Source organism: Oceanisphaera sp. (assembly GCF_048268965.1).
Taxonomy (GTDB): Bacteria; Pseudomonadota; Gammaproteobacteria; order Enterobacterales; family Aeromonadaceae; genus Oceanimonas.
Genome location: NZ_JBLWUK010000023.1, coordinates 1 through 55,660, shown reverse-complemented (window position 1 = coordinate 55,660; position 55,660 = coordinate 1). Strand labels below are relative to the sequence as shown.

Annotated in this window: 47 protein-coding genes; 24 read left to right on the top strand and 23 right to left on the bottom strand. The window is 56.3% G+C overall.

Annotated features, from left to right (window positions below):
• Positions 1-191: 191 nt before the first annotated feature.
• Genes gmhB through ACN0VL_RS11155 form a run of 6 tightly spaced genes read right to left on the bottom strand, consistent with a single transcriptional unit; the run spans position 192 to position 6,708 of the window.
• On the bottom strand, positions 192-749 hold the full coding sequence (gmhB, locus tag ACN0VL_RS11180; RefSeq protein ID WP_417617367.1) for a D-glycero-beta-D-manno-heptose 1,7-bisphosphate 7-phosphatase: 558 nt from the start codon (positions 747-749) through the stop codon (positions 192-194).
• 17 nt (positions 750-766) lie between these two features.
• Complete coding sequence (locus ACN0VL_RS11175) at positions 767-1,819, bottom strand: ABC transporter ATP-binding protein (protein ID WP_417617365.1); 1,053 nt, start codon at positions 1,817-1,819, stop codon at positions 767-769.
• Positions 1,816-2,796 carry an ABC transporter ATP-binding protein gene (locus ACN0VL_RS11170; RefSeq protein WP_417617364.1) on the bottom strand — a complete coding sequence of 327 codons (981 nt, stop codon included), beginning with the start codon at positions 2,794-2,796 and terminating at the stop codon, positions 1,816-1,818. Before ACN0VL_RS11170 ends, ACN0VL_RS11175 begins: the two co-directional genes overlap by 4 nt.
• Positions 2,796-4,622 carry an extracellular solute-binding protein gene (locus ACN0VL_RS11165; protein ID WP_417617362.1) on the bottom strand — a complete coding sequence of 609 codons (1,827 nt, stop codon included), beginning with the start codon at positions 4,620-4,622 and terminating at the stop codon, positions 2,796-2,798. The genes ACN0VL_RS11170 and ACN0VL_RS11165 overlap by 1 nt, the downstream gene beginning before the upstream one ends.
• 12 nt (positions 4,623-4,634) lie before the next feature.
• Complete coding sequence (locus tag ACN0VL_RS11160) at positions 4,635-5,696, bottom strand: ABC transporter permease (RefSeq protein WP_417617361.1); 1,062 nt, start codon at positions 5,694-5,696, stop codon at positions 4,635-4,637.
• Positions 5,689-6,708, bottom strand: coding sequence for an ABC transporter permease subunit (locus ACN0VL_RS11155; RefSeq protein ID WP_417617359.1), 1,020 nt, complete (start codon positions 6,706-6,708; stop codon positions 5,689-5,691). The genes ACN0VL_RS11160 and ACN0VL_RS11155 overlap by 8 nt, the downstream gene beginning before the upstream one ends.
• Before the next feature lie 364 nt (positions 6,709-7,072).
• Between ACN0VL_RS11155 and metN the strand changes: the two genes are divergently transcribed.
• The 4 genes from metN (at position 7,073) to rfaH (ending at position 10,197) form a co-directional block, all read left to right on the top strand.
• Complete coding sequence (gene metN, locus ACN0VL_RS11150) at positions 7,073-8,116, top strand: methionine ABC transporter ATP-binding protein MetN (RefSeq protein ID WP_417617357.1); 1,044 nt, start codon at positions 7,073-7,075, stop codon at positions 8,114-8,116.
• Positions 8,097-8,750 (top strand): methionine ABC transporter permease, encoded by a 654-nt coding sequence (locus ACN0VL_RS11145; RefSeq protein WP_417617356.1) that lies wholly within the window; start codon positions 8,097-8,099, stop codon positions 8,748-8,750. Before metN ends, ACN0VL_RS11145 begins: the two co-directional genes overlap by 20 nt.
• A gap of 18 nt (positions 8,751-8,768) precedes the next feature.
• Positions 8,769-9,596, top strand: coding sequence for a methionine ABC transporter substrate-binding lipoprotein MetQ (gene metQ / locus ACN0VL_RS11140; RefSeq protein WP_417617354.1), 828 nt, complete (start codon positions 8,769-8,771; stop codon positions 9,594-9,596).
• Between the two features lie 97 nt (positions 9,597-9,693).
• Complete coding sequence (gene rfaH / locus ACN0VL_RS11135) at positions 9,694-10,197, top strand: transcription/translation regulatory transformer protein RfaH (protein WP_417617352.1); 504 nt, start codon at positions 9,694-9,696, stop codon at positions 10,195-10,197.
• Positions 10,198-10,288: 91 nt separating this feature from the next.
• On the opposite strand, the gene ACN0VL_RS11130 is transcribed toward rfaH, so the two are convergent.
• The 3 genes from ACN0VL_RS11130 to arcB form a co-directional block, all read right to left on the bottom strand.
• Complete coding sequence (locus ACN0VL_RS11130) at positions 10,289-11,524, bottom strand: inverse autotransporter beta domain-containing protein (protein ID WP_417617351.1); 1,236 nt, start codon at positions 11,522-11,524, stop codon at positions 10,289-10,291.
• A gap of 325 nt (positions 11,525-11,849) precedes the next feature.
• Positions 11,850-13,205: a dGTPase gene (gene dgt, locus ACN0VL_RS11125; RefSeq protein WP_417617349.1), complete on the bottom strand. Its 1,356-nt coding sequence runs from the start codon at positions 13,203-13,205 to the stop codon at positions 11,850-11,852.
• Positions 13,202-15,574 carry an aerobic respiration two-component sensor histidine kinase ArcB gene (gene arcB / locus ACN0VL_RS11120; protein WP_417617347.1) on the bottom strand — a complete coding sequence of 791 codons (2,373 nt, stop codon included), beginning with the start codon at positions 15,572-15,574 and terminating at the stop codon, positions 13,202-13,204. Before arcB ends, dgt begins: the two co-directional genes overlap by 4 nt.
• 603 nt (positions 15,575-16,177) lie before the next feature.
• On the opposite strand from arcB, the gene gltB reads away from it, so the two are divergent.
• The 7 genes from gltB (at position 16,178) to ACN0VL_RS11085 (ending at position 28,194) form a co-directional block, all read left to right on the top strand.
• Positions 16,178-20,635 (top strand): glutamate synthase large subunit, encoded by a 4,458-nt coding sequence (gltB, locus tag ACN0VL_RS11115; protein WP_417617345.1) that lies wholly within the window; start codon positions 16,178-16,180, stop codon positions 20,633-20,635.
• A gap of 12 nt (positions 20,636-20,647) precedes the next feature.
• Positions 20,648-22,063 (top strand): FAD-dependent oxidoreductase, encoded by a 1,416-nt coding sequence (locus ACN0VL_RS11110; protein ID WP_417617343.1) that lies wholly within the window; start codon positions 20,648-20,650, stop codon positions 22,061-22,063.
• A gap of 765 nt (positions 22,064-22,828) precedes the next feature.
• Positions 22,829-23,527, top strand: coding sequence for a 5'-methylthioadenosine/S-adenosylhomocysteine nucleosidase (gene mtnN, locus ACN0VL_RS11105; RefSeq protein ID WP_417617341.1), 699 nt, complete (start codon positions 22,829-22,831; stop codon positions 23,525-23,527).
• Positions 23,528-24,460, top strand: a complete 933-nt coding sequence (locus ACN0VL_RS11100) for a cobalamin biosynthesis protein (RefSeq protein WP_417617339.1) — start codon at positions 23,528-23,530, stop codon at positions 24,458-24,460.
• A 10-nt stretch (positions 24,461-24,470) separates the two neighbouring features.
• Positions 24,471-25,313 (top strand): cobalamin-binding protein, encoded by an 843-nt coding sequence (locus ACN0VL_RS11095; RefSeq protein ID WP_417617337.1) that lies wholly within the window; start codon positions 24,471-24,473, stop codon positions 25,311-25,313.
• Positions 25,314-25,378: 65 nt separating this feature from the next.
• On the top strand, positions 25,379-26,008 hold the full coding sequence (locus ACN0VL_RS11090; RefSeq protein ID WP_417617335.1) for a trimeric intracellular cation channel family protein: 630 nt from the start codon (positions 25,379-25,381) through the stop codon (positions 26,006-26,008).
• A gap of 515 nt (positions 26,009-26,523) precedes the next feature.
• Positions 26,524-28,194: a cytochrome-c peroxidase gene (locus ACN0VL_RS11085; protein WP_417617333.1), complete on the top strand. Its 1,671-nt coding sequence runs from the start codon at positions 26,524-26,526 to the stop codon at positions 28,192-28,194.
• 117 nt (positions 28,195-28,311) lie between these two features.
• Here the strand turns inward: ACN0VL_RS11085 and tyrS are convergent, their stop codons facing one another.
• The gene (gene tyrS, locus ACN0VL_RS11080; protein WP_417617331.1) at positions 28,312-29,508 is read right to left on the bottom strand and encodes a tyrosine--tRNA ligase; all 1,197 of its coding nucleotides are present in this window, start codon (positions 29,506-29,508) and stop codon (positions 28,312-28,314) included.
• Positions 29,509-29,679: 171 nt separating this feature from the next.
• Here tyrS and ACN0VL_RS11075 point away from each other — a divergent pair, with 171 nt between their 5' ends.
• Positions 29,680-30,969 carry a peptidoglycan DD-metalloendopeptidase family protein gene (locus ACN0VL_RS11075; RefSeq protein ID WP_417617330.1) on the top strand — a complete coding sequence of 430 codons (1,290 nt, stop codon included), beginning with the start codon at positions 29,680-29,682 and terminating at the stop codon, positions 30,967-30,969.
• Positions 30,970-31,071: 102 nt separating this feature from the next.
• Here ACN0VL_RS11075 and ACN0VL_RS11070 read toward each other — a convergent pair whose 3' ends face one another.
• The 4 genes from ACN0VL_RS11070 to ACN0VL_RS11055 all read right to left on the bottom strand — a co-directional run bounded on the left by ACN0VL_RS11070 (position 31,072) and on the right by ACN0VL_RS11055 (position 32,895).
• The gene (locus ACN0VL_RS11070) at positions 31,072-31,506 is read right to left on the bottom strand and encodes an HIT domain-containing protein (protein ID WP_417617328.1); all 435 of its coding nucleotides are present in this window, start codon (positions 31,504-31,506) and stop codon (positions 31,072-31,074) included.
• On the bottom strand, positions 31,503-31,826 hold the full coding sequence (locus tag ACN0VL_RS11065; RefSeq protein WP_417617326.1) for a glutaredoxin family protein: 324 nt from the start codon (positions 31,824-31,826) through the stop codon (positions 31,503-31,505). Before ACN0VL_RS11065 ends, ACN0VL_RS11070 begins: the two co-directional genes overlap by 4 nt.
• 15 nt (positions 31,827-31,841) lie before the next feature.
• Positions 31,842-32,186: an iron-sulfur cluster insertion protein ErpA gene (gene erpA, locus ACN0VL_RS11060; RefSeq protein ID WP_417617373.1), complete on the bottom strand. Its 345-nt coding sequence runs from the start codon at positions 32,184-32,186 to the stop codon at positions 31,842-31,844.
• A 73-nt stretch (positions 32,187-32,259) separates the two neighbouring features.
• Entirely contained in the window at positions 32,260-32,895 is a 636-nt protein-coding gene (locus tag ACN0VL_RS11055; protein WP_417617324.1) for a DUF6776 family protein, read from the bottom strand.
• Positions 32,896-33,256: 361 nt separating this feature from the next.
• On the opposite strand from ACN0VL_RS11055, the gene hemL reads away from it, so the two are divergent.
• The gene (hemL, locus tag ACN0VL_RS11050) at positions 33,257-34,543 is read left to right on the top strand and encodes a glutamate-1-semialdehyde 2,1-aminomutase (RefSeq protein ID WP_417617322.1); all 1,287 of its coding nucleotides are present in this window, start codon (positions 33,257-33,259) and stop codon (positions 34,541-34,543) included.
• Here the strand turns inward: hemL and ACN0VL_RS11045 are convergent.
• The 3 genes from ACN0VL_RS11045 to hrpB all read right to left on the bottom strand — a co-directional run bounded on the left by ACN0VL_RS11045 (position 34,540) and on the right by hrpB (position 40,101).
• Positions 34,540-34,977, bottom strand: a complete 438-nt coding sequence (locus ACN0VL_RS11045) for a VOC family protein (protein WP_417617320.1) — start codon at positions 34,975-34,977, stop codon at positions 34,540-34,542. The two genes, hemL and ACN0VL_RS11045, sit on opposite strands and share 4 nt — an antisense overlap.
• Positions 34,978-35,332: 355 nt before the next feature.
• Positions 35,333-37,666: a penicillin-binding protein 1B gene (gene mrcB / locus ACN0VL_RS11040; protein ID WP_417617318.1), complete on the bottom strand. Its 2,334-nt coding sequence runs from the start codon at positions 37,664-37,666 to the stop codon at positions 35,333-35,335.
• Positions 37,667-37,668: 2 nt separating this feature from the next.
• Positions 37,669-40,101 carry an ATP-dependent helicase HrpB gene (hrpB, locus tag ACN0VL_RS11035; protein WP_417617316.1) on the bottom strand — a complete coding sequence of 811 codons (2,433 nt, stop codon included), beginning with the start codon at positions 40,099-40,101 and terminating at the stop codon, positions 37,669-37,671.
• 57 nt (positions 40,102-40,158) lie between these two features.
• Between hrpB and thpR the strand changes: the two genes are divergently transcribed.
• Positions 40,159-40,692: an RNA 2',3'-cyclic phosphodiesterase gene (gene thpR / locus ACN0VL_RS11030; protein ID WP_417617314.1), complete on the top strand. Its 534-nt coding sequence runs from the start codon at positions 40,159-40,161 to the stop codon at positions 40,690-40,692.
• An 89-nt stretch (positions 40,693-40,781) separates the two neighbouring features.
• Here thpR and sfsA read toward each other — a convergent pair whose 3' ends face one another.
• Complete coding sequence (sfsA, locus tag ACN0VL_RS11025) at positions 40,782-41,522, bottom strand: DNA/RNA nuclease SfsA (RefSeq protein WP_417617312.1); 741 nt, start codon at positions 41,520-41,522, stop codon at positions 40,782-40,784.
• Positions 41,523-41,809: 287 nt separating this feature from the next.
• Between sfsA and dksA the strand changes: the two genes are divergently transcribed.
• From dksA to ACN0VL_RS10985, 8 genes are all read left to right on the top strand, one after another.
• On the top strand, positions 41,810-42,262 hold the full coding sequence (dksA, locus tag ACN0VL_RS11020) for an RNA polymerase-binding protein DksA (RefSeq protein ID WP_417617310.1): 453 nt from the start codon (positions 41,810-41,812) through the stop codon (positions 42,260-42,262).
• A gap of 403 nt (positions 42,263-42,665) precedes the next feature.
• Positions 42,666-43,589: a tRNA glutamyl-Q(34) synthetase GluQRS gene (gene gluQRS, locus ACN0VL_RS11015; protein WP_417617308.1), complete on the top strand. Its 924-nt coding sequence runs from the start codon at positions 42,666-42,668 to the stop codon at positions 43,587-43,589.
• Between the two features lie 73 nt (positions 43,590-43,662).
• Positions 43,663-45,015 carry a polynucleotide adenylyltransferase PcnB gene (pcnB, locus tag ACN0VL_RS11010; RefSeq protein ID WP_417617371.1) on the top strand — a complete coding sequence of 451 codons (1,353 nt, stop codon included), beginning with the start codon at positions 43,663-43,665 and terminating at the stop codon, positions 45,013-45,015.
• Positions 45,012-45,500, top strand: coding sequence for a 2-amino-4-hydroxy-6-hydroxymethyldihydropteridine diphosphokinase (gene folK, locus ACN0VL_RS11005; protein WP_417617306.1), 489 nt, complete (start codon positions 45,012-45,014; stop codon positions 45,498-45,500). The genes pcnB and folK overlap by 4 nt, the downstream gene beginning before the upstream one ends.
• A gap of 12 nt (positions 45,501-45,512) precedes the next feature.
• Entirely contained in the window at positions 45,513-46,307 is a 795-nt protein-coding gene (panB, locus tag ACN0VL_RS11000) for a 3-methyl-2-oxobutanoate hydroxymethyltransferase (protein ID WP_417617304.1), read from the top strand.
• Positions 46,308-46,316: 9 nt separating this feature from the next.
• Positions 46,317-47,162 carry a pantoate--beta-alanine ligase gene (gene panC / locus ACN0VL_RS10995; protein ID WP_417617302.1) on the top strand — a complete coding sequence of 282 codons (846 nt, stop codon included), beginning with the start codon at positions 46,317-46,319 and terminating at the stop codon, positions 47,160-47,162.
• Positions 47,163-47,236: 74 nt separating this feature from the next.
• Positions 47,237-47,617: an aspartate 1-decarboxylase gene (gene panD / locus ACN0VL_RS10990; RefSeq protein WP_417617369.1), complete on the top strand. Its 381-nt coding sequence runs from the start codon at positions 47,237-47,239 to the stop codon at positions 47,615-47,617.
• Between the two features lie 486 nt (positions 47,618-48,103).
• A complete protein-coding gene (locus ACN0VL_RS10985; RefSeq protein WP_417617301.1) occupies positions 48,104-48,703 on the top strand; it encodes a GNAT family N-acetyltransferase in 600 nt (199 codons plus the stop codon).
• A gap of 105 nt (positions 48,704-48,808) precedes the next feature.
• Here the strand turns inward: ACN0VL_RS10985 and ACN0VL_RS10980 are convergent, their stop codons facing one another.
• The 5 genes from ACN0VL_RS10980 to mpl all read right to left on the bottom strand — a co-directional run bounded on the left by ACN0VL_RS10980 (position 48,809) and on the right by mpl (position 53,308).
• Positions 48,809-49,582 carry an ABC transporter permease gene (locus tag ACN0VL_RS10980; protein ID WP_417617299.1) on the bottom strand — a complete coding sequence of 258 codons (774 nt, stop codon included), beginning with the start codon at positions 49,580-49,582 and terminating at the stop codon, positions 48,809-48,811.
• Positions 49,579-50,502 carry an ABC transporter ATP-binding protein gene (locus ACN0VL_RS10975; protein ID WP_417617297.1) on the bottom strand — a complete coding sequence of 308 codons (924 nt, stop codon included), beginning with the start codon at positions 50,500-50,502 and terminating at the stop codon, positions 49,579-49,581. Before ACN0VL_RS10975 ends, ACN0VL_RS10980 begins: the two co-directional genes overlap by 4 nt.
• A gap of 87 nt (positions 50,503-50,589) precedes the next feature.
• Complete coding sequence (hpt, locus tag ACN0VL_RS10970; protein ID WP_417617295.1) at positions 50,590-51,120, bottom strand: hypoxanthine phosphoribosyltransferase; 531 nt, start codon at positions 51,118-51,120, stop codon at positions 50,590-50,592.
• A 180-nt stretch (positions 51,121-51,300) separates the two neighbouring features.
• On the bottom strand, positions 51,301-51,948 hold the full coding sequence (locus ACN0VL_RS10965) for a flavin prenyltransferase UbiX (RefSeq protein WP_417617293.1): 648 nt from the start codon (positions 51,946-51,948) through the stop codon (positions 51,301-51,303).
• The gene (mpl, locus tag ACN0VL_RS10960; RefSeq protein WP_417617292.1) at positions 51,935-53,308 is read right to left on the bottom strand and encodes a UDP-N-acetylmuramate:L-alanyl-gamma-D-glutamyl-meso-diaminopimelate ligase; all 1,374 of its coding nucleotides are present in this window, start codon (positions 53,306-53,308) and stop codon (positions 51,935-51,937) included. Before mpl ends, ACN0VL_RS10965 begins: the two co-directional genes overlap by 14 nt.
• Positions 53,309-53,511: 203 nt before the next feature.
• On the opposite strand from mpl, the gene ppa reads away from it, so the two are divergent.
• Together ppa and ACN0VL_RS10950 are read left to right on the top strand one after the other, a co-directional pair.
• A complete protein-coding gene (gene ppa, locus ACN0VL_RS10955) occupies positions 53,512-54,042 on the top strand; it encodes an inorganic diphosphatase (RefSeq protein ID WP_417617290.1) in 531 nt (176 codons plus the stop codon).
• 262 nt (positions 54,043-54,304) lie between these two features.
• A complete protein-coding gene (locus tag ACN0VL_RS10950) occupies positions 54,305-54,850 on the top strand; it encodes a YtfJ family protein (protein WP_417617289.1) in 546 nt (181 codons plus the stop codon).
• Positions 54,851-55,660: the final 810 nt, after the last annotated feature.

Genomic DNA, 55,660 nt, shown 5'->3' with positions numbered 1-55,660 from the left:
GTATTCTACGCATTCCAGATTGTTCGTCAAGCGTTGATTCAAACTTTGTTTCGTTCTCTTCAAACCCTTGTGACCGTGAGCGACTTGCCCCGTGTCAGTGGATGCGCATTATAGGGAGCGGGAGATTTAGCGCAAGAAGTTTATTGTACCAAAACGCCCAAACGGTCACTTCTTGCGCAATGTGAATTAAACTACACCAGACTGGCGACTTCTTGTGCAAATTCAGCCAGCGAGGGATACACGGCTTCTGCCATGGCTTCACCTTCCGGAGTAATGTCTTTACCGGTGCGAACCAAAACAAGGTGCGTTACTCCCGCCGCTTGAGCTGCTTTAAGATCGGATACCTTGTCTCCCACCATGTAAGAGGCACTCACATCTATGTCTAATTCAGCTACGGCCTCGTTAAACATGCCGGGGGCGGGTTTACGACAGTCACATTCCCTGGTGTCGGCGCCACTGCCTTCGGTGGGGTGATGAGGGCAAAAGTAGATGCCATCCAGGTCGATACCACTGTCGGCCAATGACCAGTCCATCCATTCGGTCAGGCGGATAAAGTCATCTTCACTGAATAACCCGCGTGCAATACCCGACTGGTTGGTGACCACGACCAGCTGATAGCCTTTTTGCTTAAGCAGTTTCATGGCGTCTATCACGCCGTCGATAAAGATAAAGTCGTCTCTTTTGGCTACGTAGCCGGTGTCCTGGTTGATAACACCGTCTCGATCAAGAAAAATTGCCGCTGTGCTCACTCGCTATCCCCTATGGTTTAAGGCTGGGTTACTGTAGGAATAATATCACAGCCACCGGCGGTTTGAGGCAGCCGTTGTCCGCTGCTGATCTCCTGGTGAAAATGACAAGCCACTTTATGGCTGTTACCTGCAAGCTCGGGCACCTGGCTGATACACACCTCGCCGACGTATCGACAGCGAGTTCGAAAGTGGCAGCCGGAAGGCGGGTTGGCCGGCGACGGTGGCTCACCTTCCAGTATCATGGGTGCCCGTCGTTGACGAGGGTCAGGCTTAGGAATGGCTGCGAGTAACGCCTGTGTATAAGGATGCCGAGGCTGGCGATAAAGCGCTTCGGCGGGAGCCAGCTCTATGATGCGGCCGAGATACATAACAGCAATATGATCCGAGATGTGCTTTACCACTGAGAGATCATGGGCAATAAACAAGATCGCCAGTTGGTACTCTTGTTGCAACGACAGCAATAAATTCAGAATTTGTGATTGCACAGAGACATCCAGCGCCGACACAGCTTCGTCACACACCAACAACCTGGGCTTCAACGCCATGGCGCGCGCTATGCCGACGCGCTGGCGTTGCCCCCCGGAAAATTCGTGCGGATAACGCTCCAGCGCAGAGGCAGGCAACCCCACTCGCTGCAATAGCTCCGCCGCCCACTGCTGGCGCTCCCTCGCCGATCCCAGGCCATGAATGACAAACGGCTCTTGTAATATGGTGCCTATGGTATGACGACCATTCAGCGATTCTTGCGGGTCTTGAAACACCAATTGCATTTCCTGGCGCAGCGGGCGCATTTGTGAGCGAGAGTAATGACTGATCTCCTCGCCGCCAAAAAAAAGGCGACCGCCGCTGGGTTCATGCAATTTAAGTACGGCACGCGCCAGCGTCGACTTGCCACAGCCGGACTCCCCCACCAGCCCCAGGGTTTGTCCGGCTGCCAATTCAAAACTGACGCCATCAACGGCATACAGGGTTTTACCCCGCCGTAACAGACCCCCGCCTAACGTAAAATGCTGCTGTAGCTGCTCAACGCGGAGCAAGGGCGGTATTGTGGTGTTTTTTGCCATGTTCATCGCCTTAACTCCCGCCAGTGATGGCACCACACATCATGCCCTGTGCTCACCGACTCCATGTTGGGTTGTTGCTGACAGACTGCGGTCATATAAGCACAGCGATTGGCGAATCGGCAACCAGCCGGTTGCTCTTCCAACGAAGGCACCTGACCGTCTATGGTCGCCAGCAGGGTTTTTCCGGGTTGATCCAAGCGGGGAATCGCCGACAGTAATCCCTGAGTATAAGGATGTACCGGGTGTTCAAACAGCGTGAACACATCCGCTTGCTCGGCACTGCGCCCCGCATACATCACCAGTACCTGATCGCAGATTTGCGCGACCACCCCCAAATCGTGGGTGATAAACAACACCGCCATGCCGGTTCTTTGCTGCAGCTCCTGAATAAGGTGCAGTATCTGCGCCTGAATGGTCACATCCAGCGCCGTGGTCGGTTCATCGCAAATCAGCAAATCTGGCTCACACGCCAGCGCCATGGCAATCATCACCCGTTGGCGCATGCCACCAGATAACTGATGGGGATAGGATTTCAGTCTGGCTTCGGCCTCGGGTATGCCGACCTGGTGCAAGATCTCGGCGGCGGCCTGTTGCTGCTGGCGTTTCGTCAACTCGGGCCTGTGGAGCTGATATACCTCCATCAACTGGCGTCCTATGGTGTGCACCGGATTCAGGGCCGTCATCGGCTCTTGAAAAATCATGGCGATCTTGTTGCCGCGCACCCGATAACGCTGCTCGGCGCTCAAGCCCAGCAAATCCTGCCCTTGAAACCAGGCTCGCCCCCCGACCACCTCTCCTGCCGGTCTGGGTAACAAGCCCAACAGGCTCAGGGCGGTGACGCTTTTACCGCAGCCCGACTCGCCCACCAGGCCTAAGGTCTGGCCAGCGGCCAGCGAAAAGCTCACATCATCCACCACCCGAAACCGGCCAGCCTCGGTGGTAAAGCTCACGGCCAAATTTTCAACCTGTAGCAGCGGCTCCATTACTGCTCCTTGTGCCGCCAGGTTTCGTCAATCTCCAGCACCGGCTCGAAGCTGGGCTTATCCGATTTTATCTGCGCTTTCAGCGTCTCATCTATCCAGAACAAGCCGCCGGTACTGTGCGGTGCCCCTTCCATGGGCCAGAACAAGGACGGGGAGTGACGAGTCCCTTTGGTTTCCGGCAGCCGCACATAACGCCAGTAGGCTTCCCGGGTGTAAGGCACCTGGTAGCCGGGAATAAAAATGGCCAACTCGTGCACCCGACGCTGTATCTGTCGGGAGATAGCAGCCTTGTCATCCAGATCCATAGTGACCCGGTATTGCTCTATCAAGCTGTCCAGCTGTGAGTCGCTGATGTTGAACAGATTATTGGTTTGCGGCTTGTCGGCGTTGACCGAGTGAAAAAACTCCCAGTACTGAGGATAAAGCCCGCCTCCTCCCCAGCCCAGCCAGGCGGCCTCGTGTTTTTTCTCCAGCATCGCCTTGAAGCCGGTGGCGCCATCCACCAGGTTCAACTGCAGATCCAGCCCCGCCTTGCGGGCCTCTTCCCGCAAGATGGCCAGCCGTGAGGTATGCTCCTGAGTGGTATAGGTCACCGCCAGACTCAGCACATCGCCAGCCGCATTGCGCAAAATGCCGCCCGGGCCCTGCTTATCGTAACCCGCCTCGGCAAACAGGGCGCGCGCTCGCTCAATATCAAAGCTGCGTGCGCGAATATCAAGATCGATAAAGTCACCATAACCGGTGCCAAAGGTGTTCATGCGCTCATAGTCGCCGCGCAATATGGTATCCAGCATACGCTGCATATTAATGGCATGGGCGATGCCCTGACGCACCCGCACATCACTCAACCTGGGGTGGGCGGTATTGAGATGCACCCCTTGGGCGCCTTGCGGCATGTCATTATAAAACCAGATGCGATTGATAAGCCCGGCTCGGTACTCGGGGGTATCGGTTTTATCGTGCCACCATTCCGGCAAAATCAGGCCAAAGGTGTCGATATCGCCGCGCAGAAAATGCCGATAGGCAATATTCATGTCCCGCACCACATTCAGACGAATGGCATCGACGTTGAAACGATGCTTGTAGTAGGTCAGCTCGTTGCCCCACCAATCGTCCAGTCGCTTGAAGCTTATCGAGCGTCCCCGCTTCACATCATCGATCACATAGGCACCGGTAACGGGAGCCAGCGCCCAGTTATAACGGCGTACCCAATCGTCGCTGAGTTCATAGAAATGCCTGGGCTGTGGCGCCAGCCCCACCGTATTCAACAGCTCGCGCCGGCTCTTCGGGCTGCCCGCCGTCACCGACAGGGTATGGGCGTCATAAGCGGTGACATCGACGATTTCCTCGCTGTAGTAGTTGTTGTACCAGGGGGCGCGGATCACTTCGGAGCGCATCATTTCCAGTGCAAACAAAAAGTCTGCACTGGTTACCGGCTTGCCATCGGACCAGCGCGCGGCCGGATTCAGTTTGAAATACATGGTTTTATGATCGTCGCCGAAGGCCCAGTGGGTGGCGAGTGCAGGAATGGGCCGCTCTGTTTGTGGATGCAGTGCATACAGCCCAAGCTGATTTTCCAGAATGAAGGAACGAAACGAGGTATTGGAGTCGGGCCCGACGGTCCGAAAGGTCAGCGGAAAGCTCAGCAGCCAGCTCTTGAACACACCGCCACGCCTGGCCTCGGGCGAGGCAAATATCGGGTCTTCGTTATTGGTCAGCCACTCCAGTTCATCCGGTAACTCGACGGCACTGACGCTCACGGTCAGGCTAAAGGCCAAACTCAATACCAGCAGCCAGCTGCTCAAACAGCTTGTTAGTTTTTTCATCGCATTCCCTGCCTATTCATAACGAGAGAAATGTTTGGGGTCGAAAGCCTCGCGAATGGCTTCGCCAATAAAGGATACCGTGATCAACACCAGAGAGACCGCCGTCACCACGGACGCCACTATCCAGGGTGCATCAAGATGGTTCACGCCCTGGCGCAGCAGCTCTCCCCAACTGGGGGTGGGTGGCGCCAGACCAAAGCCGAGATAATCGAGCGCCGTCAGTAACGAAATATTGGCCACCACGGTAAAGGGCGCCAGAGTCACTATCATCACCAGGGTATTGGGCAGAATATGGTGTACGATAATGCGCCACAGCCCCGCGCCCTGGGCCCGCGCCGCCAGTACATAATCTCGCACTTTTTCCCGGTAGGTCAGGGTACGCATATACCAGGTGATGCCCATCCAGCCGAACAGCACGTTGATGCCAACAAACAGCATAAAGTTGGGCTGGGTAAGCGACACCAGGATCATGATCACGTACAAGAACGGCACCTGAGACCACACTTCGATAAATCGCTGAAACAGCAAATCAAACTTGCCTCCCACAAAGCCCATCGTGCATCCCAGCAACACGCCAATGACATAACTGGCGGTCAGCGCAATAAAGGCAAACCCCACGGCGGTACGAAAACCGTAGACCAATCGCGCCAGAATATCGCGCCCCGAATTATCGGTACCCAGATAATGCCGCTGCGCCAGGCTGGGCGCGGTGGGCGGGAAGCTGCCACTGCTGTAATCCTGCTCGTAGGGGCTCCAGGGGACTATGGGCAGCAATACCCAATTATCTTCCTGGTTGGCGTCTGCCTGCCGGGCCAGAACCTCTTTCAGCTCTCGATAGTTGGTTTCGTATTGATACCCCAAGCCGAAGGTGTCACCGGTGATCACGGCACCATAGGTAGGGAAATAATACTGCCCTTCATATTTGACCAGCAGCGCGCGGTTACTGGCCCATAACTCGGCCGTCAGTGCCAGCACCACCATCAGCATGAATAGACAAAAAGCATAGTAGCCGCGACGAATACTGCGAAAGCGGCGCAGTTTTTTCAGGGTGAGTTCGGAAAAGAGTCTAGCCATCGAAGCGCACCCGGGGATCGACCATGGCCACACAGATATCCGACAAGATATTACCCAGCAGCATCATCAAGGAGGTGACCGCCAGAATGCCCATAACCACCGGATAATCCCGCTCGACGATGGCCTCGTAGCCCAGCAGCCCCAGGCCGTCGATATTGAAGATCACTTCTATCAGAAAGGAGCCGGCAAAAAACACCGAAATCACATTACCAAAGTGGCTGGCGATGGGGATCATGCTGTTGCGCAGGGCGTGTCGGGTCACCGCCTTGCGAAACGGCAACCCCTTGGCCACGGCGGTACGCACATAATCTGCCGACAGATTTTCCATCAGGCTGTTTTTCATGGTCATGGTCAGCACGGCGAAATCACCGATGGCATAGGCTATCAGGGGCAATAGCGCATGGTGGAACAGGTTGAAGGTTTTCGGCCAGAAGCCTTCAAGATAATAAAAGTCATCCCCCACGAAGCCCCCCATGGGAAACCAGCCAAGCTGAAAGGAGAACACGGTAAGCAGAAAAATACCGACCACATAGGCAGGCAGCGCATAGCCCCCATAAATCAACATCGAGCTGATGCTGTCGAAACGACTGTTGTGTTTCAGTGCCTTGAGGATGCCCAGCGGTATGGATACCAGATAGCTCAGGATAAAGGTACTGATACCAAAAAAGGCGGATACCGGAAGCCGCTCTTTAATCAGCTCCCACACCGGCAGGTAATAACGGGTGGAGTCCCCCAGATCGAGTCGCACCAGTTTACCCAGCCAGTCTCCATAGGCTTCAAAGACCGGTTTATCCAGGCCATAAAAGGCTTTCAGCTCCTCAATTTGCTCGGCCGAGAGCACCTGGCTGCCGCGGGAGCTCTGGCTGAACTCGCTGCTGGCCAACTGACTTTCCATCAGCATGCGTTCCACCGGCCCGCCAGGCACAAAGCGCGTGATGGCAAACACCACCAGGGTAATTCCCAAAAAGGTCGGGATCAGCAGCAATAACCGCCGCAGAAAATACTGGCCCATTGTTTTCCTTAGGTTCGTTCCTTGAAGGGCACGGAGAATAACATTACTGGCGCCCTATCCTGTTTTCCTCAAGCTCGTTCCTTGAAGGGCACGGAGAATAACATTACTGGCGCCCTATCCTGTTTTCCTCAAGCTCGTTCCTTGAAGGACACGGAAAATAACGTTATTTGCACCCTAGCCCAAGTGTCGACCGATAAGCAAGAAAGATACCCATAGTTGCCTCGCGAGTCGCCGTGTAAATTTTACATTGACTTGGACGTCCAGACGGCTTAGCATCCTCTGCTATTGGTCATGCTTGCATGACTTGTCTCTACACTCATCTGTTAAAGCAGTGAATAACCAACCCGCAAAGGCTCATCCTCCGATGATCAAGCTAACCAATATCAGTAAACGCTACGGTGAAGGCGAACACGCCGTTCATGCCGTGCGTAATATCAACCTCGAGGTTGCCGCCGGTCAGATTATGGGCGTTATCGGTGAATCCGGGGCCGGTAAAAGCACCCTGATCCGCTGCGTCAATATGCTGGAGCGCCCCACCGAAGGCAATGTGCTGGTCGACGGTCAGGAGCTCACTCGCCTCAATAATAGCGAACTACCGGCTGCTCGCCGTAATATCGGCATGATTTTTCAGCATTTTAATCTATTGTCGTCCCGTACCGTGTTCGCCAACATCGCCTTGCCACTCGAACTGGCCGGCATGGGCAAGGCGGCCATCAAACAGCGCGTTAACGAACTGCTGGACCTGGTTGGCTTGTCTCATCGTGCCGATGCCTACCCCAAGGCGTTATCCGGTGGCCAAAAGCAGCGGGTAGCCATTGCCCGCGCCCTGGCACCCAACCCCAAGGTATTGCTGTGTGACGAAGCCACCTCGGCACTGGATCCGCAAACCACCCAGTCGATTCTTGCGCTGCTAAAAGACATCAACCGCCAGTTGGGCTTGACCATCCTCTTGATCACCCACGAGATGCATGTCGTGAAAACCATCTGCGACCGGGTCGCCATTATCAATGATGGCGAACTGGTGGAACAAGGCGACGTGGCCTGGTTTTTTGCCAATGCCAAAACCGAGCTGGCACGACGTTTTATTGCCTCTACCATCAATCTGGATATTCCCGATGAATACCAGCAGCGACTGGTCGCCGAGCCATTGGCCGGAGCCCTGCCGCTGGTTCGCCTGGGCTTTAGCGGCGACACCGTGGACAGCCCGCTGATTTCCATACTCAGCCGAGAGCTGAACGTGGATGTCAGCATCTTGAGTGCCGACATGGAATACGCCGGTGGCGTCAAGTTTGGCTTTATGCTGGCCGAACTGGACGGAGAACCCGCACAAACACAGGCCGCACTGGCTTATCTTCAGGATCATAAAATTCAGGTGGAGTTACTCGGTTATGTCCGACGCCATGATTAATCTGCTGTTATCTGCGCTATGGGAAACCCTGATCATGACCTTTGGCTCGGGCTTGATTGCTTGTGCACTGGGTATCCCTTTAGGCATCGCCCTGCATGTGAGCAAACCCGGTCAAATTTGGGAACATGCCGTCTTTAATAAAATATTAGGCTCTGTGGTCAATATTGGCCGCTCGATTCCCTTTATCATCTTGCTGGTCGCCATTATTCCCTTTACACGCATGATTGTCGGTACCAGTATCGGCACCATTGCCGCCGTGGTACCGTTAACCGTTGCCGCCATTCCCTTTGTCGCCCGCCTGATGGAAGGTGCATTAATGGAAATTCCCAGTGGCCTGGTGGAAGCGGCACAGGCCATGGGCGCCAAACGCATACAAATAGTGACGAAAGTCTTGCTGCCCGAGGCGCTGCCCGGCATGCTCAATGGCATTATCATTACCCTGGTCACGCTGGTGAACTACTCTGCCATGGCCGGTGCCATTGGCGGCGGCGGCCTGGGTGATGTCGGTATTCGTTACGGCTATCAGCGCTTCGATCCACAGATCATGCTGATTACCGTGGTGATGTTGGTGGTACTGGTACAAATTATTCAAAGCGCCGGCGAACGTCTGGTGGCTTATGTTGATCATCGTTGATTAAAAAGGAGTTACCCGATGAAATTAGGTTTTAAATCGTTCGCGACCCTGAGTGTACTGGCCTCGGCCCTGGCCCTGGGCGGTTGTGGTGAGCAGGCCAAAGACACCGCCGAAGAAGCCGCAGCCAAACCCCTGCGTCTGGGTGTGATTGCCGGTGCCGAAGAACAGGTTGCTGAAGTGGCCGTCAAGGTGGCCAAAGAGAAATACGACCTGGATGTAGAGCTGGTATCGTTCAGCGACTATGTCACGCCCAACGTGGCTTTGAATGATGGCAGCCTGGATATTAACGCCTTTCAACATCAGCCTTACCTCGACAAGCAGATTGAAGACCGTGGCTACGATTTGATCGCCGTGGGCAACAGCTTTGTTTACCCCATCGCGGCCTACTCCAAGGTCATCAAGTCTCTGGATGAACTGGAGGATGGCGCCAAGGTTGCCGTGCCTAACGATCCGACCAACCTGGGCCGTACCCTGCTGCTGCTGGAGCAGAAAGGTCTGATTGAAGTAGATGATGCCGTGGGTCTGGAAGCCACCACGCTGAATATTACTGCCAACCCCAAAAAGCTGAACATCATCGAGCTGGAAGCCCCCCAGCTGCCACGCTCGCTGGATGACGTGGCACTGGCGGTGATCAACACCACCTATGCGTCACAAATCGACTTGCTGCCCGGTCGTGACAGCCTGTTTGTAGAAGACAAGGAGTCACCTTACGTCAACCTGATTGTGGCTCGTACAGACAACCAGGACGATGAGCGCATCAAAACCTTTGTGCAGGCGTATCAGAGTGAAGAAGTCTATCAGGCCGCACTGGAGCTCTTTAAAGGCGGCGTAGTTAAAGGCTGGTAACCCCGGCTGATAAACGCATCAAGGTCACGGCTTGCCGTGGCCTTTTTTGTTTGGGCTGTCATAATAAAAAAATCAAACTGAGCATTAAGGGTTACGCATGCAAAAGTGGTACTTGGCACATTGCCGCCCCCGGGAAGAAGAGCGGGCACTGCAAAACCTGACCAATCAAGGCATAGAGGCATTTTACCCCTATGCGGAAGTGAAAAAGCGCGTTCGCCGAAAAATGGTGACCCGCGTAGAAGCGCTGTTTCCGGGCTATATTTTCGTCCGTGCCGATCTCGGCATTACCAGCTCTGCCACCATAGGGTCGACCCGAGGCGTACGCAACTTGATACGCTTTGGCGGTGGCCCCTGTGAAGTGCCCGCCGAGTTGGTGTACGATTTGATGAGTCGCAGCGATAGCGACGAACTCAGAGAACAGCTGACCGACTTGCCCCGAAGTGGCGACAAGGTACGCATAGAACTGGGGCCGTTTGCCGGGCTGGAGGCGATTTATCAGGAAGCCGACGGTGACACTCGCGCCATTTTACTGTTAACGCTACTGCAAAATGCCGTTCCCACCAGCTTCGCCAACGACGAGTTTTCTCGCTTGCCAAAATAGTGGGGAGTGAAGGGTGAGGAGTGAGGTGCTAACGGTGAATCTTCAGGCATGAGTGACACCTCACTCTTTACCCCTCACAATTCACGGTTGATTATCGATGCTCCAGCACCATCACCTGGTGGTGCTGCAATGGCTGATAACGATCGTACCTGGGTTTAGCCATCAGACTTTGCCACCACTGGCCCGGCGCCAACCCCAGGGGGAGCTCGATTCCCACCCGCAACCTGGATTCAAACTTATCCTTGCTGTTACTCAGTAACGAACTTTGCAAACGAAAAATACGCCAGGGCGAATAATTAAGCGACCACTGGCGAGATAACGCGGCCTTGTATTTATCTCCGCTGCCGTACAGGTCGAGTCGGCGCCCCTGCCAGCGATAATAGCGACTCGAGACACTCAGACCCGGCACCATCCCCAGGCGCCCTTCGCCAAACCACAGCTGCCCGGATGCCGGTCGCTCTCGCCGCCCTGCCTGCTGCTGCCAGCCGGATAACGGCTGATACTGACCCGCCCCCAGAGTCCAGTCTTGATGCTCCAGAAACAGTAACAAGCCCCCCCGCTGATGATCCCAGCCGGCCTGGTAGTCCAGCACGGGTTCGACATGGCCACTAACGGTAGCGGTAAGCGGGTGTTCAAAGTGCATGCCGGCCTGATAGGTCAGTCGCTCGTCCCGATAATCAATCCCCAACTCGCCCTGCCAGTTCGACATCACCGGCAGCGCCATTCGGCTGCTCAGTAAGGGTTCCTTATCAAATAGCGGCAGCTGATAGTCCCAGTTCCATTGTTCCGGAGTGAGCCAGAGCCATTCGCTGAGCTGTTGAGAACCAAATGACAGGGTATCATCCGCCAGCGTCATGCCTTGCTGCTCGACAAATTTATCGAGATTGTTGGTGGCCGCCGCCCGGGCTGCCGTGGCCAGGGTAAGCAACACCCGGTCGGTTTTAGGGGCATGGGCCGGATCCGGTGGCCCCAGTTGGGGCAGGCTGGCCGAGACAGCCCTCGCCTCGGGCAGGCTCTCTCCTGTTGGCTCGGCTAATACGTGGCTCGGTTTGGCCTCTGTTGGGGGTAATGCCGCTGCGTTTTCCTTTACGGATCGGCTGTTCCGGAGCGAACGGTCCGGTACCCAAATCCAGTCCCCCGGAATTAAGGGCGTCATAAAGCGCTGGGGATTAAAGTCGCGACGCAGTGCCCGTTCACTGAGTTGATAGTCTCCCGCCAGTGAGCGCCAGCTTTCACCCGGCATGACTTGATGCCGGGCGACACTCAGGCTCGCCGCCTGTGACCAGCCGCTGACGGATAACGACAGCAGTAATATAAATCGATTCAAGCCTTTGCTCATACAGTGGCTGCTAAATCCTGTAAAGGTGAGAGGACAGAAAGCTGGAAGCGATAAGCCGGAAGTAAACACTAAATTTGTAGATTCATGGGTTTTCTTCCAGCCCTCAGCTTCAAGCTTGTCTCTTAGTCACAACCTTTTTGATATTAATGTGGCTTGTCAGGCTGAGGGCATTATTTTTTGACACGCCGTGCACCATCCATGGCGGTCGGACATCATGTGCTGAGCGTCGCATGAAGGTGCTTGAAGCGTGTCGGAGGAGGCTACCCAGCCGTCTCTCGTCTTTAAGATCTGGGGTTGGACTTAACTCTGCACCCTACCCCTGAAAGCCGCACAACAGGCGGTATTCTTCCAGCACATAGGTGTCGGTCATGCCACTGACAAAATCAAGCAACAACCGGACCCTGAAGTACCATTCTCGCTCGGTCGCACTTTCAAATAAAGTCGCATTTACACTGTCGCGTCGATAGGCCGCCAAATGACGGGGAGGCAGCCGGTGATACAACCGGCGCAATAACAGCCCTTCTGCATCCTGACGGTTTTCCAGACTGGTAAACTCCTGCGCGGGCAAGGCAAGCAAGGGGGCGAAAGCTTCCAGCACCCCTTTAAGGGCGGCAAAGCCCGATAACTCCAGCGCCTCGACCTCTCGGCGATTGAATACCTGCCGGTGGGCAAAGTCTTTCAACCATTGCAGCGCCTGTGCCGGTGCCTGGTCCACGTCCAGCAGGGACGCGTTATGACTGCCATCCAGAATCGCCGGCTGATGCAGCAGGTACTGCTCGCTAACCAGCACCAGCAAGTCATCATTCAGGCTCTGGCGAAAGCGACTGAAGAAGCCGGGCTCCTCCGCTTTCGCCTGCTGCCAGCACTGTTGCAGATAATCATTGCCGTTACTCAGCAACGCCTGCTCCAGCTCCGCCAGACTCAGCACCCCTCTGTCTACCGCATCTTCCAGATCGGCCACCCCATAGGCCATGTCGTCGGCGGCCTCCATCAAAAAGGTCAGCGGATAACGCCCCTGAGTGGTGGTGGGAAACAGCTTTCTCATCTGTTGTATCAACGGTCGTTCACTAAAATAATGACCGGGTTTTTGCTGCCAGGGGCCATGGGTTTGACGTTGATAGGCACCGCGTACGTACTTTTGCAACGCCGCCAGCTGACTCAGGGTCAGATTCAACCCTTGCAGACTATGCAGGAGTCGCAGGCTCTGGGCATTGCCTTCAAATTGCTGCAAGTCCGCCATCAGCATGGGCCACTGGCGCGAACCGCTGCCGACCGCCTGTTGAAACAGGGCGGGCAGTCGCGTGCGCAGCCAGTCAATCATGACCACCTCGCCAAAGTGACCAAATGGCGGGTTCCCCACATCGTGCAGCAGGCAGGCCATTTCTACCAGGCTGACGAAGGCTTGCTTATCCACATCCGGCCCCAGCTCAGCCAGCACCGTTAACGCCAGCTGACGACCGGTTTCTTTCACTTCCAGCGAGTGGGTCAGTCGACTGCGCACCGAGGCCTTCACATCCAGCGGAAACACCTGGGTTTTTTGCTGCAACCGCCGCACTGGTGAACATTGTACGATGCGGCTGCGATCCGCCTCTATTGCCTCCAGCGCCGTCTCGGCCTGCGCCGCCGGCACCTGACGTTCGCTGACAATAAAATGCTGGTACTCACTCATACCCGGCTCTCCAGCCAATGGCGCAGCACGATCAAATCTGCAGGCAGGTGATGATTGAGCTCATTCACCCAGCCATCCAGTTGCAACCACCAGTCGGCCAGTTCTGGGCTTTGTATTTGCTGCGCCAGCAGTTGAACCCGCTTCAAACCCACCGAGCCGGCGGCACCCTTGATTTTATGGGCTTCATCCACAATGCCTGCTTGCTCTTTACTGGCCACAAAATCATTGAGTGTGTTCAGGTAACCCTCAGCCATCCGCTCCAGCATATCGACACTGGACAACAAGATGGCCGCGCCAACCGTATCCACATAGTCGGTTAGAAACACCGTATCCAGTACCACGGCTTCGTCCTGGTGCGGCTCGGCGGCAGAGCGCTCGACCGGGGTGTTCACCGGAGCCGCGGGCAGTGCTTGCTGTTCCTGCGCCTGGGAGCGATGAGCAAAAAATCGGGTCAATACACCTTTGATGGCCTTGGAAGACAGCGGCTTGCTAATGGCATCGTCCATGCCTTTGACCAGATACTCCTCTTTATCGCTGATCACGTTGGCAGTCAGCGCCACTAAAGGGGGCAGCGAGGTAGAGGCTTCCCGGGCCTCTTGCCGTAAACGGGCGGCAATATCAAAGCCGGTCATGTCCGGCAACTGGATATCGAGAAACACCAAATCAAAGGACATCTGCGCCAGCCAGGCGAATGCCTCGCCGCCATCCCGGGCCACCGTCACCTTGTGGCCCAGCTTTTCCAGCAAGGCACAGGCGACGGTCACGTTAAGCTCCACATCCTCGACCAGCAACACCGACAGCGGCGGCAGCTGCGCCACCACGGGATCATCCACCGGTGCCTGGGTTCTCGGCACCTTGATGGTAATACTGAAGCAGGAGCCTTCTCCCGGCTCGCTGTCCAGCTCTATGGTTCCCTGCATGGCATCCACCAACTGCTGGGATACCGCCAGGCCAATACCGGTGCCAGTGGCGTGTTTGTTGCCTTCTACCTGAAAATACAGCGCGAATATTTCCTGCTGCAGCTCGGGAGGAATGCCGATGCCGGTATCTTCGATATCGAAACGCAGGGTAATTTCGTCCGGGGTCAGCTCGTCGGCCATGCAACGTATGGTCACGCCACCCTCATCGGTGAATTTGACCGCGTTGCCCACCAGGTTCCACAACACCTGCCGCAAGCGGGTGCCGTCGGCCAGAATCCATTCGGGAATGTCGCCGTCCCGATCGAAATGCAGATACAGGCCTTTTTGCTCGGCCTGCAGCCGGGCCAGGCTTTCCAGATCATCCAGAAACCCGGGGAAGTCCATCGGCTCGGGCGCCAGCTCCAGCCGGCTACGATCAACCTTGTCCAGATCGATGATGTCGTTGAAGATATTGCCCAGAGTCACGGCACTGAAATGAATGGTTTTCAGGTGCTGTAGCTGCTCCTGATCCAGCTTGGTGGCCAGCAAAATACGACTCAGGCCGACGATACCGTTCAACGGCGTGCGCAGCTCGTGACTGATGGTGGAAATAAAGGTGGTCTTGTCACGGCTGGCTTTTTCCAGCTCCTCCTGATAACGCTTGCGCTCGGTAATGTCCCGACCGAAGCCCAGCAACCCCAGTCGCTTGCCGTTACGATCGAAGAAGGGCACCTTGCGCAACTCGAAGCAGGCATGGTGACCATCGGGATATTGCAGCCACTGCTCGTAGGTCTGGGTTTCATTGCGGGCGAACACTTCCCTGTCGGTTTCCACCACCTTCTCGGCCACCGCTGCCGGATACACATCGAAGGGGGTCAGGCCTATCAGCTCTTTTTCCTGGCGGCCGAGCAGGTTCTCCATGGCTTTGTTACAACCGGAAAACTCTTCCAGCTCGTTGCGGTAATACACCAGATCCGGCGAAGTATCGATAAAGGAGCGCAACAAGGCCGAGCGCTCCTGAGACTCCAGCTGGGCCTTCTCCCGCTGGTAGATTTCCGCCTCCAGATCGTCGATGGCCTGCTGGCGGGCGGTCTCGGCCCTGTGGGTTTCTTCTATCTGGCGATTAAGCAGCTCCAGCTTTTCCTGCAACTCGTTGTTGAGTTCCAGATCCCGCTCCCGCATCTGCTGCAGCCGCTGCACCAGCTGGCTGAGCCGCTGACGGGAATCTTCCAGCTGGTCTACCACCACCGACAGAAAATACACCGCCCAGGGCGTGACCAGCAGTCCGAAAAAGACGGAACGGACCATATCTATGGACTCTACCGTTCCCCGGAGAAACAGCGTTACGCCAACCTGGATAAAGATGGCCAACAATATGATGCAGGCGGCCAGCAACATGCTGAAACGCACTATGCCCAGCTTGGTCATCAGATCAACATAGTATTGCGCCCATGTTTTTATGGGTTTCATCGGTTATTCCCGTCAATAGCAGTATAAAAGCAGGATACCGCCTTAGTCGCAGGCTGTCATGCCGATGATGAGATGATCGGATATGCTCTAGAATGGAGTCAGAGTGGCCTGTTCAATCCAGGCGTCATTTGATGTCAAACGTACTGTGTTTCATTTAACGCGCCCCAGCAGTGGAATGTTATGCAGTAAAAATGCATTTATAATCTTAAAATGAGGGGGTAACTGCGCTGAAACGACCACCAGATCTGTTTTTCAAGCAGCATAAGGCGAGACTCAGCTCGAAGCCCTGGCGCTGAAATGTAGTAAAAGAACAACACAAATCACTTGATTTTATATTGTGCTGCTTATCGCCCACAAGCAACATAAAAGGCCAATATGAAATCTAAAATTAAGATTTATCGCCAAACAATCGGGTTTTTTGCTGGAATATATTACTTGAGGCTGAGGTGATCGGCGACTTATCGCTTGATTCCTTTCATTGACCTCATAAAAAAATCCCTATATTTTGGTAAATTAGCCACCAATGGCAACGGACGCTTCAGAGCATGTCGTGCTGACAAAAGTAGTCGCTCGGCCCAATGGCTTGAGCAATGGAGGAATGCAATGTCTCTTTATGACCCTAGGCTTGAGAAGGATAACTGTGGTTTCGGACTCATCGCCCATACAGAAGGCGAAGCCAGCCACAAGCTGGTCCGTCTCGCCATTTCGGCACTGGATCGCATGCAACACCGCGGCGGTATCGCCGCCGATGGTAAAACCGGCGACGGTTGCGGCCTGTTGATGCAAAAACCCGACAGCTTCTTTCGTGCTGTCGCTCAAGACAAAGGATGGAATCTGGGTCGCAAATATGCCGTCGGCATGATGTTCCTCAATCCGGATCCGATACTGGCAGAACAGAGCCGAAAAATAGTCAACGAAGAGCTGGAAAAAGAAACCCTGAGTCTGGTGGGCTGGCGAGAAGTACCGGTAAATACCCAGGTGCTGGGTGACATCGCCAAGGCCTCGCTGCCCCGTATCGAGCAGGTGTTCGTCAATGCTCCCGCCGGCTGGGTGGTCAATGATATCGAACGTCGCCTCTATATAGTGCGGCGGCGTATCGAAAAGCGTATCAAGGACGAATACTTCTATGTGGTCAGCCTGTCCAACCTGGTGATGACCTACAAAGGGCTGTGCATGCCCGCCGACTTGCCCCGCTTCTATCTGGACCTGGCAGACATTCGCCTGCAATCGGCCATCTGCGTATTCCACCAACGCTTTTCCACCAATACCCAGCCCCGCTGGCCGCTGGCGCAGCCGTTCCGTTTTCTGGCCCACAACGGCGAAATCAATACCATAGGTGGTAACCGCCGCTGGGCCCAGGCCCGGGCCTACAAGTTTGGCTCCCCCTTACTGCCGGACCTGAGCGATGCCGCCCCTTTCGTCAACACAGATGGCTCCGACTCCTCCAGCCTGGACAACATGCTGGAACTGTTTCTGGCCGGTGGCATGGACCTGTTCCGTGCCATGCGCATGCTGATCCCGCCCGCCTGGCAGAAAAATCCGGCGATGGACGAAGACTTGCGTGCCTTCTACGACTTCAACTCCATGCACATGGAGCCCTGGGATGGCCCCGCCGGCATAGTGATGTCCGACGGCCGCTTCGCCGCCTGCGCCCTGGACCGTAACGGCCTGCGTCCGGCTCGCTTCGTGCGCACCAAAGACGGCTTTATCACCCTGGCCTCCGAAATCGGTATCTGGGACTACACCCCGGACGAAGTGCTCGAAAAGGGCCGAGTCGGCCCGGGCGAGCTGTTCGTGGTGGATACTGCCAAAGGAAAAATCTGGACCAGCTTCGAGATCGACGACGATCTCAAGTCTCGCCACCCCTATAAAGAATGGATGACCAAGCACAAGCGTCGCCTGATCCGTTTCGAAGACCTGCCCGATGATCAGGCTGGCAGGTCCGAACTGGACGCCGACACCCTGCGCATCTATCAGAAGCTGTTCGGCTATTCGATGGAAGAGCTGGAACAAGTGATTCGAGTGATGGGCGAAAACGGCCAGGAAGCGGTCGGGTCCATGGGTGACGACGCCCCCATGGCGGTGCTGTCCAGCAAGCCTCGCTCCCTGTATGACTACTTTCGCCAGATGTTTGCCCAGGTTACCAACCCGCCCATCGATCCGCTGCGGGAGAACCACGTCATGTCGCTGGCCACCCTGATTGGCCGCGAGCAGAACGTGTTCAACGAGACCCATGGCCACGCCCATCGGGTGCAGTTCGAGTCGCCCATTCTGCTGTATTCCGACTTTCATCAGCTGATGAGCCTGGAACAGACCCACCACAAGCATACGGTGCTGGATCTGAACTTCGCACCGGAAGAAGGCCTGCAGGCCGCCATAGTGCGTCTGTGTGAGCAAGCCAAAACCGCCGTTGAAACCGGCACCGTACTGCTGGTGCTGAGCGACCGTAATATCAGCAAGGATAAGCTGCCGATTCCGGCCGCCATGGCCGCCGGTGCCGTGCAGCACACCCTGGTCGAACACAACCTGCGCTGCGACTCCAACATCATAGTGGAAACCGCCAGCACCCGGGATCCGCACCAGTTTGCCGTGTTGCTCGGCTTCGGCGTCACCGCCATCTACCCTTACCTGGCCTACGAGACTCTGGGCCGCATGGTGGAAGACGGTGTACTCAAGATGCCCCTGCGCGAGGCGCTGCTCAACTTCCGCAACGGCATCAACAAGGGCCTGTACAAGGTGATGTCCAAGATGGGCATCAGCACCATCGCCTCTTACCGCTGCTCGCAGCTGTTTGAAGCCATCGGCCTGCATCCGGAGGTGATAGAGCTGTGCTTCAAGGGCGTGTCCAGCCGGGTACAAGGGGCTTCTTTCGAGGACTTCCAGCAGGATCTGTTCAACCTGAGCCGGGTGGCCTGGATTGCCCGCAAGCCCCTCAATCAGGGGGGGCTGCTCAAGTATGTCCACGATGGCGAATACCACAGCTATAACCCGGATGTGGTCACCAGTCTGCAAACCGCGGTGCGCTCCGGCAACTACGATGACTACCGGGTGTATTCAAAGCTGGTCAACGAGCGTCCGGCCGCCATGCTGCGCGACTTGCTGGCCCTCAAGCCCAACGGCCAGAGTATCCCGCTGGATCAAGTAGAGCCGGCCAGTGAGCTGTTCCCCCGCTTCGACAGCGCCGCCATGTCCATCGGCGCCCTGGGCCCGGAGGCCCACGAGTCACTGGCCATCGCCATGAACCGTCTCGGCGGCAAGAGCAACTCCGGCGAGGGCGGTGAAGACGCTCGTCGCTTCAATACCTTGAAGAACTCCAAGATCAAGCAGGTGGCTTCCGGTCGCTTCGGGGTAACGCCCCACTACCTGATGAACGCCGAAGTCATTCAGATCAAGGTGGCTCAGGGTGCCAAGCCCGGCGAAGGTGGTCAGCTGCCCGGCCACAAGGTGACGGCGGAAATCGCCAAACTGCGTTATGCGGTACCGGGCGTGACCCTGATTTCCCCCCCGCCGCACCACGATATTTATTCCATCGAGGATTTGGCCCAGCTGATCTTCGACATCAAGCAGATCAACCCCGGCTGTCTGGTGTCGGTCAAGCTGGTCTCCGAGCCCGGCGTCGGCACCATCGCCACCGGTGTGGCCAAGGCCTATGCGGATTTGATCACCATCTCCGGCTACGATGGCGGCACCGGCGCCAGCCCGCTGTCTTCGGTCAAGTATGCCGGCTCCCCCTGGGAGCTGGGACTGGCCGAAACCCAGCAGGCACTGGTGGCCAACGGCCTGCGCCACAAGATACGGCTGCAGGTGGACGGCGGCCTGAAAACCGGTCTCGATATCGTCAAGGCCGCCATTCTGGGTGCCGAGAGCTTCGGCTTCGGTACCGGCCCCATGGTCGCTCTGGGTTGCAAGTATCTGCGTATTTGTCATCTGAATAACTGCGCCACCGGCGTGGCCACTCAGGATGAAAAACTGCGCCGGGACCACTTCCTTGGTCTGCCCGAGATGGTAGAGAACTACTTCAGGTTCATCGCCGAAGAAACCCGCAAGCTGATGGCGCTGTTGGGCGTGGCCCAGCTGACCGACCTCATCGGCCGCACCGACCTGCTGGAGATACTGCCGGGCCTGACCGCCAAGCAGCAGAAACTGGACTTGTCCGGCATCATGGCCAGACCCGAACCCAAGCCGGGCCTGGGCGTGTTCTGCCAGGAGGGTAACCCCAATGTCGACAAGGGGTTGCTCAACCTGAAGATCACCGAAGATGCCCTGAGCGCGGTGGAAACCAGCGGTGGTGGCGATTTCTACTACCACATTCGCAATACCGACCGCTCTGTGGGGGCGCGGCTGTCCGGCGAAATCGCCCTGCGTCACGGCAATCAGGGCATGGCGGCGGATCCGGTTCGTATCCATCTGGATGGCACCGCCGGCCAGAGCTTCGGCGCCTGGAACGCAGGCGGTCTGGAGATGATCCTGACCGGTGATGCCAACGACTATGTGGGCAAGGGCATGACCGGCGGCAAGCTGGTGATCAAATCCCATGTCGGCGTGGCCTTCTCCTCCCATGAAGCCACCCTGGTCGGTAACACCTGCCTGTACGGCGCCACCGGTGGCTACCTCTACGTGGCGGGCCGAGCCGGTGAACGATTCGCGGTGCGTAACTCGGGCACCATAGCCGTGGTAGAAGGCGTGGGTGACAACGGCTGCGAATACATGACCAGCGGCATAGTCACAGTGCTGGGTTCCACCGGCGTTAACTTTGCCGCCGGCATGACCGGGGGCTTTGCCTATGTGCTGGACGAAGAGAACGACTTCGAGCTGAAAACCAACTTTGAGCTGGTGGAATTGCTGGAGCTGGACGAACTGATGATCCATCAGGAACATCTGCGCGGCATTATCACCCAGCACCTGCAGGAAACCGGCAGTCAACGCGCCCAGCAGATCCTGGCCAACTTCGGCCAGTACCTGCCCAAGTTCCGGTTGGTTAAACCCAAATCCAGCGATGTGACTTCTTTGTTAGGTCATCAGAGCCGTTCCACCGCAGAGCTGCGGGTCCACGCGCAGTAAAGGAAGATTGTGATGAGTCAGAACGTATTTCAGTTTATAGATGTGCAACGTGTCGACCCGGCCAAGAAGCCGATCAGCACCCGTAAGATCGAGTTCGTGGAAATCTACGAGCCCTTTTCCGACAATCAGGTCGAGATGCAGGCCGACCGCTGCCTGGATTGCGGCAACCCTTACTGCGAGTGGAAGTGTCCGGTACACAATTATATTCCCAACTGGCTGAAACTGGCCAACGAGGGGCGCATCTTCGAGGCGGCTGACTTGTGTCACCAGACCAACAGCCTGCCTGAAGTCTGTGGCCGGGTCTGTCCACAAGACAGATTGTGTGAAGGCGCCTGTACGCTTAACGACGAATTTGGTGCCGTGACCATAGGTAATATCGAGAAATACATTACCGACAAGGCCTTCGAAATGGGCTGGCGCCCGGACATGTCCAATGTGGTGAAAACCGATCGCAAGGTGGCCGTCATTGGTGCCGGCCCCGCGGGTCTGGCCTGCGCCGACGTGCTGTCGCGTAACGGCGTCACCCCTGTGGTGTTTGACCGTTATCCAGAAATCGGTGGCCTGCTGACCTTCGGTATTCCTTCTTTCAAGCTGGAAAAATCGGTGATGAGCAATCGCCGGGAAATATTTACCGACATGGGCATCGAATTCCGACTCAATACCGAAGTGGGCAAAGACGTCGGCTTTCAGTCTCTGCTCGACGATTACGATGCGGTCTTTCTGGCGGTGGGTACCTACAAGTCTCTGCGGGGTGGCTTGACCAACGAAGATGCCGAGGGAGTTTATGATGCGCTGCCGTTTTTGATCGCCAACGCCAATCGGGTACTGGGTTTCGAAAAACAGGCCTCCGACTATATCGACATGGCCGGCAAGAAAGTGGTGGTGCTGGGTGGCGGCGATACCGCCATGGACTGTGTACGAACCTCTATTCGTCAGGGGGCCGCAGACGTGGTCTGTGCCTATCGCCGGGACGAAGCCAATATGCCCGGCTCACGCCGCGAGGTGCAGAATGCCAGGGAAGAGGGGGTGAACTTCATGTTCAACCTGCAGCCGACCGGCGTGCAGATCGACGCCAACGGCAAGGTCAGCGGCGTCGAGGTGGTGTCCACCCAGCTGGGCGAGCCCGATGCCAACGGTCGCCGCCGTCCGGAGCCGGTAGCCGGTTCCGAGCAGGTGTTGCCCGCCGACGCGGTGATCATGGCGTTCGGCTTTCAGCCTCACGATCAACCCTGGCTGCAGGAGTTTGGCATCGAGGCCGACCAGTGGGGCCGCATTGTCGCTCCCGAGCAGGCCGAGTTCGCCTTTCAAACCACCAATGCCAAGATTTTCGCCGGTGGCGACGCCGTACGGGGTTCGGATCTGGTGGTCACCGCCATCGCCGAAGGCCGTAAAGCCGCCGAAGGCATCATGGACTATATCGGGGTGTAAGCCTGCTTCACTCTGCAGTCACAGGCCGTTCTATGAGCGGCCTTTTAATTTATCCGCAAAACACACCTCCCTGGCATATCACGGTCGTGGGAGGCCATCTCTGTTCCCTCTTCTGGTACACCGAGTTGTCTGTAATACCAATTTCAGTAAAGATCTGATCACCTTTGAACCTGAATACTGGAGGCACCACAGCCACCTCCCACGACACGCCATAAACTCATCCCTGAGGGCTCGGGAAATGCCATCCCTGGCATTTCACGGTCGTGGGAGGCGATCTCTGCTGCCTCCTCTCAAGCACCGAGTTGCCTGCAGGCAGTACGAACAGGCCACTCCGTAGCATCAAGGAGGATGAAGGGAGCTGCTCCACCGACCATCACATGACAAGGACGTCATGTGTTTGAGCGTCACATGGACGTGCTTGCAGCGTGTCGGTGGAGGAGGCCCTTTATCCAACCTTTATAGAGCAAAAAATAGATCTGTTATTTAATCTGTTTGGTATAAGCCGTCCCCACAGGCGACTCTATAGCATAGGGTCGGATGAAGGGATCTCCTCCGCCGACCATCACATGACAGGGACGTCATGTGCTGAGCGTCACATGGATGTGCTTGCAGCGTGTCGGTGGAGTAGGCCCTTTGTCCGACTTTTATAGAGCAAGAAAATAGATCTGCTATTTAATCTGTTTGGTATCACTTGCTATCTCGGGTCGGCCTTTGGCGAGGATGGTGATAAACTCTTTTATTATTTTCGTTGCGAGAGAATCCCTTATGACTATCGGCATTATTGGCGCCATGGAGCAGGAAGTTGCCGTACTTCGTGCCAAACTGGAAAATACCCAGACCATTACCGTGGCGGGCTGCGAATTCTATCAGGGTACCCTGTCGGGCAAAGAAGTGGTGATTACGCGCTCGGGTATTGGCAAGGTAGCCGCCAGTATTGCGACCACCCTGCTGCTGGAGCGCTTCTCGCCCAAGGCCGTGATCAATACCGGTTCGGCTGGCGGCTTCGATCCGGCACTGCATGTGGGGGATGTGGTTATCTCCAGCGAAGTCCGCTTTCACGATGTAGACGTGACTGCCTTCGGCTATGAGATAGGCCAGATGGCTCAGCAGCCAGCGGCGTTTGTGGCCGATGCCGAGTTGGTGACGCTGGCGCAGGATTGCCTGGCCGAGCAGAGTGAGATTAATTCGGCAGTCGGTCTGATATGTACCGGCGATCAGTTCATGCACCGCGACGATCAGCTACAAAAGGCCGTGACCCAGTTTCCGCTGATGAAAGCCTGTGAAATGGAAGCTGGTGCCGTGGGTCAGGTGTGCCACCAGTTCAAGGTGCCTTTTGTGGTGGTCCGTGCCCTGTCCGATATTGCCGGCAAGGAACAGGCCGAATCGTTTGAGGCTTTTCTGGAAGTGGCTGCCAAGCACTCCAGTGCCATGGTGCTGGCCATGATAGCCCGCATGCCAGATTAAATGATGGATTACCTGTCGCTGCTAGAGCAGCCCGTCTCTCTACTCAGTATTGCCATACTGCTGAGCTTGCTGTTGCCTGCGACTCGTGTGCAACAGCTGCTGACTCAGGGCTTGCAGCTGCTGGGCGGCCGCCTTAATGGCGAACGTTACGGTGTCCGCTATCTCAGGCTGGCAGGTGCCGCTACCTTGCTCTGTTTACTGGTGCCGCTGGCCGCCACCTATTGGGCGTTGACCGTGCTGTCACCCTGGCCCGCCCTGCTCGAGCCGTTACTGCTATGGTGCTGTCTGGACCTGGGCCGACTGAGCCGGGCCTTGCCTCACTGCCTGCGGCAAAGTGAGCAGCAAAAGTCACTGGCCCGGCTCACGCTGACTCCCCTGTGTTTGCGCCAGACCGATCCGCTTTCTCCCCTGGGCCTGTACAAGGCAATGGCAGAAATGACGGTATTGCGCCTGGCCGCGGACATGGCGCTGCTGTGCTGGTATCTGTTTGCCGGCATTTATGGCGCCCTGCTGTTTGCCGTGCTGCGTTATAGCGTACAGGCCTGGCCATTCAAACTGGTACAGTGGCGCGCCTTCGGCCTGGCCCCGTCATGGTTATATCGCGCCATGGCCTGGCTGCCGTTTCAGCTGTTGGCGCTGACCTTGCTGATTTACCCGGGCTCACTGCGCGCCATCAAGGCCTGGCCACAAGGCAGGTTATGGGGCTATCCAGCCAGTGGCCGCCTGCTGGCGGTGGCCGCCGCGGGTGTCGATGCCGGATTGGGCGGCCCGCGACGCTATACCGACGCCACCGACTATTATCCCAAGCTTGGCAGCAAGCATTACCTTGATGAGGCATCTACTCGCGCCTTGTTGTGGCGGCTGGTGATGGCATTATTGTTTTGGCTGTCACTGGCCTGGACCGTCACCCTGGTGCCCTTGTTCCATGGTTAAGGCTCTTGTCATGCCATATTTCAGCTATCGGTTACTGCCGGTTCTGCTCTCGCCGCTGCTGTTCAGCAGTCTGGTACTGGCACAGGACACTCAGCCAGCGCCTGCTGAGCGCGTGATCAGCCTGGCCCCGCACATTACCGAAATGCTGTTTGCGATTGGGGCGGGTAACCAGGTGGTCGCCGTTGATGAGTCCAGTGACTATCCCGCCGCCGCACTTGAGTTGCCCAGAGTCGCCAATTATCGTTCGCTTAATATGGAGCAGCTGCTGGCCTTGCAACCGGATCTGGTGGTGGCCTGGGGCAATGCACAACAGCAAATGGTGCAACCACTGGAGCAGCTGGGGATTGCCGTTTTTTATTCGGCGCCGGCCACCTTTGCCGAACTGGGTGACGAGTTACAGCAGTTGGGTCGGCTGACCGGCCATCAGCAACAAGCGACCGAGGTGGCCAACGACTATCGACAGCAGATAAAGCAGCTTGAACAAGACTACCGGGATGCCAGCCCGGTGACGGTGTTTTATCAAATTGCCAGCACCCCCTTGATGTCGGCCAATAGCCGCACCTGGATGGGGCAGGCGGTTAGCTTGTGTGGTGGAGTCAATATCATGGCCGACAGCCCGGCGCCCTACCCGCTGGTGAATGCCGAGCAGGTGTTGGCACAAGACCCGCAAGCGATAGTAGCGGCAGATACCGAAGAACTGACACTCTGGTACCAATGGCCAGCCATGAAGGCCGTGGCACAGAGCCACTTGCTGACCATAGATGCCAATCTGCTGCATCGCTTTACCCCCCGCTCTCCTGTCGGGATCCGCCAGCTATGCCGGCAACTGGACACGGTCCGGGCAGGGCATTAAACACGCATGATGTTCCTGCCCGGCCTCTATTTCATGACATCCTTTCTATATGAGGTGAAAAGTTAATGCAGCCCCTGGTTGAGTCCGTTTTTTACTGGAGTGATATATTCGGTACCGCTGTATTCGCTTTTTCCGGGGTGTTAGTGGCCGGCCGACTGCGCATGGACGGCTTTGGCGTTATCGTGCTGGCCGCGGTAACCGCCATTGGCGGCGGCACCATACGCGATTTGATCATAGGCGCAGAAAGCGTCTTCTGGACGGTAGACACCCTTTATCTGTGGGTGATACTCGTGACTGCCCTGCTGGGGCAATACATTGCCAAGCTGCCACGCCGACTACCCTGGTATATTCTGCCGCTGGCCGATGCATTCGGCCTGGCCATCTTTACCATTATCGGCACCGAAAAGGCACTCAAATATGGTACTTCCGGCATGGTGGCCGTGGTGATGGGGGTGATTACCGGCGTGGCCGGGGGCATGATCCGCGATGTGCTGGCCCGTGAGGTGCCCATGGTGCTGCAGCGCGAAATTTACGCCACCGCCTGCATCCTGGGCGGTATTCTGTATACCCTTTCCCTGGAGCTGGGCATCACTCCCCTGCTGGCGACCGTGTTCGGCATGCTGGGCACCTTTGTGCTGCGCGTGGCCGCCATTCGCTGGCACCTGTCATTACCGGCCTTTTCGCTGCACCGCTGACACAGCCAGCGCCGGCAGACGATTTCGCAATACCCAGGAGGAAACTAGCCTGCTCCTCCGTCACTCCGTGCATACCTTCATGCACCAGGCTCCGCGCAAGACCCCGTTATCCTTCTGAATCCCTCCTGGTGAGTCCCTCACCAGGAGGGGAGCAAGTCATAGCTGCACCCAGTCCTGGGCCCTGCTGTCCTGTCGCTTCCTTGTAAATTCCCGACTTTCAACCAACACTTAATAAACGTTTAAGCGGATGGAAACAGGGAGGCTTTACACCTTTATTGGTGCAACAAAATATTAATGCTCAAGAACATAGTGCATCACCAGTGCGGATGGCTTCGTATATTTTTATTGGATGGGTTATGGGTTATTGATTTTCAAACTCAATAAAAGGAAATGTTTTTCTGGTGGCATAGCTGTCATTCATAGGGAATAGCCGCAGGCAGGCACGCAATCATGACATCTCGTTACAGCCGTAATAGAGAGGGTGTTGTAGATATTACTTTTAAGGAGAAACAGTGATGACCACAACAACATTTCGGGCATCAGCGATTGCGGGAGCAGTGACGCTCTCCGTGCTTGCGAGTGCCTTGAGCCTGATGCCCAGTCAGGCAGAGGCCAACGTTGCTTTAGATGACAGCGAGCGAATTGAAGCCCTGACCGAGCTGGGTAAAAGAGTATTCTTTGACCCCATTTCCCAGCCCAGAGGGGAGCAATCCTGCTCCAGCTGCCACGATCCCTCGACCGGGTGGACCGGCCCCTCATCGGCAGTCAACGAGGTTGAAGTCGCTATGCCAGGCGCAGCCTTTCACCATGATCCGGAGGCCAGAGGGGGGTTGAGGCCGCCAACCAATGCCTACGCGACCCTGATCCCCCCGTTTGCCGAAGTTGAGAACCCCTTCCTCCCGTTTCCCATCCTGGTTGGCGGGGCCTTCTGGGATGGCCGTGCCGAGGGGGACGATCCACTGTATCCGGATGGCGCCACCGAGCATATCTATCTGGCCGATGTGCTGGGGGTAACTGAAGATGACCCGGATCTGACCCTCTTTGAGCAGACAGTAAGAGGTTATCTGGGGCCGGTAGCGGATCAGGCGCTGAACCCCTTTACCAACCCGGTTGAGCAAAATACCCGCGAAAAAGGCGTTTGCCGGCATGTTGAGAGGGGAGATTATGCTCACCTGTTTGCGAAGGCCTGGGGTGAACCTATCATCTGTAGCAATGCCACCTACCGTACCAGCTTCAAGCGCATCGCAGTGGCACTGGCGGCCTATCAGGACTCTCCCGAGGTCAACTCCTTCAGCTCCAGACGCGATAATGCATTGCGTGCCGAGCTGACTTGTATGTCTTTAGACGAGATAAAGGCACTCCCCTGGGCCGGAAACTTGGAGCAGGGAGAAGTTGAAAGTATCTTGTCCAGATTCGGGCTCGCCCCCGATGATTTAGGTGCATCCTGCGCTGAGAAGCAACAGGGGGAGTTCGGACGCTTCCCGTTGGCAATGCTGACCGAGGAGGAAAACTGGGGACACGACCTGTTCTATTCATTCGGCCCAGTACCAGCAGGAGCTTTTAACTCCTGTACGAAGACGGTCATTACCGCAGACAACCCCAAGCCGGGTGCCCGTTGTGTTGCCTGTCATGCCAATAATCCGGGTGATGATGGTAGCGAGCCGCTACAGACTTATGCGGATCATGCCTATCACAATATCGGCGCGCCGGTGAATTATGAGATCCCCGGCGTTGTTGAATCGGCCCTCGGCCTGGCCGGACACACCGGAGAAGAGGCGGATATCGGGCTGATTAAAACCCCTACTCTGCGTAATGTGGCCAAGGCCCCTGACGGCGAACCCGACTTTGTAAAGGCCTATCTCAGCAACGGCTGGTTCAAGAGTTTGGAGAGCCTGGTGCATTTCTACAATACGTCGGATGTTAGCAGTAGTGGGGTTCCACGCTGTGCAGACGATATTGTCACCGAAGCACAAGCAATGGGGGCTGATGGCCTTCCTGCCTGCTGGCCTGCTCCTGGCCATACCAATGCAATCTCTATTGGTTTTGTGACGGGCAACCTGGGGCTCAGCAGCTGTGACGAGCAGGCGATCGTCGCCTACCTCAGAACCTTCGACGATCAGCGAGTGGTTGAGCGTCCGCCAACAACCAGCACGAGACCAGAAAGACGGAGCCGTACCGAGCGCTAGCCGTCAGGTGCAGCATGACAGATAGTCCGTTTGTGTAGTGGGATAGTGACCACTATTTGGTAACAAAAAAGGCCTCCGTAACGGAGGCCTTTTTATCGACTCAATCAATCATCAGCGTCAGGCCAGGGTCACCTTGGCAAACTTGCGCTTGCCAACCTGATAGACCGCCTCACCGGCCTGTACCAGCAGCTTGCCGTCTTCCAGCTTGTCGCCGTCGATCTTGACCGCACCCTGTTTGATCATGCGCAAGGCTTCAGACGTGGAGCCCACCAGACCCGCTTCTTTCAGCAGATTGGCAATGGCCATGCCGTCGGCGCCGGCATTCAGGGTGACTTCCGGCAGGTCGTCGGGAATGGCATTTTTCTGGAAACGCTGCACAAAGTCCTGATGCGCCTGCTCGGCGGCCGCCTCATCGTGATAGCGGCTGATGATTTCCTTGGCCAGCAGGATCTTGATATCGCGCGGGTTGGCCCCCTCGGCCACTTGCTGTTTAAGGGCGGCGAGCTCTTCCAGGCTGCGACGAGACAACAGCTCGAAGTAGCGCCACATCAACTCGTCCGACAGCGACATGATTTTGCCGAACATCTCACCGGGCGCCTCATCCACACCTATGTAGTTATGGGCCGACTTGGACATTTTCTTCACGCCATCCAGACCTTCCAGCAACGGCATGGTCAGCACCACCTGTGGTGACTGGCCGGCGTCCTTTTGCAGCTCACGACCCATCAGCAGGTTGAACTTCTGATCGGTACCGCCCAGCTCGATATCGGCTTTCAGTGCGACCGAGTCGTAACCCTGCAGCAAGGGATACATGAATTCGTGAATGGCAATCGACTGGCCAGAGCCATAGCGCTTCTTGAAGTCGTCCCGCTCTAACATACGCGCCACGGTCAGCTTGGACGCCAGTTTGATCATGCCGGTGGCGCCCAGCTCGCCCAGCCAGCTGGAGTTATACACAATTTGCGTTTTGTCCGCGTCCAGCACCTTGAATGCCTGTTCGGCATAGGTTTTGGCGTTATCGGCCACCTGCTCGGGGCTCAATGGCGGACGCGTACTGTTCTTGCCGCTAGGATCGCCAACCTGGGCGGTAAAGTCGCCAATCAATAACAACACCTCATGGCCCAGATCCTGAAACTGGCGCAGCTTGTTCAGGATCACCGTATGTCCAAGGTGAATGTCAGGTGCAGTCGGGTCCATACCCAACTTTACCCGCAGGGGACGATCCAGTTTTAACTTGGCAACGAGCTCTTCTTCGACCAATATTTCTTCAACACCGCGTTTGATTTCCGCTAATGCCGTTTCTAGCTGAGACATGACCACTCTACTCCTGTGCTGTGCACCTAAATAGCTGTTCTGAATGCTCGCTGCTATTCGAAACGGCTATGTAGACAAACCAAACAAAATAAGGTGAGCATATTACTGGAATGGCGGATAAATTGGAAAGAATGTAAAATCCATACATTCAAGGAAGAGTATTGGCGTCTCATGATTAACCTCCTCAAGCGGTTGCCTCGCCAACACCAAGTGGCCATCACCCTGCTGAGCCTCATGGTAGGGGTCTTGCTGATGGCACCGACTGAAGCTGTGCTGGCCAGTCGCTCACAACCGGCATCAGGCCTGCCCATCGGCGAACGCCAGTCTCTGGAGCTGGCGCTGGACGATATGCCTGTCGCCACAGAACAGCATTCTCTTCACGATCGCATGGTCAGCATCCGCAGCGGAGATACGCTCTCGGCTATTTTTGCCCGCAACGGCCTGCCTTCCAGCCTGCTGCTCGAGATCAACGAGCTGGGTAAACCGGTTGAAGAGCTGCAGAAAATTTACCCCGGCCAGCAGCTCATCTTTTCTTTTAACAACAAAGGCGAATTCTCCGGTTTGCGCTATCCGCTGGACGCCGCCCGTACCCTTGATATTCGCCGCACTGGCCAAGGGTTAAACAGCCGGATAATCAGCGCCGAGCTGGAGCACAGAGTCCAGTATGCCCAGGCCACCGTCAGATCCAATTTCTGGAAGGCCGGAGTCAGTGCAGGATTGTCGCCGAGCCAGATCATGAGCCTGGCCGCCATGTTTGCCTGGGATCTGGACTTTGCCTTCGACATTCGCGCCAATGACAGCTTCACCGTGCTCTATGAGCAACGTTACAAAGAGGGCATCAAGGTGGATACCGGCCATATTCTGGCCGCCGAGTTTATCAATCAGGGCAAGGTCTATCAGGCCATCCGCCATAGTGATGGCAACTATTACTCTCCCGAAGGCCGCGCCATGCGCAAGAGCTTCCTGCGGGCCCCGGTTAACTTCTCCCATATCAGCTCCAACTTCAACCCTCGCCGCCTGCATCCGGTGACCGGGCAAGTACGTCCGCACCGGGGCATAGACTACGCGGCGCGTACCGGTACCCCAGTGCTGGCCGCCGGTAGCGGCGTGGTATTAGAGTCGGGATTTAACCGCTTTAACGGCCATTATGTGGTGATCCGTCACGACAGCACCTACCTCACCAAATATCTGCACTTGCACAAGCGCATGGTGAAAAAAGGGGAAAAGGTACAGCAGGAACAACAAATTGGAACAGTAGGCGCCACCGGACGAGTGACCGGCCCTCATCTGCATTACGAGTTTCTGGTTAATGGGGTACACAAAGACCCGAAAAGCGTCGACCTGCCTCAGGCGGCGTTTTTATCGCCAAACGAACTGGCCCGGTTCAAGCCCAACGCGAATAAGCTGATGGCACAGCTGAACAAGGTCAGTAGCATTATGCTGGCGAACAACCAGCTCTAGAAACGGTGAAGGCTAGGTCGTAAGGAGTGAGGAGTGAGGGGTGAGGAGTGAGAGGTAGTCCGCGTCTGCAGGTCTGGTGTTTTACACCTGACCCCTCACCATTTACCGTTCACCAGTGACAGTAAAACCGTCAATCGCGCTCAAACGCTGCTGCCATCGGGCAACCTCATCGCCCAGCCTGGCATAGGCCTGCGCCGGTCGTTTGCCCCACACCGGGGCAGGCCAGGCGGCATCGGTCGTGAAGCGCGCTATATGATGCAGATGCAACTGAGGCACCATGTTACCCAGTGCCGCCACATTGATTTTATCGGCGGCCAGCTCGGTTTCCATCAATTGAGCCAAAGCGCAAGACTCACGCATCAGCTGCTGTTGTTCGTCACCGGTCAGCCAGTGTATTTCACGGATCCCTGCCCGCCTGGGCACCAGGATCAGCCAGGGGTACTGGCTGTCTTTAGCCAGCAACACCAGGCTCAGTGGCAGCTCGCCCAGCAATACCGTATCGGTGGCCAGCTGCGGATGTAACTGAAATTCGCTCACCGCAACGCCTCGGCGTGTTGGCGTAAATAGGCAATGATATCCGCAGACTCATAGAGCCAGAAATATTGTCCCGGCTCCTGCTCTATCCGCAGACAAGGCACCATACGCTGACCACCACCGGCCATTAACGCCTGCAAATGCTCAGGCTGGTTGGTATCGCATTCGGTAATCGTCAACCCCAGCTCGTCGATCACCCCTTTTACCCGGTCACAAAAGGGGCACCAGGCTCTTTGATAGAAGGCCAACTTATCTTGAGAATCAACCTCGGGAGCGGAACTCTGCTCGCCTTCGGAACCTTTAAGCCAGTCAAATAAAGACATAAGCCGCCTTATCCGTTAAACGCTAAAAGAGGACCCACAACCACAGGTGCTGGTTGCATTGGGGTTGGTCACCAGAAAACGGGAACCTTCCAGACCATCGATATAATCGACGGTACCGCCAATCAGATACTGCAAACTCATGCTGTCGACGACCATGACCACGCCGTTCTTTTCGATAACGGTGTCGCCGTCATTGGTTTTTTCATCGAAGGTAAAACCATACTGGAAGCCGGAACAGCCGCCGCCGGTAATGTATACCCGCAGGCGCAGATCCGGATTTTCCTCTTCGCTGATCAAGGCCTGAACTTTATTGGCTGCCGCATCGCTCATCTGGATCGGCAGAGGAATGGCATCGCTCATCATTACTTCTTGGTTCATCACTACCTCTTGGTTTAGTTATTGACCAAAATTATCTAATACCCGAGTAAACAGTTCAAGTATTGTCCAACACCGGCCAGTTGAGGCTCAAGGTTCGGGAAGCCTTGTTATCCAATATTAACTGTAATTCCAGCCTTTGTGCCTGGCTATCGGCGGGCAAGCGCAGCTGCCCCGTGATCACCTGAAAATGCCGAAAATCCAGGGTTATCGGCGCCACACCCAACATATCGTCGGTGAATAGCACCGATTGCCCGGCTTGCAGCGCTCGTACCTTTAACCGGGCTTGCCCGGTAATTCGGTGGCTGATCTGAGTAGGCTGCAGCAACACCAGACGGTAGGCGAACAGGCCGGGCTCGGCCTGGGGAATAATGTCTTCCTGCGCCAGCAGCAGCTCGACACCACCATCCGGAGCCAGCACCTGCCGATATAACGCCAGCTGCCTGGCCTGCTCCGCCAATTGTCGTGCCTGCACTTCCAGTTGCGTCAGCTGACTGCTCTCGGCACTTAACAAGGTTTGCAGATCGATACGCAGTTTCAGTAATGCTTGCTGATGGCGCTCAGCCTGCAGTCGATGCTGCTCCAGTAGTCGTGTCTGCTCATAGTAACGCAGTCCCAGATAGCCGGAAATTACCAGCAACAATACACTAAGAATCGATAATACCATTAAACGGCGATCGAACGGCGACGGCATAATAGACTCCGGTTAGGGCCTGCTGACTTTTAGCGGTGATATCTTGTGCGAGATAAACGCCTTTGACCGGGCCCGAAGGGCAGTGCTGGTGGTGCCTTGCGACTGCGTAATCGCTTATTCATGTAGCGTGACTATATGGCATAAGCACGGCTTTGTATAAGGAACCCACCAACTGGTTAAAAATCACCACTCCTGGTCGCCCCCTCACCCTGGGGCGAATTGTGCCAAAGCCACCCGTTCGGCGCCAGCAACATTCGCCCCGAGGCAACCAAGCCGACATTCAAGCTTGACCTGGTTTTTGATATAGTCAGGTCACCTTGGCGGCACTGGCCGCCATTGACCCACTTCAAAGGATGCTCACATGTCCAAGTCTGACGATTTATTTACCCAGGCCCGCCGCGTTATTCCCGGTGGTGTCAACTCTCCGGTACGCGCCTTTAATGGTGTGGGCGGTACGCCGCGTTTTATCGAGCGCGCCGACGGTGCTTATATTTTTGATGCCGATGGACAGTCATATGTCGATTATATCGGCTCCTGGGGCCCGATGATCCTGGGTCATAACGCCAAGGTCGTGCGTGACGCCGTAATTGAAGCCGTCGATCGTGGTTTGAGCTTTGGCGCCCCCACAGGGGTAGAGGTGACCATGGCGGAAAAAGTGAATCAGCTGGTGCCGTCCATGGAGCAGGTGCGCATGGTGAACTCGGGTACCGAAGCCACCATGAGTGCCATTCGCCTGGCCCGCGGTTTCACCCATCGTGATAAAATTCTGAAGTTTGAGGGCTGCTATCACGGTCATGCCGACTGTCTGCTGGTCAAGGCCGGCTCGGGTGCACTGACTCTGGGTCAGCCCAACTCACCGGGTGTACCGGCTGATTTTGCCAAGCACACCCTGACCGCCACCTTCAACGATCTGGACTCGGTCAAGGCCGCCTTTGCCGCCGCACCGGATGAGATTGCCTGCATCATAGTCGAGCCCATTGCCGGCAACATGAACTGCATTCCGCCTGCTCCCGGCTTTCTGGAAGGGCTGCGCGCCATTTGTGACCAATACGGCGCCTTGCTGATTTTTGATGAAGTAATGTGTGGTTTCCGTGTGGCATTGGGCGGTGCCCAGCAACGCTTTGGTGTAACGCCGGACTTGACCACCCTTGGCAAGATCATTGGTGGCGGCATGCCGGTCGGTGCCTTTGGTGGCCGTCGTGATGTCATGGAGCACCTGGCCCCCACAGGCCCCGTGTATCAGGCGGGCACCCTGTCAGGCAACCCGGTGGCCATGGCTGCGGGTCTGGCCACGCTGAACGCCATTAGCGAGCCTGGCGTACACGAGCAGCTTGAACAAAGCACCAAGGCACTGGTGGATGGCCTGCAGGCGGCCGCCGACAAGCACGGCATTCCGTTTACCACCACGCAAGTGGGCGCCATGTTCGGCTTGTTCTTTACCGATGAAAAAGACATACAGGGTTATGAACAGGTGACGCGCTGTGATCTGGATGCGTTCAAGCGTTTCTTCCACCTGATGCTGGATCAGGGTGTTCACCTGGCGCCCAGCGCCTTTGAAGCCGGCTTTATGTCACTGGCACACGGTGAAAAAGAAATTGCCCATACCCTGGCCGCCGCCGACCAGGCGTTTGCTGCCATGAAAGGCTAATTAGACGACTCGGGCTGCTGTATCTCTACCAGCGGCCCTTCGAGCAGCTCGACACTGTTACCATCCGGGTCAACAATAAATACGTAGCGTGAACAGGTTTGACCGTTCACTATAGACGGCTTTTCGGCCAGTATGCCGGCGCCATGCAAGGCACTCAGCGCCTCGTCCAAATCACTGACCTGCAAGGCAAAATGCCTTAATCCCAAGCGGCAGCCGCTGGCCCAGGGTGGAAAAGCCGCCAACTCTTCCGCTTCATCCTCAGGTCGAAAGCAGTAAAGCTCCAGTAATGCCTGCCCCAGCCGTAAATGGCAAATTTGTAACTGACCCGCCTCATCCTGCCAGCGATACACGGCCTCAAATCCCAGGCCCTTGTAAAAATCCTCGGAAGCCGGCAAATCGCGCACACTCAAGGTGACATGGTGAAAAGAAAACATCAGCAATTCCTCCATTTCCATACTATTGAGCATATACGATAAACACGGCGTTAAGCGGTCAGTTTCACGGGATCCGCCAAAGAGACCGCGGCCCCGAACGCCGGGCTGAACAGAGGCAAAACCGGTTCAGTCAGGCGACACGCGTTATAAGCCAACAAAAAAACGGTGTTTTTCAAGCCCTTGGTCGTCAGTTATCAGCCACAAATAAAAAAACAGGCCCCCTGACTTTCGTCAAGATGCCTGTTTTATAGAAAGCACGGTGCCCTGATTGTTTTTCTGACAGCGTAACGCTGATGGCTGTCAGCTTGCAGTTGCTTTTCGCCTCACTCTTCTCCCCTCACACTTCACGATCAGTTCAGCGTGCGAAGTTAAAGATATCCTTTAACCAGTCTCCGATTTGCTCGCTCGCCTCGGGAAGAGAGGGGGTGCTGGGCTGACACCCTCGAACTCCCGGCATCCCCGCCGTCTTGGCCGGCAGCAGACGGGTTTGCTCACAACGTGGGTCGGCAGGCATGCCATCGCTGTAGGCAAAGTTCACCTGTTCGATACCCGCAGGGGCATTCAACTCCAGCGAGTCGACACCGCGGCTATCCAGGTAGCGGCTATATACGCGCAGCGCCCCGCTGGCACCGGTCAGCCCGGTCACACCGTTATCGTCACGACCGACCCAGACGCTGGCCAGCTCTTCGTTGTCCAGCCCCGCATACCAGGCATCGCGCAAATCGTTGGTAGTACCGGTTTTACCCGCCATGACCCGATTGGGAAAACGCGCCGCCAGGTGCGCGGCCGTCCCGCCGCCCACCGCCCGCGTCATGGCGTACAGCGCCAGATATCCCGCCTCCGGATCCAATACCTGAGTCGCCTTGGCGTTATGCTGATACAGCAGCTCGCCCTGATCGTCCTGAATGGCGCGAATCGAGGTCAGTGGCTGATACAGCCCCTGGTTGGCCAGGGTTAAATACAACTGGTTCACCTCCAGTGGCGTCAGCTCCAGGGTACCCAGCATCAAAGAGGGGTAGGCAGGAATGGGCTGTCTGACCCCCATGCGCTGGAGACCTTCAATCACCTTGTCCAGCCCAACGGCCATGCCCAGATTCACGGTCGGTACGTTTAACGACCTGGCCAGTGCATCCACCAGCATCACCTGGCCGCGAAACTTGCGGTCGTAGTTATTGGGTCGCCATACCTGCCCACCGGCACTGCGCAAACTGATCGGCTCATCCTTGATGGCACTGCCCAGCGTAAAACCACTGGCCAGGGCTTCGGCATAGATAGGAGGCTTGATCAGCGAGCCTATCGGACGCCGCGCCGCCAGGGCGCGGTTGAAACCGGCAAAACTGGGGTCGGCTCCGCCCACTACCGCGCTCACTTCGCCCTTGCGCCAGTTGGTGACCACCATGGCGGCTTCCAGATCAGGCTTTTTGGTGTTGGCCCTTAACTGTTTCAGCTGCTCGGTAATGGCCTGCTCGGCACTGTGCTGGGCAATGGGATCCAGGCTGCTGAATATTTTAAGGCCGTTCTGGCGCAAAAAGTCGGCACCAAAACGCTCTTGCAGCTCCTGGCGCAGCAGGCCCATGAAGGCCGGGGTACGGCCATATCCCATGCGCCCCCGCTCAATCAACTGCAGCGGTGCATTGCTGGCCCGTTCATACGTTTCACGGTCAATATGGCCATCATTGGCCAGCAGACGCAGTACCAGATCCCGGCGATCTTGCGCGCGCTCGGCATTACGCCAGGGGTCGTAATAAGACGGTCCCTTCACCAGTGCCACCATCAGGGCCATCTGGTCCGGGTTCAACTCGTTCAGAGGCAGGCCAAAGTAAAAATAGCTGGCCAGACCGAAGCCATATACCCCCTGCCCTCCATTTTGCCCCAGGTACACCTCGTTGAGATAGGCCTCGAGAATCTCGTCTTTCTCGTAGCGGAAATCAATGATGAGCGCCATGTAGGCTTCCTGGATTTTGCGCCACAGGCTGCGGTCCTGGGTCAGGAAGAAGTTTTTTGCCAATTGCTGGGTCAGGGTACTGCCCCCCTGCACGGTACGCCCAGCCTTGATGTTGACCACCAAAGCCCGGAGTATGGCCAGCGGCGAAACCCCGTCGTGCTCGTAAAAGTCTTTGTCTTCTACGGTGAGCAGCGCCGTTTTCAGCAGCTCGGGTACCTGGTCCAGACGCACCAGCAAACGATCTTCGCGTTTTTCCACGTTCAAGCGGTCCAGCAATACCGGATCCATGCGCGCATAACCCAGCTCGCGGCCATTGCTCGGGTTCTGCATACGCTGTAATCGCTGGCCGGAAAATGTCAGCAGTATCTGTCGTGCCTGCTCGGCACCGTCGGAAAAATTAAAGCTGCGCCGATGAATTTCGATGCGATTGCTGGCCACCGCATACTCACCGGGGCGGCTGGGGCTGGCGACCTTGCGATAGTTCAGCAACTGCAGCTCGCGCAACATTTGGGCATGAGAGAGCTTCTGGCCGGGGAACAACTCCAGCGGCCGGCTATAAACCAGCGCCGGCAGTGCCCACTTCTGGCCTTCAAAGCGTGCTCTTACCTGGCTGTCCAGGTAAATACCGAAGATGCCCATGAGCACCGCAAATACCAGAGACAACTTGAACAGCAGTCCCCACCATTTGCGGGTCGACTTGACGGGCTTTTTCTTCGATTTTCTGGTTCGGGTCTGTTTTGCCATAATCAGTGCTTTATATGCCTCTTGGTGTGCCGGGTTGGCGCCGTGGTGGCAGGGCTGTCTGGCCAGTGGTGCTTAGGGTAGCGCCCCCGCATTTCTTTTTTTACGTCCTGATAGGATCCGGCCCAAAAAGCAGCCAAATCCCGGGTAATCTGCAGTGGCCGCCGGGCGGGTGACAGCAGTTCCAGCACCAGTGCCACCCGGCCCCGGGCCAGCTCTGGCCCGGTTGCCTGACCAAACATCTCCTGCAGGCGCACCGGTAGCACAGGATCCCCTTCGGCACGATAGCGAATTCGCGCCCGGCTGCCGGTGGCCAGAGTGACAGTGCCGGGTAGCAGGGTATCCAGCAATTGTTGTTGTGACCAGTCCAGCTGGCTTTTTAATATCTCGCTCCAGTTCAGCTTCGCCAGCTCATCCCAGCGCCCCAACCCCGTCAGATAAGGCAACAGCCATTGTTCAGCCTGCTCCAGCCACACATTTTCGTCACAAGGCTCGAAGCCGCTATCGGCCAGTTTTTGTCCGGCGAGCTGTAATCTGAGCCAATATTGCTGGGCAGCCTCATCGAGTGGCAATGCCGACCAGCCTCGCCGTTTGGTCTCTGCCAGCAGACAGGATGCCTTTTGTTCCGGGCTGATGTGCTGCAAGGGTGCGCGTTGCAAGACCAGCTGGCCAAAGCACCATTGCCGTTCGGCCCGCACCCGGTTGGCGGCATTATCCCAGTGCAGTTGTTCACGGTCGATAAAGCGCTCCGGCACATACTCCTGTAGCTGCTCCAGAGTTACCGGCTCCGCCGCCTGAATAAATACCCCCAGATCGTTACGGCCAAGGGCGGCAATGGCCAGCATGGCTTTCCCCTGCAAAGGACTACCCTGAGGTACATCCGCACTCAGGCCGCCGGCCAGACCATAACGGCTTTGCTGGCGTAACAAGCCCACCCAGTCGGGGCGGGCATTCGCCAGCAAGGGGCCTGCATAGTGCCCAGTGGGGCGACTTTCTGCTTCACCCAGGCGGGTAAACCAGCGCCGCGCCGCCGTGGCCAGCTGTCGTTGACGCGCCAGCAGTTGCCCCGACAGGGGGCCTGACTCCCACCGCCCCTCTTCCAGCAAGGCAACCAGATACACAGCATCGGCCAGCGCACCCTTGCAGCCCTGTTGTTGCCAGTCTTGCGCGCTCAGCAACAACTGCCCCAACCAGGGCTCGCAGCCCAGCTGCCATACCCGCCGTCCCAGGGGAGCAAGTTGCGACCCCGCCAGCAAGCCCAGCTCGCCAAGCTGATGGCGCGCCGCCGCCAGCAGTGGCGCCGGGGGCACCGTCAGCAGCGGCAGCTGTTCGGGTTCGGCCCCCCAGGCGGCGCACTCCAGCACGAACCCGGCCAAGTCGCTCTGTTCGATTTCTGCAGGCCGCCGGGGGGCCAGTCGTGCTTGCTGCTCCTGACTCCAGAGCCGTACACAAGCCCCCGGCTGCAAACGCCCGGCCCGGCCGGCACGCTGGGTGGCCGACGCCTGCCCTATCTGCCGGCTCGTCAATCGAGTCATACCCGACTGAGGCTCAAATTCGGCGCGTCGCTCCAGTCCCGAATCCACCACTATGCTGATGCCATCGATCGTCAGTGAGGTTTCCGCCACATTGGTAGCCAGCACCACCTTGCGCCGCCCGGCCGCAGCGGGTGCAATGGCCGCCTGCTGCTCGGCCAGTGACAGCCGGCCATACAAGGGCCTGAATTCAACCCCGGTGTCGGTTTTATCGGCCAGCCAGTTCAGGGTCGCCTTGATTTCCCGCTCACCCGGGAAAAATGCCAGCACGCTGCCGGCATACTGCTCCAGGGCCGTTAAAATAGCGCGGCCCATGGCTTCATCCAGCCGGCTGTGCTGGTTGCGCGGCTGATAGCTGATTGTGACCGGAAAGCTGCGTCCGGCACTGCGGACGGTCATCGCCTCCGGCAGCAGGGTGTCCAGCGCCAGCCCTTCCAGGGTGGCCGACATGATGATGATTTTTAAGTCCTCACGCAGTGCCTGGCACTCCAGCGCAAAGGCCAGCGCCAGATCCGCCTGCAGGCTGCGCTCGTGAAACTCGTCAAATATCAGCAAGTCGATACTATCCAGCTCGGGATCCGCCTGCAGCATGCGGGTCAACACGCCTTCGGTAACTACCTCCAGCCGCGTGTGCTTGCCAACGCGGTTCTCGCCGCGCATGCGATAGCCGACTTGTTCGCCGGGTTGTTCTCCCAGCTGGGCCGCCAGGTACTGCGCTATGCTGCGCGCCGCCAGCCGCCTGGGCTCCAGCATGATAATGCGCCCGCCAATTTCGCTTCGCTTTAATAGCCACAATGGCAACCAGGTGGACTTGCCCGCCCCCGGCGGCGCTTCAATAATGATCTGATTGGCCGACAGCGCCGCTTGCAATTGCGGCAGCGCCTCGACGATAGGAAGCTGATTCACATGATTACCTAGCTGTTAAAAACGGTTATATTGTGCCAAATGGACGAATAAAGGACTATGCCATTGACCGCTGACGCCCCACGATTATTTCTGGCTTTTCCTGCCGATGAGCTGACAGGAGCGCTTAACCGGCTCCAGGATCGGCTGGCGCTGCCGGGGCGGCGCATCCCCGGCCGCCAGTTTCATTTAACCTTGCGCTTTTTAGGTGAGCTCAGCGCCACCCAGTCGGCCTCCTTGATGAAGCAACTGCCACTGATGACGCTGCCCGGCTTTACGCTCGAGCTCAACCAGCTTGGCAGTTTCCCCCGCGCCAAGGTGGTGTGGATTGGCCCCACTTGCATCCCCGACACCCTGAGCCGTTTGCATGACGACCTGACGTTGCGTTGCCACGCCTTGCGACTGGGGCCGCCACACAAGGCGTTTCGGCCGCACATTACCCTGTTTCGCCACCACAGTGCCGTCGGGCTCCCGCCAATCAGCCCCATTCGCTACCAACCCACCCGGCTATGCCTGTATAGCTCGATACAAAGCGAACAGGGCCCTCACTATGAAATACTGGAGTCCTGGCCGCTGCATACCGATGAAGCGTAAAGCCCGAGCTGTGGTGTTCAACTTACTCCCTTACCCCTCACTCTTTACACCTCACTCTAGCCACTCCCCCTCATACCTCTCGCATTCACTTACACAACGAAAGGCAAGGCTTCTACCAGCCGCATGCCCTGAGGACTGATGTCGGCTCGCCAGGCCAGACATTCCACTCCGGCGGCCAGCGCCTCGACAATCAGGGCACCATATGCAGGGTCAAGATGATGGGCCGGACTGACCCGGGTTATGCCGGTATGCAGTACACAAAAGAACAGGACCGCACGCTGGCCGTTTTGCGCGCACTGGATCAGTTCGCGCACATGCTTTTGCGCACGAACACTCTGGGTGTCGGGAAAGTACCCCTGCCCCGGGGCGCCTTCCCCTCCCTGATCTTCCTCACGCAACAGGGTGACACTCTTTACTTCCACATAGCAGTCCGGCTCACCCGGCTGGCGCAGTAAAAAGTCGATACGACTGTTTTCGCTGCCATAGCGTACCTCGGCCTTTATCTCGTCATACTGGGCCAGTGACGGGATCTGGCGCAACGAGAGTGCCTCTGCCACCAGCTGATTGGCCCTGGCGGTATTCACGCAAATGACATCACCATGGCTGTTTTCAACCAGCTCCCAGGTATGGGCATATTTGCGCTTGGCATTATCGGAGGTAGAAAAATACACAGTCCAGCCCGGCTCGGCACAGCCCGTCATCCTGCCGGTATTGGGACAATGAATGGTCAGCGGAGCCTCTGCTGAAGCCCCCTCTGGGATCACGTCGGCCAGAAATCGCTGGTAGCGTTTAATCAAGCGCCCTTGCTGTAATGAAGACGAAAACTGCAAAATTACCCCTATGGTCCATAATTTAAACTAACGAGAGCAGCCGTGTGTAAACTGCTGTTGAAAATCCGATTGCTTACCCCCATATGGAGGAATCATCGAGAAGCAGCCGTTCTTTATTAACAGCACCACTCTTGCCAATCTAGCGGCCAAAAGTGGTCGGCATCAAATTTAAAGAACGATTCTCACAGAAACGGCACTGCAAAATTGCCTTGTTGCCGCGCTTTCTGCTATAGATAGCCGCTTCTTAACATTGGTTGGCGCAATATTGCTTTTTTAGGAGATACGGAATGCCAGCAGTCGAAGTCAAAAAATCTCTCGGTATTCTGGCCATTGCCGGTGTTGAGCCCTATCAGGCCAAACCCGACGAAGAATACATGAACGAAGAGCAGAAAACGCACTTTCGTAAAATTCTGGGGGCCTGGCGCAATCAGTTGCGCGAAGAAGTGGATCGCACCATGGGCTACATGAAAGACGAAGCGGCCAACTTCCCCGATCCGGTGGACAGGGCAGCTCAGGAAGAAGAGTTTGCGCTTGAATTACGGGCTCGTGACAGAGAACGCAAGCTGATCAAGAAAATCGAAAAAACCATGCAGCAAATCGAAGAAGACGATTTTGGCTTCTGCGAGCATTGCGGCGTAGAAATCGGTATTCGCCGGTTGGAAGCCAGACCGACAGCCGATTTGTGCATCGACTGCAAGACACTGGCCGAGATCAAAGAAAAACAGATGGCCGGTTACTGATCGAGCAGCCATTGCTGATCACGGATGTGGGCTCTGGGCCTGGTTGCCTTTGTCGTTGCGAAGGCCGTGGCCCGTGCCTTTGCAGGCAAAACACCGCCTGACTGTTCTGCACCACAGAGCCCGGATTCCTGCCTGTACGGGCATGGCAACCGAGCCACACCTGTGGTGCCGCATGACTTAACAGGGCCTGTTGACCCTTCGAGATGATTTTTTCGGCCATTGATGGGGTTTTATACGAGGCATAGCCTGTGCCATGTAGTATGCTCCATCAATCAGCGAGAACGCCGTGGAAAGGCAGCATAAACGCAGCCTTTCGGGTTCGGCGAAACGTGTTTTCCTCTTTCACGATAAAAACGCGTTTCGCCCGGGCAACATTCAACCGCGAAAGATCAACAGGCTTTTTATGAATAACAGTGCGCCCAGGCCTTATATCGGGCGCTTTGCTCCCTCGCCCAGCGGCCCCCTGCACTTTGGCTCCTTGGTTGCCGCCCTCGGTAGCTATTTACAAGCCAGAAGTCAGCAAGGTTTATGGCTGCTGCGCATCGAAGATCTGGATCCGCCCCGGGAAGTTCCCGGGGCGGCCGATGCCATATTGCATACCCTGGACGCCTTCGGCCTGCATTGGGATGGCCCGCTGGTTTATCAGAGTCAACGACTGGGTGCCTATCAGGCCGTTCTCGACAGCTGGTCACGTCTTGGGCTCACCTACCATTGCCGCTGCACACGCAAGATGATTTCAGCCAGCGGCGGTTTCTATAACGGTCACTGCCGTAACCTGGCACTCCCCGACCAAGAGGCCGCTACTCGACTGGTCATGAATCGGCCGGTATATCATTTTCATGACCAACTGCAGGGCACCGTCAGGATCCCCCGCGCGCTGGCCGAAGAAGACTTTATTATTCGCCGCCGCGATGGCCTTTATGCCTATAATCTGGCGGTGGTACTCGATGACGCCGACGCCGGCATTACCGAAGTGGTACGCGGCGCCGATTTACTCGAACCCAGCGGCCGCCAGATTTCCCTGTATCAGATGCTGAAGGCACCTGTCCCGCGCTGGTTACATTTGCCACTGGCGTCCCATTCAGGCCATAAATTGTCGAAACAAAACCATGCTCCGGCCCTCGATATCCAGCAACCGGGCCAGGCGCTGTGGCAGGCGCTGGACTTTCTTGGCCAGCAGCCTCCTGCGGATCTATTTGGGGCTGGCTCGAGTGAATTGTTAAGCTGGGCCCAACTCAATTGGCGCCTGAGCCTGATACCAAAAAAAACCAATATCGAGTTGAGGTGCGTTGGTAGTTCGCATTTTCAGCGCCCTGCGCTATTATAGTGCGCCAATTTTTTTAGCTTAAGGCCTTGCGAGGTGTCCTATTTTTTCCCAGATTGCCGGCTTTTGTAGAAAGCTGCTTACCCGACAACAGGAGGCGTTGCCATTGCAACCCGTGGTGTTAGAGCGCGACCAACATGGTATTTCGCGCCGCCAGATCAGTGAAAACGCCCTGAAAGTACTGTACCGCCTGAACAAAGCCGGCTTTGAAGCCTACTTGGTCGGCGGTGGGGTGCGTGACTTGCTGCTGGGGCGCCAACCCAAAGACTTTGATGTCGCCACCAGCGCCACCCCCGACCAGGTCAAGCAGCTTTTCAGCAATAGCCGCTTGGTCGGTCGCCGCTTTCGCCTGGCCCACGTCTTGTTTGGCCGCGATGTCATTGAGGTGGCCACCTTTCGTGGCCATCATCATGAGGTCAACAACAACAAGAATATCTCTTCCCAGTCATCGGAAGGCATGCTGTTACGCGATAATGTCTACGGCACCATAGAAGAAGATGCCGAACGCCGCGACTTCAGTATCAACGCGCTGTATTACAACATTGCCGATTTCAGTGTGGTTGGCTTTGCCAACGGACTCAAGGATTTGGAGGCTCGACGCCTCGACCTGATTGGCGACCCGGAAACCCGCTACCGGGAAGACCCGGTGCGCATGATACGGGCGGTACGCTTTGCAGCCAAGCTGGGGCTGACCATCAGCCCACGCACCGAAGCGCCCATTCGCAACCTGGCGCCCTTGTTATCGGATATTCCTCCGGCTCGCCTGTTTGAAGAAACCCTCAAACTGCTGCTGGCCGGTTACGGTCTTGAAACCTACCGCAAATTACAGCATTACGGTCTGTTTGCGCCTTTGTTCCCGGAAGCTGCCGAAGTAATGGGTCAGGGCGACAATAACTATGGTCGTTTCCTTGAACTGGCACTCATCAATACCGACGAGCGCATCGCTCAGGATATGCGCGTCACGCCGGCTTTCTTGTATGCCGCCCTATTGTGGGGCCCTTTTGAAACTCGCACTCAGCAGTTTATGCTTGAAGGTGGCCTTAATTATTATGATGCCTCTTTGCTGGCCATGGATGAAGTGCTGGGCCGTCAGGTAAAAAGTGTCGCGATTCCCCGCCGTTTCAGCTCTGTGGTACGTGATATCTGGCAGCTGCAGGATCGTCTGACCAAGCGCAGCGGCAAGCGGCCACACCGCCTGCTCGAGCACCCCAAGTTTCGGGCCGGGTATGATTTTTTATTGCTGAGAGCCGAGTTGAACCCGCAGCTGAAAGAGCTGGCCGAATGGTGGACCGATTTTCAACAGGCCAACCCTGTGGATCGCCAGCAGCTGTCTCGTACTGCGCAGGCAAGGCACAATCAGCCGGGCGACGAAGCTCGCAAGCCGCGCAAACGGCCTCGCCGTCGGCCGCGGAAGAAGAAAGAAGTATGAGTCAGGTGTTTGTGGCCCTGGGGGCCAACCTGGGCGAGCCACTGGCGCACATTCAGGCGGCACAGCGGGCCCTGGCTGAATTGGCCACGCCGGGCAGCCTGCGTCACTCTCCGCTTTATCAAAGCCAGCCGATGGGGCCGGCCGATCAGCCGCCTTATATCAATGGGGTGTCCATGTTTGATACCTCTCTTGAGCCCCACGCCTTGCTGGATGCATTGCAAGCCATAGAGCAATCCGAAGGTCGGGTACGCAAGGACGAGCGCTGGGGACCCCGCACTCTGGACCTGGATATACTGCTTTATGACGATCTGGTGATGGACGATCCGCGTTTAACACTGCCCCATTACGGCATGAAACAGCGCGAGTTTGTGCTCTACCCCCTGGCCGATTTAAGCCCCAACCTGCGGTTACCCTGTGGCAGTGATCTGGCTCAGCTGTTAACCCGCTGCCCCACCAATGGACTGACCCCTCTGCCCCGGCAGTAAAAGGAATAACTCATGAGTAAAGTCACCACGGCCCGCCTGCTTGCCATGAAACAGGCACAGCAGAAAATAGCCATGATCACCGCCTACGACGCCAGCTTTGCCCGGCTGTTCGAACAGGCCGGTGCGCACGCTATTTTAATCGGTGATTCGTTGGGCATGGTATTGCAAGGCGAAACAAGCACCCTGAAAGTCACCGTCGAAGACATGGCCTACCACACCCGATGTGTAGCCAATGGCTGTGAAAAGACGCTGATTGTCGCCGATTTACCCTTTATGAGTTACAGCAATCCCGAGCAGGCCTGTGCCAATGCCGCCACTTTGATGCGTGCCGGTGCCCACATGGTGAAGCTGGAAGGCGGCGACTGGCTGGCAGACACCGTCACCCAGCTGACCCGACAGGGGATTCCGGTGTGCGGCCACCTTGGGCTGACGCCCCAGTCGGTACATGTATTTGGCGGTTTCAAACTGCAGGGCCGCGCAGCCGAACAGGCCGAACAAATCAAACGCGATGCCAGGGCACTGGAAGCGGCGGGGGCCCAGTTGTTGGTGCTGGAGTGCGTACCCAGCCCGCTGGCCCGGGAGATCAGCCAGATGCTGACGATACCGGTTATCGGCATTGGCGCCGGCCCCGATACCGATGGTCAGGTACTGGTGATGCAGGATGCCCTGGGGTTAACTACCGGCTATGTCCCGACCTTCACCAAGAATTTTCTGGCCGAACACGGTCAGGTTCAGGCCGCCATTGCCGCCTATGTCACCGAGGTTGCCGAAGGCCGTTTCCCCGGCCCGGAGCACAGCTTTAACTGAGAGCAGAACATGCAGCTGATTGATAACACGGAAACGTTAAGAGCCACCATTACCCACTGGCGCCAGCAGGGCGAACGTATCGGCTTTGTGCCCACCATGGGCAATCTGCATCAGGGCCATGTCACCCTGGTGCAAGAGGCCCGCCGCCGCTGCGACCGCGTGGTGGTCAGCATCTTTGTTAATCCGCTGCAGTTTGATCGCGCCTCGGATCTGAACGCCTATCCGCGCACGCTGGAGCAGGACTGTGCTCACCTGAACGAGCTGGCTGATGCCGTTTTTACCCCCACGCCCACGCTGATGTACCCTGCTGGCCAGCAACAACAAACCCGTGTCACCGTACCCGGCATTGCCGATGTGCTGGAAGGCGCACTGCGCCCCGGCCACTTCGATGGCGTGAGCACTGTGGTCTGTAAACTCTTCAATCTGGTGCAGCCGGATCTGGCCTGCTTTGGTGAAAAAGACTACCAGCAACTGGCGCTGATCCGTAAAATGGTCACCGATTTGAATATGCCGCTCGAGATTGTGGGCGTGCCCACGGTGCGAGCCGAAGACGGTTTGGCACTCAGCTCGCGCAATGGCTATCTTACGCCGGCCGAACGCGAACAAGCGCCCGAGCTGGCCGCTACCATGCGCTGGCTGGCCGAGCGAATGGCATCCGGTGAGCGGGATGTGGCGCAACTCGTCAGTGATGGCAGTGCGCGTCTGAACAGCCGCGGCTTCACGACCGATGGCATCGACATTGTGGATGCAGACACCCTGCTACCCTTGACCAGCGAGAGCCGGGCCGTGGTGATTCTCATGGCGGCCTTCCTTGGCAAGGCCAGATTGATAGATAACCAAGTCGTACCTTTATAAGACCCGTGAGTAGCACAGCACTACCCGGCCTTATGCCCTGAAACAGCAATAATGGAGACAAGATAAAGATGGATATGCAACGCATCATGCTCAGAGGCAAGTTACATCAGGCCCGGGTAACCCACGCCGAGCTGAATTACGAAGGCTCCTGCGCCATCGACCAGGATCTGCTGGACGCGGTCAACATTCGCGAATACGAGCAAATCGATATTTATAACATCGACAATGGCGAGCGCTTTCACACCTACGCCATTTCCGGTGAGCGCGGCTCTCGGATGATCTCGCTCAACGGTGCCGCCGCACGTAAAGCCGCCGTAGGCGATCGCATCATTATCTGTGCCTATGCCCCCATGAGCGAGCAGCAGATCGAAGGCTACGATCCCAACCTGGTGTATCTGGATGCAGACAACAACATAGTACGCACTAGTAAGAATATCCCACTGCAACTGGCATAAACACAGTCTGTAAGCCACTCTCTTAGTCACAACTATTTTTTGATACTAGTGGTTTAGTCGGGCAGAGGGCACTACTCCTCCGACTCGCCGTGAACCCATCCATGGGGGCTCCGCCGCGCCATCCCTGGCGCGGAGGGTCGGCGGAGCAGACACCCTTTGCCCTCCCATTGACACTGGAGTTGCCCGTCAGTGGTGCTCACCGACGACTCAGAGTCTAAAAAGAGGCGGCTGGGATAGCCTCAGCCGACCATCACATGACAGGGACGTCATGTGCTGAGCGTCGCAGGGATGCAGTTTAGCGTGTCGGAAGAGGCTACCCAGTTGCCTCTGACACTATTACGGACTGACAGATTTGTGACCAAGAGCCAGGCTGTAAGCCGTCAGTTAAACAAAAGCACCGAGCATGAAGCTCGGTGTTTTTGTTGGTATGGTCGAGCTGTTAGCTAATTGGTTTGATATTAGGCCGAGAGGAGTGCCCCGTCTGATATGCGGCAATACACCATAGAACTTCAGCCCTTATCCGCGCAAGACTTAAGCGCCGCCGCCCGGCTGTGTGCGCTGGCAATGTGCGACAACCCTTTGCATATCAAGGTGTTTGGCCCTGGGGCCGTTAAGCGCCAGCGACGTCTGACGCGACTGTTTACCGGTTTGTTGCCCTACATAGCACGCAAGGGCGAGCTGATGGGGGCCTATGCTGATGGGCAGCTGGTCGGGGTATTGGGTCGTTTACGGCCGGGTTTGTGCCAGCCAAGTTGGCGGGATGTTCTGACGTTAACACCGGCCTTGCTCAGCAGTAACTCTCCGCTGGGCCTGATAAAAACCCTGCGCTGGCTCGCCAGCTGGGCCCGGCTCGACCCCGCGGAGCCTCACTGGCATTTGGGTCCCCTGGCCGTCGCGCCTCACTGGCAACGGCAGGGCATGGGTCGGTTACTGATGAAGCATGCCATCAAGGATGCGGCAGGGGTCGGCTTATATCTGGAAACGGATAAACTCAGCAATATGCATTTTTACCAACGACTCGGTTTCAAGATAACAGCGACTCCCACCCTGTTGGCGACCCCGACCTGGCTGATGCAGTTCAGGTGACAGTGAGGTGTGAGGTGTGAGGTGTGAGGCGTGAGGAGGAAAAGCCACACCTGTGGATTCGGTGTTTGGCTCCTATTCCCCTCACTCTTTACGTCTCACCTGTTGCTAAGATCGCAGTCCACGCCCGGTGTGAATAAGGTACCAGGCCGCACCATAAAACAGCGTGATAAAGCCGATGATGATGCCATAGGCCAGGGTCAGCGGCACATCACTGATCCCCAGAAAACCGTAGCGGAACGCATTCACCATATACAGTACCGGGTTGACCTGGGAGACACCCTGCCAGAACTCAGGCAGCAGGCTGATGGAATAAAACACCCCGCCCAGGTAGGTCAGTGGCGTGAGTATAAAAGTGGGAATAATGCTGACATCGTCGAAACTGCGGGCAAAAATGGCGTTAAGCAAGCCTGCCAGCGAAAACAGCACCGCGGTCAAAAACACGGTGAAAATCACGCTAAACAGATGTTCTATGTGCAAGTCGACAAAAAACAGCGAGACCAGGCTCACAATCAGGCCCACCAGCAGGCCCCGTATTACGCCGCCACCAACGTAGCCGGCAATAATCACATAGGTGGGTACCGGCGCCACCAGCAGCTCTTCAACGTTATGCTGAAACTTGCTGCTGTAAAATGACGAAGCCACGTTGGAATAAGAGTTGGTGATCACCGACATCATGATCAGGCCCGGCACTATAAAGGCCATGTAGGAAAAGCCGTCCATTTCGCCAATGCGGCTCCCGATCAGGTTGCCGAAAATCACGAAGTACAGCGTCATGGTAATGGCGGGAGGGACCAGGGTCTGTACCCAGATACGGCCAAAACGGACGATTTCCCGGCGCAGTATGCTCTTGAAGGCCACATAATAGTTTTTACGGCTCATGCAGTCTCTCTCCCCCGCTCTACCAAATTCACAAACAGCTCTTCCAGTCGATTGGACTTGTTACGCATACTGAGCACCCGCACTCCCTGTTCGTTGAGTTGAGCAAACACCCCATTCAGCCCCTGCTCTTTTTTAACTTCCACTTCCAGGGTGTGATCGTCCAGGAGCTGCCAGTTAACGCCCGACAAAAAAGGCTCCCGGCCGTCGGCAGCCAGATCCAGAATAAAGGTTTCTACATTCAGCTTGCCCAACAGGCCCTTCATGCTGGTATTTTCCACCAGCCGCCCTTTATCGATAATACCTATGTTACGGCACAGCAACTCGGCTTCTTCCAGATAATGGGTGGTGAGAATGATGGTGATCCCCTGCTGGTTGATATCCTTCAGAAAGTCCCACATGGCGCGGCGAATTTCGATATCCACCCCGGCGGTCGGCTCATCCAGAATCAACAGCTTGGGCTCGTGCATCAAGGCACGCGCTATCATGAGGCGGCGTTTCATACCGCCGGACAGGGTCCGGGCTGGAACATCCCGCTTATCCCACAGATCCAGCTGTTTCAGGTAACGTTCGGCGCGAACTTTCGCATCTTTGCGCGCCACGCCGTATAAGCCCGCCTGATTGATGACAATTTGCTGCACTTTTTCAAACTGGTTAAAGTTGAACTCTTGCGGTACCAGGCCGATCTGGGTTTTGGCCTGCTCGAGATGGGTGTCCAGATCGAAGCCAAACACCTGTACCTTGCCGGCAGTTTTATTGACCAGCGAAGAAATAATCCCGATAGTGGTCGATTTACCTGCACCATTCGGGCCCAGCAGGGCATAGAAATCCCCTTTTTCAACGCTAAGGTCGATGCCCTTCAACGCCTCTACGCCACCGGCGTAGGTTTTTCGCAAGCCTTCAATTTCCAGTGCTTTGGTCATCAATAGCTCCATAGAATAAAAAGCCCAAGGACGGTCATCGAGCATCAGCTCGTCGCCTTAGGCTAACTGTGTGTAAGCAGAAAAAATCTAGTCGAGTGGTATCACCTTGCCGATGTAGGGCAAGTTGCGGTAGCGCTGGGCGTAATCAATGCCATAGCCCACGACAAACTCGTCGGGAATGGTGAAACCGACCCAGTCTACCGGTACTTCCACTTCCCGTCGCTCGGGTTTATCCAGCAGTGAGCAAATCGTTAACGAGGCGGGTTGACGCAACGACAGAATTTCTTTTACCTTGCTCAGGGTATAACCGGTGTCGATGATGTCTTCGACAATCAATACATGCTTGCCATGTATTTCATCATCCAGATCCTTGAGGATCCGCACATCACGGTTGCTTTCCATGTGACTGCCATAGCTTGATGCCGTCATGAAGTCGAGTCGCACCGGCAGGGGTATCTGACGACAGAGATCGGCCATAAAGACACAGGAGCCACGGAGCAAGCCAACCATTACCAGTTCATCAACACCTTGATAATGCGCGGTTATTTGCTCACCTATGGCCTGGATCCTGGCATTGACCTCTTCTGTGCTGATCAGGACATCCACTCTGTGTTTCATTTTTCGCTCCGCTCGGGTCATCACACCCGACTGTGATTAAAGCCGTATTCTAGCGGAATTTCTGCCCGGGTGCATACTGGGCGTGAAGCTTGAGGAGTAAGGCGTGAGGGGTAAAAACCCGCCTCTGCAGACCCGGTGTCGGGCCTCGCGCTGTGCGCTTGGTCCTGCGCTCCTCACTCTTTACCTCTCGCTACTCACGCCGTTCCCGTACCCCCAACGAGGCATCAGGCTTTGCTGCAGATCCAGATGGTCCAGAATGCGGGCCACCATAAAGTCGACCAAATCGGCAATGGTTTTCGGTTGATGATAAAAACCCGGCGAGGCCGGCATTATGGTCACGCCCAGGTTGGCCAGCTTGAGCATGTTCTCCAGATGCAGTGCCGAATAAGGAGACTCACGGGGCACCACAATAAGCTGCCCCTTTTCCTTGATCACCACATCGGCGGCACGCTCGATTAAATTATCCGAAATGCCCATCGCAATAGAGGCCAGGGTGCCCATGGAGCAGGGACAAATCACCATGCGCCTGGGCGCGCCCGAGCCCGAGGCAACCGGTGAAAACCACTCTTCCTTGCCATAGACCTTGAGCTGCTCAGGGGCCGCCTGATAGCGCTCACCCAGCAAGGCGGCCAGCGCCTCGGGCCGGGCGGGCCACTGTTCATTTTGCTCCGCAGCCATGACCACCCGAGCCGCACTGGACACCAATAAATGCACCTGCAGGCCCGCAGCCAGTAACCGCTCCAGCAACGCCAACGCATAGGGCGCACCGGACGCTCCGGACAACGCCAGCGTGATCTGGGCATGACGAGGGTAATCAGTTGTGCTCATGATGTTGCTCCAGGGCCTGTAGTAAACGCTGATGAATACCGCCGAACCCGCCGTTACTCATCACCAGAATGTGGTCGCCCGCCCGCGCCGCCGCCACCAGCTCGGCAATCAAGGTCTCTAATTCAACAAAAATACGCCCATTGGGGCAGGCATTGGCCACCGCCGCCAAATCCCAGTTCAGGTCGGCGGGCTGAAACAAGTAGGTTTCGTCGGCCAGCTGTAGCGAATCTGCCAGCGGCTGCTGATGCACGCCCATTTTCATGGTGTTGGAACGGGGTTCGAGCACGGCCAGCACCCGACCGCCCCCCTGGGCATTCACCTGCGCGGTCAGCCCCGCCAGGGTGCTGGCAATGGCGGTCGGGTGATGGGCAAAATCATCCCATACGCGAATATCAGACACTTCGCCTTTCAGCTCCATGCGTCGTTTGGGCGAAACAAACAGGCATAAGGACTTGATGGCTTCCGCCACCGGTACTCCGGCATGGCGCGCCGCGGCCAATGCCATCAGGCCATTGTGTACGTTATGCAGGCCAATGCAGTCCCAGCGAACCTCGCCCACGGGCTTGCCATCGAGCAAGACCGCAAAATGGCTGCCATCGGCTTGCAGGGCCTGAGCCTGCCACAGCCCTCCTTCGCCCAGATATTCCACCTCGCTCCAGCAGCCCATGGCCAGCACCTCATCGACCGCGGGGGTCTGGGTGGGAGCCAGAATACGGCCGTGCCCCGGCACCATGCGTAGCAAGTGATGGAATTGTCGTTGAATTGCCGCGAGATCGTCGAAGATGTCGGCATGATCAAACTCAAGGTTATTCACAATGAGGGTGCTGGGACGGTAATGAACGAACTTGGATCGCTTGTCGAAAAAGGCGCTGTCGTACTCATCGGCTTCAATGACAAAAAACGGCGCCTCACCCAGGCGGGCCGATACCTCAAAGTTACCGGGCACACCACCGATTAGAAAGCCCGGCGTCAGGCCACAGTCTTCCAGAATCCAGGCCAGCATGCCCGCCGTGGTGGTTTTGCCATGGGTGCCGGATACCGCCAGCACCCAGCGGTCTTGCAACACATGCTCAAGCAGCCACTGGGGCCCGGAAGTATAGGGAATTCGTTGGTCAAGCACCGCCTCTACGCAGGGATTGCCACGACTCATGGCGTTGCCGATCACCACCAGATCGGGCCTGGGCTCAAGCTGAGCCGGGTCATAGCCTTCTATCAGCCCTATGCCCTGCTGCTGCAGCTGCGTGCTCATGGGGGGATACACATTGGCGTCGCTACCGGTCACCCTGTAACCCAGCTGTTTGGCCAATACCGCCAGCCCGCCCATAAAGGTGCCGCAAATACCTAGAATATGAATATGCATGAAATGTCTCTGGCTGCTGTATTACCCGCATTCTAACAATCCGCCACCACTTTGGGCACTTGTATGGCGATCTGTACGACAGTAGTTATAATATCCCCCTATGATCCGAGTAATCGTTACCCATTTGTATAACAGCTGTCGTCCAGCAAGAGTGATAAGCTCAGTTATCCATTTCGTTACATACAAACCTTGAAGGAAACGTCATGAGCCTGAACCAGGTACCCGCCGGAAAAAACCTGCCCGAAGATATTTATGTAGTGATCGAAATTCCACAAAACGCCGATCCTGTTAAATACGAAGTCGATAAAGACACGGGCGCCCTGTTTGTCGACCGTTTCATGTCAACGCCCATGTTCTACCCTTGCAACTATGGCTACGTGAACAACACCCTGTCGCTGGATGGTGACCCGGTAGACGTACTGGTGCACACCCCTTATCCGCTGGAAGCAGGCTCGGTGATCCGCTGCCGTCCCGTTGGTGTGCTGAACATGACCGACGAGTCTGGCGAAGATGCCAAAATTGTTGCGGTACCACACAGCAAGCTGAGTAAAGAATACGAGCACATTCAGGACATCAACGATGTTTCTGAATTGCTGAAGGCGCAGATCCAGCACTTCTTCGAGCACTACAAGGATTTGGAAGCAGGCAAGTGGGTCAAGTTGAACGGTTGGGGTGACAAGGCCGCCGCCGAAGCCGAGATCCTCAGCTCTGCCGAGCGTTACAATAAAGGCTGATCAATCAGTCGATTAATACGTAAAAAGAGCACCTCGAGTGCTCTTTTTTATGGCCGTAATTTGACAATCCATTAACATGAATTAAGCTGTAATCCGTCAGTGCTTTGCAGCCTGACGGCCGATGAACATTCCTTAATCTGCACGTTTTTTATTCTTGGCTGACTGTTCAGCCCGGGTTCTGTTGACCGGTCAGCAGCAGTTTAAACGTCTGCTCGGTACTTTATTCACAGTACGATTAACGTCTCAATCAGGGAGTGATTCGATGTCGATAAGAATGGGAATCTTTCTGGCCTGCTTACCCTTCATTACCTCGGCTCATAATCTGACCCTGCATCAGGCGCCGCCTGCCGTGGCGGTCACCAGCCAGGGTGAATTGCTCCTGATGCAGGATCAGCTAAGTGCCCGTCCCTGGCAGCTGAGTGATGGCCAGGGCAAGGTACGGCTGGTGCAGCATATTGCCGGACGCAGCAGTGCCAAAGAATTGAACGCCCCGCTGATTGAGGCCATCAAAGCGGCCCAACTCCCTCGTGACCATTATCAGACCGTCACCATCATCAATGTGGACGATGCCCTGTTTGGCACCTCGGGTTTTGTGCGCAGCAGTGCCGAAAGCAGCAAGCGGGAATTTCCCTGGTCATCCATAGTGGTTGACAATAAGGGGGAGGTAGCACAAAAGTGGCAATTAACAGCCAGAAGCTCGGCTATTATTCTGCTGGATAAAGAAGGTAGGGTACTTTTTACCAAAGAAGGGGCATTAGCCGGTGAGCAGATAAAAGACGTGCTGAAGCTCATACAAACTGCATTATAAATTTAAAACATTCCGGGCTTACCAATACTTTATGCTGTGCTGTCACTTATTCCATGATGGCGATAATGGTCGCCAGAATACCCAGGCTGGAAAGATAACCCACCAGCAACAGCACCCTGGCCATGTTGGGTTTACCTTTAGGATCTTGTTGCATGTACATGCTCTACTCCGTTGAAAAACTCGGCCTGATTTTAACATGAAAACAACATAGTTAACAATAGCCACTGGTAGAGCCAGTAATACCAAACTGATTAAATAGCAGATCTATTTCTGCTCTATAAATGTCGGACAAAGGGTCTCCTCCACCGACCCGCTTCAGATGAATGACACTCACCGTTTCAGCCAGCTGCGAGCATTCACTGGATGCTCGGTCCGGCTGAAACGATTCGTCACGGCGAGACAAGCCCGTCCCCTGTACGCTCAGCACATGACGTCCCTGTCATGTGATGGTCGGCGGAGAAGATCCCTTCATCCTCCTTGATGCTACGGAGCTGCCTGTTCGTGCTGTCTACAGACAACCCGGTGCCTCTGGTACTCAGGCTCAAAGATGATCAGATCTTTACTGTCATTGTATAAGTACAACATTATCAACAAGATTCAGTCTCGCCGAGCGGCAACGACAAACACACATACCGGAGCAAGTCCGGTATGTGTGTTCAGCCTGAAAGAAAAAACAGTGAGGCGTGAGAGCGTGAGGGGAAACGAGTCAAATACCGAGTCTATCGGTTGGGTGTTATACCAAGCACATTAAATAAATGATCTATTTCATTGTTGTGTAGGCATCGGACAAAGGGACTACTCCGACGACCC

Excerpts from the sequence above, each read along its gene's own strand:
- erpA (WP_417617373.1), bottom strand. The coding sequence starts at position 32,186 with ATGAGCGATGCCATTCCTCTGCCGATCCAGATGAGCGATGCGGCAGCC.
- ACN0VL_RS11065 (WP_417617326.1), bottom strand. The coding sequence starts at position 31,826 with ATGTCTTTATTTGACTGGCTTAAAGGTTCCGAAGGCGAGCAGAGTTCC.
- thpR (WP_417617314.1), top strand. The coding sequence starts at position 40,159 with ATGCCATTGACCGCTGACGCCCCACGATTATTTCTGGCTTTTCCTGCC.
- mrcB (WP_417617318.1), bottom strand. The coding sequence starts at position 37,666 with ATGGCAAAACAGACCCGAACCAGAAAATCGAAGAAAAAGCCCGTCAAG.
- panB (WP_417617304.1), top strand. The coding sequence starts at position 45,513 with ATGAGTAAAGTCACCACGGCCCGCCTGCTTGCCATGAAACAGGCACAG.
- ACN0VL_RS10985 (WP_417617301.1), top strand. The coding sequence starts at position 48,104 with ATGCGGCAATACACCATAGAACTTCAGCCCTTATCCGCGCAAGACTTA.
- ACN0VL_RS11155 (WP_417617359.1), bottom strand. The coding sequence starts at position 6,708 with ATGGGCCAGTATTTTCTGCGGCGGTTATTGCTGCTGATCCCGACCTTT.
- gluQRS (WP_417617308.1), top strand. The coding sequence starts at position 42,666 with ATGAATAACAGTGCGCCCAGGCCTTATATCGGGCGCTTTGCTCCCTCG.
- gltB (WP_417617345.1), top strand. The coding sequence starts at position 16,178 with ATGTCTCTTTATGACCCTAGGCTTGAGAAGGATAACTGTGGTTTCGGA.
- rfaH (WP_417617352.1), top strand. The coding sequence starts at position 9,694 with ATGCAAAAGTGGTACTTGGCACATTGCCGCCCCCGGGAAGAAGAGCGG.
- ACN0VL_RS11055 (WP_417617324.1), bottom strand. The coding sequence starts at position 32,895 with ATGCCGTCGCCGTTCGATCGCCGTTTAATGGTATTATCGATTCTTAGT.
- ACN0VL_RS11095 (WP_417617337.1), top strand. The coding sequence starts at position 24,471 with ATGCCATATTTCAGCTATCGGTTACTGCCGGTTCTGCTCTCGCCGCTG.
- metN (WP_417617357.1), top strand. The coding sequence starts at position 7,073 with ATGATCAAGCTAACCAATATCAGTAAACGCTACGGTGAAGGCGAACAC.
- ACN0VL_RS11100 (WP_417617339.1), top strand. The coding sequence starts at position 23,528 with ATGATGGATTACCTGTCGCTGCTAGAGCAGCCCGTCTCTCTACTCAGT.
- mtnN (WP_417617341.1), top strand. The coding sequence starts at position 22,829 with ATGACTATCGGCATTATTGGCGCCATGGAGCAGGAAGTTGCCGTACTT.
- mpl (WP_417617292.1), bottom strand. The coding sequence starts at position 53,308 with ATGCATATTCATATTCTAGGTATTTGCGGCACCTTTATGGGCGGGCTG.
- tyrS (WP_417617331.1), bottom strand. The coding sequence starts at position 29,508 with ATGTCTCAGCTAGAAACGGCATTAGCGGAAATCAAACGCGGTGTTGAA.
- ACN0VL_RS11085 (WP_417617333.1), top strand. The coding sequence starts at position 26,524 with ATGACCACAACAACATTTCGGGCATCAGCGATTGCGGGAGCAGTGACG.
- hpt (WP_417617295.1), bottom strand. The coding sequence starts at position 51,120 with ATGAAACACAGAGTGGATGTCCTGATCAGCACAGAAGAGGTCAATGCC.
- dgt (WP_417617349.1), bottom strand. The coding sequence starts at position 13,205 with ATGAGTGAGTACCAGCATTTTATTGTCAGCGAACGTCAGGTGCCGGCG.
- ACN0VL_RS10950 (WP_417617289.1), top strand. The coding sequence starts at position 54,305 with ATGTCGATAAGAATGGGAATCTTTCTGGCCTGCTTACCCTTCATTACC.
- ACN0VL_RS11090 (WP_417617335.1), top strand. The coding sequence starts at position 25,379 with ATGCAGCCCCTGGTTGAGTCCGTTTTTTACTGGAGTGATATATTCGGT.
- metQ (WP_417617354.1), top strand. The coding sequence starts at position 8,769 with ATGAAATTAGGTTTTAAATCGTTCGCGACCCTGAGTGTACTGGCCTCG.
- ACN0VL_RS11110 (WP_417617343.1), top strand. The coding sequence starts at position 20,648 with ATGAGTCAGAACGTATTTCAGTTTATAGATGTGCAACGTGTCGACCCG.
- ACN0VL_RS11045 (WP_417617320.1), bottom strand. The coding sequence starts at position 34,977 with ATGTTTTCTTTTCACCATGTCACCTTGAGTGTGCGCGATTTGCCGGCT.
- ACN0VL_RS11145 (WP_417617356.1), top strand. The coding sequence starts at position 8,097 with ATGTCCGACGCCATGATTAATCTGCTGTTATCTGCGCTATGGGAAACC.
- ACN0VL_RS10975 (WP_417617297.1), bottom strand. The coding sequence starts at position 50,502 with ATGACCAAAGCACTGGAAATTGAAGGCTTGCGAAAAACCTACGCCGGT.
- ACN0VL_RS11160 (WP_417617361.1), bottom strand. The coding sequence starts at position 5,696 with ATGGCTAGACTCTTTTCCGAACTCACCCTGAAAAAACTGCGCCGCTTT.
- ACN0VL_RS11170 (WP_417617364.1), bottom strand. The coding sequence starts at position 2,796 with ATGGAGCCGCTGCTACAGGTTGAAAATTTGGCCGTGAGCTTTACCACC.
- folK (WP_417617306.1), top strand. The coding sequence starts at position 45,012 with ATGAGTCAGGTGTTTGTGGCCCTGGGGGCCAACCTGGGCGAGCCACTG.
- panD (WP_417617369.1), top strand. The coding sequence starts at position 47,237 with ATGCAACGCATCATGCTCAGAGGCAAGTTACATCAGGCCCGGGTAACC.
- hemL (WP_417617322.1), top strand. The coding sequence starts at position 33,257 with ATGTCCAAGTCTGACGATTTATTTACCCAGGCCCGCCGCGTTATTCCC.
- ACN0VL_RS10965 (WP_417617293.1), bottom strand. The coding sequence starts at position 51,948 with ATGAGCACAACTGATTACCCTCGTCATGCCCAGATCACGCTGGCGTTG.
- ACN0VL_RS11175 (WP_417617365.1), bottom strand. The coding sequence starts at position 1,819 with ATGAACATGGCAAAAAACACCACAATACCGCCCTTGCTCCGCGTTGAG.
- arcB (WP_417617347.1), bottom strand. The coding sequence starts at position 15,574 with ATGAAACCCATAAAAACATGGGCGCAATACTATGTTGATCTGATGACC.
- ppa (WP_417617290.1), top strand. The coding sequence starts at position 53,512 with ATGAGCCTGAACCAGGTACCCGCCGGAAAAAACCTGCCCGAAGATATT.
- panC (WP_417617302.1), top strand. The coding sequence starts at position 46,317 with ATGCAGCTGATTGATAACACGGAAACGTTAAGAGCCACCATTACCCAC.
- ACN0VL_RS11165 (WP_417617362.1), bottom strand. The coding sequence starts at position 4,622 with ATGAAAAAACTAACAAGCTGTTTGAGCAGCTGGCTGCTGGTATTGAGT.
- dksA (WP_417617310.1), top strand. The coding sequence starts at position 41,810 with ATGCCAGCAGTCGAAGTCAAAAAATCTCTCGGTATTCTGGCCATTGCC.
- ACN0VL_RS10980 (WP_417617299.1), bottom strand. The coding sequence starts at position 49,582 with ATGAGCCGTAAAAACTATTATGTGGCCTTCAAGAGCATACTGCGCCGG.
- ACN0VL_RS11075 (WP_417617330.1), top strand. The coding sequence starts at position 29,680 with ATGATTAACCTCCTCAAGCGGTTGCCTCGCCAACACCAAGTGGCCATC.